Raw genomic sequence first — 55,379 nt, forward strand, 5'->3', positions numbered from 1 at the left:
GCCGATCACCCTCTCAGGTCGGCTACGCATCGTCGCCTTGGTGAGCCGTTACCCCACCAACTAGCTAATGCGCCGCAGGCCCATCCCCAAGTGACAGATTGCTCCGTCTTTCCAGTTTCCTTCAGGCGAAGAAAACAACTATTCGGTATTAGCTACCGTTTCCGGTAGTTGTCCCAAACTTGAGGGCAGGTTGCCTACGTGTTACTCACCCGTCCGCCGCTAAGTATCAAGGAAGCAAGCTCCCTATCAACTCCGCTCGACTTGCATGTATTAGGCATGCCGCCAGCGTTCGTCCTGAGCCAGGATCAAACTCTCCAATAAAGTATTGAAAAGAGCGATAAGCTCATTTTGAATCTGACGAGATTAAAAATCTCATTTGTGCTCCAGTCGATTCAAGCCAAGGCTTGTCTTCAACTTTCGCGTCATTCTGCAAGCAGAATGTTTACTCACTCGTTGTTCAGTTTTCAAAGATCAAACATTCAATTTAGTTCTGTTTTTCATGTTGTCGTCGTTTCAGCGGCGACTTTTATAATATATCATGTTGAAGTTCTCTTTGCAAGCATTATTTTTTCAATTCTTTTCAATCGCTTTATTTTCATGCTTTTTTCGGTGAACCACTCCTAAAAAAGGAACGAAAATTAATTTACCATATGAAATTAGAAAGGTCAACCCTTTTTCGACAAAAAGTATGAACCCCCCAACAATTTCGCATTTTCATGGTTCAGAGGTACAGCACCCGCTATTGAGAGCCGCACCTCACTTCCACTACTGTAAATCGAATATATGACCAGCTTCAGCATTACGGCTTCGACTTTTTCAGTTTTCCACCTCTTGCATACTTGGACAACTCTTTTGGCGGGGCAAAGCGTGCATACATGCGGAACACAGTCTTATATCGGCTCGCGATAGCATATTTGATCTCTTGGTCAAGACGATTATCACTCAGATCGAACAGCATTTCATCTAATTCTTTACGTAGCACATAGTCTAATTCCTTGCATTCCTTATCGTTAAACAACATACCCAGCATTAGAGTTCTCCTTTTTGTGCATAGCCTCTTTATCACACTTACAGAAGTTTCATGCAACACCCGTGCATTCGCTTTTTGTGGGTGCTGCTGGAACCCGTTTTATTGTTATGGTCAACTTTCTGAAAATTTATGAATGCCAACCATCACAAAATTTTATCCTCTCACCAGAGTATACGTAAGTGTGCTTTCGATGATTGCTGCAACAAGAAGCAAGATGACAACCCAGAAGGATGCCGTTAACGTCCTATTCATGAATGCTCTCCACCGGTTTCCCATCATATTTCGCTTGTCACTTCCAAGTTGTGCAAGGCTTTGGATAACCAGACCACCGAACTTCAGTCCGAAGGCGCAAGCAATAATAATGACCGGAATCTCAATAATGCCATGCGGAAGTAAACCTTTAACCACAATATCATAGAAGCTTGCTCCATAATTCATCGTGGTGTGCACCACAAATCCAAGGACCATCCCATTGATCAGCAGGAAGATGACAGGCAGAATTCCGAAGAATATACCGGCATAGATGACAAGTACACTTTTGATGGCATTATTGAAAAAGATAAACAGGAAGAAGTTCCATTGCACATTGCCCCCCTGCTCCAGCCGTTCACTGACTTCACGTAAACCTCCGATTTGGTTCAACAACAGTTCTTCTAGAGGCCCTGTACTCACCCATCCTGCCCCTATTCCAACAGCAAACAAAACTACGGACCAGATTAATGCACTGCGGATGGAACCAAGATCTCTAAGAAATGTACTGAATTTTAACATAATAACCTCCTGTAGAATCTAAAATGATGGACAAACAAGGTTCGTGTTACGAATAACTGGGGAGTACGAGCATACATTGGAGAGTAAACAAGCATTTCTTATGGGAGAGGGGCGCTTATTGAAATGAACTCGTTCTATGTATTTAGCGGCAAAAAGATTAAACGGTACCTGATTGTCTTCGTTGCTGCCATCTTTGCGATCGGTATTATTTATCTGGAGCGTGGCAATGTCTCCGTATTCTCGGAGGAAGCACCATCAGCCGTCTACAGCGTTCCAACCGAGAAGAAGGTAATTGCACTTACCTTTGACATCAGCTGGGGAGATAAACGGACAGAGCCGATTCTGAAAGTTCTTCAGGAGAATAAAGTGCAGAAGGCAACCTTTTTCCTTTCGTCCCCCTGGAGCAAGACACACCCCGAAATTGTTACTGCCATCAAAGAGGCAGGATATGAAATTGGCAGCCATGGTCACAGACATGAGAACTACAGCAGCCTGACCGAGGAAGAAATTCGCAAAGAAATTTCGACAGCTCATAGCATTTTAACCGATTTAACAGGGAAAGAACCGAAATTAATACGTCTGCCCAACGGGGACTTTGACAAGCGAGTGCTTCAGGTAGCCAATAGTTTGAATTATCAGGTTGTACAGTGGGATACCGACTCCTTGGATTGGAAAAACCCTGGTGTACAGACCATTGTTGATCGTGTAGTAAGCAAAGCACATCCAGGGGACATCGTACTGCTGCATGCAAGTGATTCCTCTAAACAAACTCATGAGGCACTCCCTGTCATTATCGACAAATTAAAAAACCAGGGCTATGAATTCGTAACCGTGTCTGAGTTGCTTAACCATTCCAGTGTGAAAGGTAAGGAAGTTCGTGATCAAGCCAGCGGTCAATAATTGGTATATTGCTTGGGCTACAGCTCAAATAAGAGTGTAAAAGTTGAAAAGAGCTAACCAGGTTAGCTCTTTTTGGTATGTTTTTATGCAAAACGAATTTTATGCTCGGCTTTCTCTCAACTGTTCTGCCTTTCCACTTACACTCCGGTTCGTAGATACATCCACCAGCCTGTGCAATATCAGCATTTGGTATGCATTACATAAGAGCAAGGGAACCACAATAAATATGGTTGCAGCATTGACATCAATACGTAATACGCCGATCGTCTCCACTATGGTGACGGCAATCATGAAAAAGAGTGTTGGTACAAGCGCGGAGATATGAGTGAGCTTTACTTTAACGTAAGCGGTAACAATTGCGGCTGCCAAAATAATGATACCTAACACAATATCCGATATGCGCTCCCGGTCTCCCCCAACAAACAGGCGTAAAAACATCACGTCAAGCAGGGCCAACACCGTTAGTACAATCTGCACGATCTGCCAACCGCGCTTTGGAAATACACCTTTACCCATATAATTCAATATCAGATATGCAAAGAAACCCATTTGTGAATAAACGCTGATCATAACCCCTGATCCAAATAGGATCAAAAGATACAGAAGAAAATCATTCAATCCATTTGTTTTCTCCCCGTTCACCAGCATCATAATCAATCCTGTACCCAATGCTCCCGCGGCCCCAATAAGCAAGGCTGTCCAAAACAGGAAAAACCATCTACGTAAATTCAAAAGTTTTCCACCCCCGAGTGTTTATTTTACCAACCTTCTCAGCAAAAAACCATCATTGCTCAACATATTTCCCCCTTTCCCATCACATACTACATCCAGTATCTAATCAAGGAGGGATTGTACACATGAAACGGCCTTTGTGGCAGCTATGCTGTGTCGTACTGGGGCTATCCGTCATGCTTGCCGGCTGCGGTTCAGATCAGAGTTCTTCGCCTCCTCAGGGCAGTTATAAAGAGATGAAAACAATGGTTGTAGATATTTTGAAAAGTGACGAAGGCAAGAAAGCGGTGGAGGAAGCTCTTACAGGTCAAAGCTCATCCAGTGGTGAAGGCGGCGGGTCAGAAGAAGGTGGCGGCGGGTCGGGTGGTGGCTCGGGAACCATTGGTATGAAAATGTTAATGCCTGTGCAATCTTCGGAACAAATACGTATTGCAGTAAAAGACACCATCACAGCTCCCGAATACCAGAAGGAATTCGAGAAGATCATGACAGATCCACAGTTTGCCGGGGAATTCGCCAAAGTGATTAACGCCCAAAGCAAACAACTTCATATGCAGTTGATTAAAGATCCCACATATCAAAAATCTGTTGGAGACATCATGAAGTCACCAGAAGTATCCAAGATGTTCATGGATATGACCAAGACTCCGGATTATCGTAAACAGACGATGACTGTCATGCAGGAAGTGATGCAAAACCCGTTGTTCCGCATGGAAGTACTCACTTTACTCAAGAAGGTAGTGCAGGACGAATTGCAACCCAAAGTGGAAAGTGGCGGAAAACAGGGGCAAGAGCAAGGAGGACAAGAAGGGCAAGGGCAAGAGGGTAGTGATGGCGGAGATGGTGGAAGTGGAGATTCTGGCAGCGGTGGAGGTTCATAAACAGTAGATGTTGGTATATTACAGAAACTGAAAAGCCTGCATCCGAATGGACGCAGGCTTTATTTGTATTTATAACACTCATACCATTAGAATTTGGATTCAATGGACTTGGCCACTTCATCGTAGATAGCCCCTATACGGGAATCTGCTTTGTACACAGAAGGTGAGAAATCAGGCTCGGATGGATGATTATCCGGTGTGCCTAATGGAATCTGGGCAAGCAAGCTTGTATGCAGACTTTCTGCAAGTCTTCCCCCACCTCCACGTCCAAAGACATAATCCTTCTCTCCGCAACTGCTGCACTCATAATAAGCCATATTCTCCACCACACCAAGTAACTCATGATCGGTCTGAATGGCCATCGCACCCGCACGTGCTGCGACAAAAGCTGCTGTTGCATGCGGCGTGGTAACGATGATTTCCTTGCTCTGTGGCAACATCTGATGCACATCCAAAGCAACATCTCCCGTACCTGGTGGCAAATCCAGTAATATATAATCCAATTTGCCCCACTGGACATCCGTAAAGAATTGACGCAGCATCCGACCTAGCATGGGTCCACGCCAGATTACCGGATTGTTCTCCCGAATAAAGAAGCCCATCGACATGACTTTGACGCCAAAACGTTCAACCGGTTGAATAACGCCATCTTCAACGACCGGATATTCTTCAATCCCCATCATGTCGGGTACACTGAAGCCATAGATATCCGCATCAATTAAGCCCACTTTTTTGCCTTGACGTGCCAAAGCTGCAGCAAGATTAACGGTTACCGTTGATTTACCGACGCCACCTTTACCACTGGCCACAGCAATAAAACGAACACCTGATTCAGGACTTAACAGTTCATGTCCATCCAGACCCGCTGCGTGACCTTTTACGAGCACTTCGTCCCGATCTGGCTCATCATCGGGTTGTCCCATATTCAGGCTCTCACGATCATGCTCAGAAGCTGCACGCACACGAATATGCACATCCTTCAGTCCGTGCTGGGACAACAGATTACGCGCTGCATCACTCAAGGCTGTTGTATCCTCAGGTCGATTTTCCAGTGTCACTAAGGTCAGAGCCACATGATTTTCTTTCACCATAATATCTCGAACCCATTCCAGTTCGGTCAGACTTACTCCCAATTGTGGTTCTTGTAATGGCTGTAATAGTTCAAGTATCTGTTCTTTTGATAACATCAGACAGCACCTCAGCTTTATCTATTGGCATGTAATTAGGTATGCTGATCCAATTATATCATTACCTTTCTTGTTCTGACTAACTTTTAGGCCGTTCTCCTGAGGAATATCTGAGAATTCCATTATAGATCGAGGCAGCCACCTTACGTTGATAAGCTTCGTCGGCAAGCATACGTGCCTCTTCCGGATGAGAAAGGAAACCCACTTCTACCAGCGCGGAAGGGATCTTCAGCGCCTGTAACAGATAAACTGTATTCACCGTTTTGGCGATTCGATCTGTATTCTCCAGATTACGAACCATCTCTTGTTGAAGCAGATTAGCCAAACCTTCGTTATCCGGATGGTTAGTTGTATAGAAAACCTGCGCTCCACTCCAGCGGTTGGATGGGACACTGTTCATGTGAATGCTAATAAAGAGATCTGCTTGCTTATCCTCTATCCGCCGTACTCTTTGTTTCAGATCTTCCGTCTTACGCTTAGAGTAACCCTTGGTGTCCGAGTCCGCCAAATCCGTGTCTATTTCTCTTGTCATCACCACTAAGGCCCCTGCCTGTTGCAAATAATCTCTCACATACAAGGCGATAGACAGGTTAATATCTTTTTCAATAACTCCCTGTTTACTTACCGCTCCTCCATCGGGACCTCCGTGTCCTGCATCAATGGCAATAACTTTACCCGCCATCGGCAAACTCCAATAACCTGAAGTCTTTGCGGAAGGCAGTTCATAGGACATTACCGCCACTAACATGGCCAGCAGACAGAGACTCAGCATGACCCTTTTGATTGTTTTTAACCTAATCCAGACTACAAAGTGTTTCCCCATATTTTTACGCATAAAAAAACCACCTCGTCCCTATAAATGACTCTAATCATCTATATGGGACAAGATGGACAAATATACCGCTAGGACCGGACTTGCTCCGCCATTCCTTCAATCAGTACCTCAGCTACCTCAGGACGTGTAAATTCAGGTGGAGGGCACTGACCGTCACGGAGCAGCCCGCGTACTTTGGTGCCGGAAAGCGCCATATGGTGTTCTTTATCATGTGGGCAAGTTTTGCTGGATGCCATGTTTCCACATTTGGTACAGAAGAAACTATGTTCGAAGAATAACGGAGTGATCCCCAGTTCCTCTGCTGTAAAGTTCGTAAAGATCTCCTGTGCTTCATATGTTCCATAATAATCACCCACACCCGCATGGTCACGACCAACAATAAAGTGGGTACACCCGTAATTTTTGCGAACCATCGCATGGAAAATAGCTTCACGTGGTCCGGCATACCGCATCGCTGCGGGGAACACACCAAGGAACGCACGATCAGCCGGGTAATAGTTCTCCAGTAATACCAGATAACTCTTCATCCGAACATCTGCGGGAACATCGTCCGACTTCGTCTCTCCAACAAGCGGATTCAGGAAGAGTGCGTCGACAATCTCCATAGCGCTCTTCTGGATGTACTCATGAGCCCGATGGACCGGATTACGTGTCTGAAAACCAACTACCGTCTTCCAACCCTTCTCCTGAAAAATCTTCCGGGTATCTGCAGGATCATAATAGAATTCTTCGAATTTCGAAGGTTTTGGACGGTTCAACACTTGGATTGGACCTCCTACGTATGTTGCAGGACGCTCCAACAGTTTTTTAACACCCGGGTGCTCAGGATCATCTGTTTTGAATACACGCCGGGCTTCTTCACCCTGATCCACCTGGTATATACTTTGGACTTCGAGCAGTCCATAAGTTACTCCATCTTGATCACCAACAAGTTTCACACGTTCACCAATTCGGAGGGATGAGGCTTGTTTATCATCAACAGCAAGTGTAATCGGTATACTCCAGACTGTTCCATCGGCAAGACGCATGCGAGACACCACCGAAAGATAATCTTCCTCATTCAAGAAACCTTCTAGTGGTGAGAACGCACCCACACCAATCAGATCCAAATCTGATATCGTCCAGGTATTAATAAGCAAAGAGGATAAGTTTTTACTGTCTTGCAACAACTGCTCCCGTTCTTCTCCTTGTACGATACGCTGAACCAGCGTACCTCCATGAGGCAGAATCGATGTCATCTTGTCAGCTCCTTGTATATCTATTATTTATGAAGGCCACATTCCGTCTTATCATTGCCAGACCAGCGTCCAGCACGAGGGTCCTCACCAGGCATAACCTGACGTGTGCAATGCTCACAACCAATACTTGGGTAGTTCTGGTCATGAAGAGGGTTATATACAACGTTATTGTCACGAATATATTGCCATACATCCTCAGTCGTCCAGTGCGCAATCGGGTTAAACTTCATCAGGCCAAATTTGGAATCATATTCAACCTTCTTCGAGTTTGCACGAGTTGGTGCTTGATCTCTACGAATACCTGTAATCCACGCATCATACTGAGAAAGAATACGTGTTAACGGTTCGACTTTGCGAATGTTACAGCACCCATTGGGATCAGACTTCCACATCTCTTCACCGTGTTGAGCTGCCTGCTCTTCCGGAGTAATCTTAGGTGACACGCGTACAAATTCAAGGTTGTAGTTCTCCTGCATCTTATCACGTGTTTCGTATGTTTCTTTAAAGTGGAAATCTGTATCTAGATAAAAAATGTCTGTGGATGGGCTGATCTTCTGCAACATATCTACAAGAACAACATCTTCTGCACCAAAGCTACATGCAAAAGTGATATTTGGGAATGTTTCAATAGCATACCGAATAATATCCTCTGGACTGGCATGTTCCAGTTCCTCTGCCTTTGCCCGTGCCAATTCTTCTTTCTCCAACAAGTTCATCTGTGAATTTCCCCCATTCTGCATTTCAATACACTTAAAGCCGACTAATCTAATATGAATTATGTTTAGTATAAATCTTTCATTGGGGATGTCAATGCCTGCCATATGGTAAAATAAATCAGTTTTTGACCATTTTTGATCGTTGCTCTCACACAATATTTTGGTTCAATTTATTCATTTCTCTGTTAACGAGATAAAAACAAAGCTGTTGGCTCAGATCATTAGGCAGGTATAAAAACATCTCATGGCCTGTGAAACCTTTGCTGCTGCTGGGTTTAGATAGTTCATGTCGCAAAGAGCAACATAAAAAATTCACTGGGCGATTGAAGATGAAGGACGAAAAGCAGAAGTTTTAAGGGGATCAGCTTTGTGACATTTAACGGTTGATATGTAAGGGACTTTTATCGTTTCCATAAGAAATACTGATAAGGTTGCAATAAAAATTTAAGCACAAAAAACAGTAAACCCAGTGCATTCAAGAAATCCGGCGTGAGCTCTAATTGATGATTTTATAAAGATCTGTTGTAGAATGTGTGGTGAGCGATGGGTAAAAGCGTAAGAGCAAATCCAAGGATCTAAAACGATTAGAGAGGTTCAGTAAGCTGTAGATGTATTAACGTACATATTATAGGACTGTATTGAGGGACATTAAGAGAACATTGAAAAGGCAATGATGGAAAAATGCACAAGCATGGGGGAAGACATCAGAGGTATGAGAGCTATCGCACAAACTAATATACTATATGGCGGAATAGTCATGAATATATAAAAAAGCCTTTGACCGAGGCCAAAGGCTTTTAATATTAACGTTTGGAGAACTGAGGTGCGCGACGAGCCGCTTTAAGACCGTATTTTTTACGCTCTTTCATACGTGGGTCACGAGTCAGGAATCCTGCTTTTTTCAGGGAAGCACGGTATTCCGGATCTGCTTTGAGCAGAGCGCGGGAGATACCATGACGGATTGCGCCGGCTTGACCGGAGATTCCGCCACCATGAGCAATAACAAGAACGTCATAGTTGTTGAGTGTTTCTGTCAAGTTCAGTGGTTGTTTTACGATCAGTTTGAGTGTTTCCAAACCGAAGTATTCATTAATATCACGTTTATTGATGACAATGCGTCCTTCACCCGGTACAAGGCGAACACGTGCTACCGAATGTTTACGACGACCTGTCCCATAGTATTGTACTTGTGCCATGAAACTGTCCTCCTTTTAATTAACCGCGAAGTTCGTAAACTTCTGGTTTTTGTGCTGCATGTGGATGCTCAGTGCCTCTGTACGCTTTAAGTCTCAACTTCATTTTCTCGCCCATGCGAGTTTTAGGAAGCATACCGCGAACAGCCAGTTCCAACATACGCTCAGGTTTGTTTTTAACCATCTCTTCTGCTGTAGTTACTTTCAAACCACCTGGGTGCATTGAGTGACGGTAGTATTTTTTACCTTGCATTTTCTTACCAGTCAATACGATTTTCTCAGCATTGATGATAACAACGAAATCGCCAGTGTCCACATGTGGAGTGAATTGTGGCTTGTGTTTGCCGCGAATCAAAGCTGCTGCTTCGCTCGCCAAACGTCCGAGGGTTTTGCCTTCAGCATCAATGATGTGCCATTGGCGCTCAACTTCGTTAGGCTTCGCCATGTACGTAGTACGCATGAAAAGTTCCTCCTTAAAATGTTCAAAATCATCATTTTCATTTATCTTCGTTCGTTAAGTTATAACTTTAGGTGTTGATGGATTGTAAATTTGATGTGAACCTCTTAATTGGGGCTGTGGGAAAGCCATTAAGAAAACACAACTTTTATATTACATGATAGGCAATTAAATCGCAAGTGTTAATTAAGCTTTTCACTCACCAAATTTAATCTTTTTTGTATTCAAGATCCCAGAGCATTAAACCGCAGCTAACTGCAGTAGGTCCTGCAGCAGATCGATTACATGCAGCAATCATATTCGGTACATCAGAGGCTTTCCGTTTGCCCTCTCCGATCTCCAGCAGTGTCCCTACAATGATACGAACCATATGCTGCAAAAAGCCGTTACCACTCACATAAATGTGAATGACACCCTGATCGCGCGGATGGTCTCTGCACATTGTTCGGTCCACTTCAATCCATGCTTCGTATACCGAACGGACATGATTCTCTTTCTGAGACTTGCGTGAAGCAAAAGAGGTAAAATCATACGTCCCTATGAAATGTCGTAGGCCCTCCTGCATTGCCATAATATCAAGCTTCGCATGATGATGATACTGCAGTCTTCTGTTGAATACATCCGGAAATTGATTCGCATTGACTGTATAACGATACGTTTTCTTTTTCGCTGCATAGCGAGAATGAAAATCAGCCGAAACTTCAATCGCATCAATGACGACAATATCGGAGGGTAATCTGGAGTTGAGTGCAATACACCAGCGTTCAATCGGGATCTGGGACTCCGTAGGAAAATTAAAGATTTGTCTGCGGGCGTGAACACCTGCATCTGTTCGGCCTGAACCTGTAATTTTAACTTTCTCACCGGTTAAAGCACGAATCGCATCTTCAAGATGATCCTGAATGGTATTCCCACCCGGCTGTACTTGGAAGCCGTAATAGGCAGTGCCATCATAAGTTAACGTCATACATAAGTTCCGCATTATTACCACACCTTTGTTCCATACTATACATATCCCTATCCCGAACAGCAAAAGAAGCCCCTTACGGAGCTTCTATTACAGCACGAATTCCGAAATGAAGAGAAAAAAAGGGTTAATCCAGAATCGTTGATTCTGTCCCCTTTCCTCATCTCATCTGTTTTACGCGCGGTCTACCAGTTCCAAGTAAACCATTGGCGCTGCGTCACCACGACGAGGTCCCAGTTTCAAGATACGAGTGTATCCACCTGGACGCTCAGCGTAACGACCGGACAATTCGCTAAACAGTTTTTGGATTGCATCTTGCTCACCATCGATAGTTTCGCGGCGAACATAAGCTGCCACTTGGCGACGGGCATGAAGATCTCCCTTTTTCGCTTTAGTGATCAGTTTTTCAGCAATAGAGCGAACCTCTTTTGCTTTCGCTTCAGTTGTCTGAATGCGTTCGTATAAGAACAGGTCGGTTACCAGGTCACGGAACAAAGCTTTACGTGCGCTGGAATTACGGCCCAACTTTTGGTATGCCATTGTTTTCCCTCCTTCACTTCAAGCACTCGGCTGTCTATTCTTCTGTACGTAGTCCCAAACCAAGTTCCTCAAGCTTCTCTTGAACTTCTTCCAAAGACTTGCGTCCGAGGTTACGGACTTTCATCATGTCTTCTTCCGTTTTCGTAGTCAGCTCTTGCACGGTATTAATACCGGCACGTTTGAGGCAGTTGTAGGAACGAACAGAGAGATCCAGCTCTTCGATCGTCATTTCGAGTACTTTTTCTTTTTTGTCTTCTTCTTTTTCGACCATGATCTCTGCATCTTTCGCTTCGTCTGTAAGACCCACGAAGAGCATCAAATGCTCAGTCAAAATTTTAGCGCCGAGGCTTACAGCCTCTTCAGGACGAATACTTCCATCAGTCCAAACTTCCAACGTGAGCTTGTCATAGTTGGTCACTTGACCGACACGCGTATTTTCCACAGCGTAGTTAACGCGACTGATCGGGGTGAAGATGGAATCGACTGGGATGACGCCGATCGGCTGGTCATCGCGTTTATTCCGATCTGCCTGGACGTAGCCGCGACCGCGATTGGCAAAAATACGCATGTGAAGTCTCGAACCTGGTCCGAGCGTAGCAATGTGCAAATCCGGGTTAAGGATTTCCACATCGGAGTCAGCACGGATATCTCCAGCCGTAATTGCTCCTTCGCCTTCAGCATCAATCTCGAGCACTTTCTCCTCGTCCGAATGAATCTTAAGCGACAAAGCTTTCAGGTTAAGAATAACCTCCGTTACATCTTCCATTACGCCAGGAACTGTAGCAAATTCATGCAGAACGCCATCGATTTGAACCGAAGACACTGCCGCACCCGGCAGTGACGAGAGCAAGATTCGGCGAAGCGAGTTTCCAAGCGTCGTACCGTATCCGCGCTCAAGCGGTTCTACTACGAATTTCCCATAGGTGCCATCATCGTTGACGTCTACCGTCTCAATTTTCGGCTTTTCGATTTCAATCACTGCAATACCCCTCCTTCAAAACGTCGGTCCTCTATGAAACATTTACCTTCTCTTGCGAAAACATGTAGTAGTATGCCTAAACAACCATTATTAGCAGATTGTGCCGGAAATATACCACACGCAGGGGCAAATCTCATTAGACACGACGACGTTTTGGAGGACGGCATCCGTTATGCGGGACTGGAGTTACGTCTTTGATCAGGTTAACTTCAAGACCAGCAGCTTGCAAAGAGCGAATCGCTGCTTCACGGCCTGCGCCTGGTCCTTTAACCATAACCTCAACGGCTTTCATCCCATGTTCCATTGCAGCTTTGGCAGCAGTCTCAGCAGCCATTTGTGCAGCAAACGGAGTCGATTTACGGGAACCTCTGAATCCGAGGCCGCCGGAGCTTGCCCACGAAATTGCGTTTCCGTGAGGATCCGTAATAGTAACGATAGTGTTATTGAAAGTGGAACGGATATGCGCCACGCCAGATTCAATATTCTTACGGTCACGACGTTTGGTACGTACGACTTTTTTCGGTTTAGCCATTTTCTCTTATCCCCCCTTATTATTTCTTCTTGTTCGCTACTGTACGACGAGGACCTTTACGAGTACGAGCATTCGTTTTCGTACGTTGTCCACGAACAGGCAGACCACGACGATGACGAACTCCACGGTAACAACCGATCTCCGTCAAACGTTTAATATTCAAAGAGATTTCTCGACGCAGGTCACCTTCTACTTTGACCTCTTTATCGATACTTTCACGCAATTTGCTGACTTCATCTTCCGTCAAATCACGAACACGAGTGTCCGGATTGATGCCTGTTGTGCTCAGAATTTTCTGGGAAGTCGTTTTACCGATTCCGAAAATATAAGTCAAGGCGATCTCAACGCGCTTATCACGTGGCAAATCCACACCAGCTATACGTGCCATTTTACGCTACACCCCCTTCTTTAACCTTGTTTTTGTTTGTGTTTCGGATTTTCACAGATAACCATAACATTCCCTTTGCGGCGAATGACTTTGCATTTTTCGCAAATCGGCTTGACCGAAGGTCTTACCTTCATGTGAATTACCTCCTCAAAGTTTTGCTAAGCAAAACCCTCTTCGTAAGCATTGACCTTGTTCTACTATTGTAAAACCGGCTTCGAAGCTTTCGCAAGTTTTGCCGGGCAAAACCCGCTACATAAGCTTCACAGTTCATTGCAACTGTCTACTACTATTTACGGTAAGTTATGCGACCTTTTGTTAAATCATAAGGCGACAACTGAACAACTACTTTGTCTCCAGTCAGGATACGGATAAAGTGCATCCGCAGTTTTCCGGAAACGTGAGCGAGAATTTGATGACCGTTCTCAAGCTCAACCTTGAATGTTGCATTCGGTAGCGGTTCGAGAACCGTACCTTCCACTTCAATGACATCTTCCTTGGCCATTAGTCAGTCTCCTTTCTCTTCAGCTTGAATGTTGGTGGATTCCAGAAATGAATGAACCGCGTAACGGAGCTTTCCATTTGTCACCCGACCACTCTCGTTTAAACTGTTCACAACCTCGCTGCTAATCATGGGCTGGAGTTCAAGATGAAGAAGATTCTTCTTCTTTGGTTGATCAAACTTACGTTTGTCTCCATCCGCAATATATACGAACTTACTGTCCGCTATAGCAACAATTACTGCGGCTTGGTCCGCATTGCGGCCTTTACGGATCTTCACAAGTTGACCGAGCTGCGGATTAGACTGACTGTTCATGCCTCATCACCTACGCATTCAGTTTCGTGAAAATTTCCATACCATCTGGTGTAACTGCTACGGTGTGTTCAAAGTGGGCACATAACTTTCCATCAACCGTGACGACAGTCCAGTTATCTTCCAACGTTTTCACATACCGTCTACCTACGTTAACCATCGGCTCTATGGCCAGCACCATGCCCGCTTTAAGCCGTGGTCCCCGATCGGGAAGACCATAGTTCGGAATCTGTGGTTCTTCGTGCAGATCTGCGCCTATGCCGTGACCGACATATTCACGAACTACGGAGAACCCTTCATCTTCAATATATTTCTGAATCGCATGAGATATTGTAAACAAGCGAACGTCCGGTTTTACCAGCGCCAGACCTGCGTATAACGAAGCCTCGGTAACGTCCAGAAGACGACGGGCTTCTTCGGAAATACGGCCGACCGGATAAGTCCAGGCGGAATCTCCATGATACCCCTGGTACTGCGCGCCAATGTCAAACGTAACGATATCGCCCTCGTTCAACTTGCGTTTGCCGGGAAATCCATGTACCAACTCTTCATTTACTGAAGCGCACACACTGGCAGGGAAACCGTTATAACCTTTGAAAGACGGCACAGCTCCTTGACTGCGGATATATTGATCAGCCATATGGTCAAGTTCTCCAGTCGTAATACCGGGAGCGATATGCTCTGCCAAGAGACGATGCGTTTCCGCAACAATTCTCCCTGCTTCCCTCATCAAGCCCAGTTCCGTTTCGGACTTACCAATGATCATCAATTAACCTCTCAGTAAGGACACGATTTCTTGAGAAACTTGATCGATATCCTGTTCTCCGTTCATTTGACGAAGAAGACCTTTAGTCTCATAGAACGTGAGGAGTGGTGCTGTTTTGTTGATATACTCGTCCAGTCGTGTACCTACACTCTCTTCATTATCATCAGAGCGTTGATACAACTCACCAGCGCATTTATCACAAATACCTTCCTGCTTAGGCGGATTGAATACCACATGATAAGTGGAACCACAGTTTTTACAAATTCGACGACCCGTCAAACGAGCCAGCAATTTGTTGCGATCCACTTTCAGGTTGATTACATGATCGAGACCTGAGTTCAATCTTTCCAGAATGCCATCGAGCGCTTCTGCTTGTGAAAGGGTTCTTGGAAATCCGTCCAAGAGGAAACCTTCTCTGCAGTCAGGCTGCTGCAAACGTTCTTCAACGATGCCAATGGTTACATCATCTGGTACAAGCAATCCTTGATCCATATATTCCTTGGCTTTCATGCCAATGGGAGTTCCCTGTTTGATCGCGAGACGAAATGCATCGCCTGTTGAAATATGGGGAATACCGAACTCTTTCACGATGACGTCTGCTTGCGTTCCTTTTCCTGCCCCCGGAGGGCCCATGAATAGGATGTTCACGTTATGTCACTCCCTCCAAGACTACCCTACATCAACAAACAGCACAATAGGTGCCGGCAAGTAAATCTTCACTCGACCGGTACCTATTGCCTATTTATTGATAAAACCTTTGTAGTGGCGTTTGATCAATTGGCTTTCGATTTGCTTCATCGTATCCAGCGCAACACCGATAACGATCAGGAGGGATGTTCCTCCAATTTGCGCAGATTGAGGCAAACCAGAAAGTGCCCCTAAGAATACAGGCAGAACGGAAATGACTGCCAAGAAGATGGCTCCGGCCATTGTCAAACGAGTCATGACACGGGTCAGATATTTCTCGGTTGCTTTACCCGGGCGAATGCCTGGGATGTAACCGCCGTTCTTTTTCATATTATCAGCCATCTGCTGTGGATTCATCTGTACGAAAGTATAGAAGAATGTGAAACCGAAGATCATCACGACATACAGCAACATACCCAGAGGTTTGTGTGTAGTCAGGTTCTGTCCGATCCACTGTGCCCAGAGGCGATCTGCCCAGAAGTTGGCGATGATCGTTGGGAACATCAACAGCGATGAAGCAAAGATGACAGGGATAACACCTGCTGCATTAATTTTCAGCGGGATATGTGTATTCTGTCCACCGTACATTTTGTTACCTACGACACGTTTAGCGTACTGTACCGGAATCTTCCGAATCGCCTGCTGAATGTAAATGACCCCTATGATGATCAACACAATAACAATTGCGATGATAACACCTTTAAGAATATTCATAAACAGTTGATCAGGTTGAATGAAGTCAGATTCGACCGTTTGTTTGATAATGTTAGGCACCGTAGATAGGATACCCGCAAAGATCAAGATCGAAATCCCGTTTCCTATGCCCTTCTCGGTGATCTGCTCACCAAGCCACATCAGGAATGAAGTACCGGCCGTAAGTACAATCGCGATCAAGATATAATCTGCAAATGTAGCGTTAGGCACCATCTCTGTATTGTACAAGCGGTTGAATCCAATCGACGTACCAAACGCTTGAATCAATGCCAGCCCGATGGTTAAATAACGGGTCAACTGTGCAGATTTCTTCTTACCTTGTTCACCTTGCTTTGCCCACTCCGCTAATTTAGGAATAACGTCCATGGAAAGCAACTGTACTATGATAGACGCAGTGATGTAAGGCACGATCCCGAGCGCAAATATCGAGAACTGGAAGAGCGCTCCACCCGAGAACGTATTGAGAAGTCCAAAAACTTCTTTACCCGCAGAATTTGTCGCTTCGAACACATCTTTGTTAACTCCCGGCACGGGGACAAAGGAGCCGATGCGGTAAATGATCAGTACAAAAAGGGTAAATAATACCCTTTTGCGCAGATCTTCAACCCGCCAGATATTCTTTAGGGTCTTGAACATTAAATCACCTCAGTTGTACCGCCAGCAGCTTCAATTTTCTCAATAGCAGATTGAGAAAACTTGTTAGCTTTAACAGTCAGCTTCACAGTGACATCACCGTTACCCAGGATTTTGATTCCGGATTTAGCGTTTTTAACTACGCCGTTCGTCATCAAGAATTCTGGAGTTACTTCAGTACCCGCAGCAAAACTGTTCAGGTCTTCAGTATTCACAACTGCATATTCTTTGCGAGTTGGGTTTACAAAACCACGTTTTGGCAAGCGACGATACAATGGATTTTGTCCACCTTCGAAGCCTGGACGAACTCCACCGCCAGAACGAGAATTTTGTCCTTTGTGACCGCGACCTGATGTTTTACCTGTACCACTACTTGGACCGCGACCAAGACGTTTACGTTCTTTGCGGGATCCAGGAGATGGTGAAAGCTCATGTAACTTCATCGTTCGTTGCACCTCCTTAAAGATTTGTGGGATTAACCCGTTATTAAGCTTCTACTTCTTTAACAGCAACCAAGTGGCTTACTTTGTTAATCATACCACGGATGGCAGGATTATCGTTTTGTACCACTTTGCTATTGATTTTGCGCAAACCCAATGTTTTCACAGTTGTTCTTTGCGTCTCCGGACGTCCGATCAAGCTGCGGACGAGGGTAATTTCTAATTTAGCCATGAGAATTCCCTCCTTAACCCAGAAGCTCTTCGACGGATTTTCCGCGCAGTTTAGCCACGTCTTCAGCACGCTTCAAACGGGACAAACCTTCCAAAGTCGCATTGACCATGTTCATGGAATTCGAAGAACCCAGAGATTTTGTCAAAATGTCACCTACACCAGCAAGTTCGAGAACCGCACGTACAGGACCACCAGCGATAACACCAGTACCTTCAGATGCTGGTTTCAACAGCACGCGTCCTGCGCCGAACTTACCTGTTACCAAGTGAGGAATCGATGTTCCTACGAGTGGAACGTGTACAAGGTTTTTCTTAGCGTCTTCAATACCTTTGCGAATTGCATCAGGTACTTCGCCCGCTTTACCGATACCAGCTCCAACCCAGCCGTTGCCGTCGCCGACTACAACCAGTGCGCTAAAGCTGAAACGGCGTCCGCCTTTTACTACTTTAGCTACGCGATTAATATTTACAACTCTTTCAGTCAGTTCCAAAGTATTCGGATCTACACGCAAGTCGTTAACCTCCTTTTGAAAAATATCTTAAAACTCAAGTCCTGCTTCACGAGCCGCTTCAGCCAATGCTGCGATACGACCATGGTACAGATATCCGCTACGGTCAAATACGATGTTGGAAACACCTTTGTCTTTAGCACGTTTAGCAACGAGTTCGCCAACTTTACGAGCTGATTCAACAGATGCACCATTTTTGATGTCAGTGCTCAATTCTTTGTCTACGGTAGACGCGGAAGCGATTGTTACACCAGCAACATCATCGATGATTTGAGCATACATATGTTTACCAGAACGGAATACGTTCAAACGAGGACGTGCTGCCGTTCCTTGGATTTTCTTACGAACACGAAGGTGTCTTTTCAGACGAGCCTTATTTTTATCTGGTTTCGTAATCATCTCAAAGATTCACTCCTTTCAGGTTACCTCGCTGGCTTCAAAGCAGAAGCCACGGGGTATATTAGAAACACACGAAGCAAGCAAGCCGAAAGCCGCGCAAAGGCGGTAAGAGAAATCTTATTTCTTCTTACCGGCTTTACCTTCCTTACGGATGATACGCTCGCCTTCATATTTAATACCTTTACCTTTGTATGGCTCAGGTTCACGTACGGAACGGATTTTAGCAGCGTAAGCACCTACACGCTCTTTGTCAATTCCGCGAACGATGATTTTTGTATTCGAAGGTACTTCGAATTCAATTCCCGCTTCCGGTGTAATTTCAACCGGGTGAGAGTAACCAACGTTCAGAACGATTTTATCTCCGGATTTGCTTGCACGATATCCGACCCCAACCAATTCCAGAGATTTCGCGAATCCTTCAGTAACGCCGCTCACCATATTGTTTACAACGCTACGCGTTGTGCCGTGCAAAGAACGGTGAGTTTTGTTATCGGAAGGACGCACAACTGTGATTTCGTTATTTTCAACCGTAACCTTCATGTCTTTATGAAGCTCACGAGTCAAAGTTCCTTTAGGTCCTTTTACCGTAATAACGGTGTTGTCCAGGGTGATGTCTACACCACTTGGTACTGTGATTGGTTTGCGACCAATACGAGACATATGTTGCACCTCCTATCTTGTGACGTTATATTACCAAACGTAGCAAACGACTTCTCCGCCGGATTTCGATTGACGAGCTTCTTTGTCCGTCATGATACCTTTAGATGTCGAGATGATCGCGATTCCCAGGCCACCAAGTACACGAGGTACTTCGTTGCTTTTCGTGTAAACACGAAGACCAGGTTTACTGATTCTTTTCAGACCAGTGATAACGCGCTCGTTATTTTGACCGTATTTCAGGAAAACACGGATAATCCCTTGTTTGTTATCATCGATAACTTCAGCGTCACGGATGAAACCTTCACGCTTCAGGATATCGGCGATTTGTTTTTTCATTGTCGAAGCAGGCATTTCTACCGTTTCGTGACGAACAGTGTTCGCGTTACGAATACGAGTAAGCATATCTGCAATTGGATCAGACATAGTCATTGTGAGTTAACCTCCTTCCCGTTCAGGACTTTTTACCAGCTTGCTTTTTTCACGCCAGGGATCTGGCCTTTATAAGCTAATTCACGGAAACAAATTCTGCAAATTTTGAACTTTTGCAGGACCGAATGTGGACGTCCGCAACGCTCACAGCGTGTATATGCACGTACTTTAAACTTAGGTGTACGTTGTTGTTTAACTTTCATCGAAGTTTTTGCCACTTAGCCTGACACCTCCTAAATAATTTCGGAGAAAAGGGAGTCTTTCCAGACACCCGGAAACGTTATGCCAACATTACTTAACGAAAGGCATTCCCATTTGCGTGAGCAATTCGCGGGACTCTTCGTCTGTTTTCGCCGTTGTTACGATGACAATATCCATACCGCGGACTTTATCAACTTTATCATACTCGATCTCTGGGAAGATCAGTTGCTCTTTCAGACCCAGTGTGTAGTTACCACGTCCATCGAAAGCTTTACTCGATACACCGCGGAAGTCGCGGACACGAGGAAGCGTTACGTTGAGCAATTTATCTAGGAAGAAGTACATACGCTCACCGCGTAATGTTACTTTCACACCGATAGGCATATTCTCACGCAGTTTGAATCCTGCGATAGATTTTTTAGCACGAGTGATTACAGGTTTTTGACCTGCGATCAGTTGCAAATCGCTTACTGCGGAATCCAACACTTTAGAGTTTTGGACAGCGTCGCCCACACCCATGTTGATAACGATTTTCTCGATTTTCGGCACTTGCATTACCGTTGTATAGTTAAACTTCTGCATCAAAGCAGGAGCGATTTCTTGCAGGTAACGTTCTTTCATTCTTGATGCCATGAATCATAGCCCTCCTTTCTCATTCGGTTCAATTAGTCGATAATTTCTCCGGAACGTTTAGCAACGCGCACTTTCTTACCGTTATCCAAAACTTTGTAACCTACACGGGTTACTTTTCCGCTCTTCGGATCGATGTGCATTACGTTGGAAACGTGAATCGGAGCTTCCTTCTCGATAATGCCGCCTTGCGGATTTTGCTGGTTAGGCTTCTGGTGTTTTTTCACCATGTTAACACCTTCCACAAGGACGCGGTTCTCACGAGGATAAGCAGCGATGACACGGCCTTTTTTACCTTTGTCTTTACCGCTGATCACCATAACCGTATCTTCCTTTTTAACGTGAAGTTTGTTGTTATGGGATTCCAGAACTTTTTTCACTCTTGGCATTTCGTACACCTCCTGTTTCTAACATCACGAGATTAAGCTTTAGATAACTTCTGGAGCCAAGGAAACGATTTTCATGAAGTCTTTATCGCGAAGTTCGCGAGCAACTGGTCCGAAAATACGTGTTCCACGTGGGCTTCTGTCGTCTTTTACAACAACCGCTGCATTTTCATCAAAACCGATGTAGGAACCGTCTTTACGACGTACAGAACGTTTCGTACGAACGACAACCGCTCTAACTACATCACCTTTTTTGACAACGCCGCCTGGTGTTGCTTGTTTAACAGAACAAACGATCAGATCACCGATTTGAGCTGTACGACGTCCCGTACCGCCGAGTACGCGGATACACATCAGTTCCTTCGCACCGGAGTTGTCAGCCACAGTCAAACGTGTAAATGGTTGAATCATTTAGTATTCCTCCTTTCAGCAGTGCTGCTGAGCATTAGATGATAACCGCTTTTTCTACGATTTCAGTAAGTCTCCAGCGTTTATCTTTCGAAAGCGGACGAGTCTCCATGATTTTCACCGTGTCACCGATTTTCGCAGTGTTTTCTTCGTCATGTGCTTTGAATTTTTTAGTAACCTTAATGCGTTTATGGTACAAGTTGTGTTTTTTGTAAGTTTCTACAGCAACAACAATTGTTTTGTCCATTTTATCGCTGACCACTTTACCAGTTTGCACTTTACGTGCGTTACGTTCTTCGCTCATTGTTGGCCTCCTTCCTGATTACGGACGGATTGTCCATCCTATCCCTAATTAACCGATTCCCAATTCTCTCTCACGGATAATGGTTTTAGCACGAGCTATTTCTTTCCGCACATCACGGATGCGAGTCGGGTTATCCAGCTGACCGGTAGCTAATTGAAAGCGGAGGTTAAAGAGTTCTTCTTTAAATCCGGCAATCTTTTGCTCGATTTCAGCAGAGGTTAGGTTGCGAAATTCACTAGCTTTCATTTGCTTCACCACCCAATTCTTCACGTTTCACGAACTTCGTTTTGATTGGCAGTTTGTGAGCGGCAAGACGCATTGCTTCGCGTGCAATTTCCTCCGGTACACCAGCAAGTTCAAACATGATCTTACCTGGTTTCACTACTGCAACCCATTTTTCTACGTTACCTTTACCGCTACCCATCCGAACCTCGAGAGGCTTTTGAGTGATTGGTTTGTCTGGGAAAATTTTGATCCAAACTTTACCACCACGTTTGATGTAACGAGTCATCGCAATACGAGCCGCTTCGATCTGACGGTTCGTAATCCAAGCCGGTTCCGTAGCTTGCAGACCGTATTCGCCAAAGTTCAGAGTCGTTCCGCCTTTAGCTTGGCCTTTCATATGTCCACGTTGTTGCTTACGGTGTTTTACACGTTTTGGTACCAACATGATTAGTTGCCTCCTTCCTTAGCAGCTTGTTTCTTAGCCGTAGGAAGAACCTCTCCACGATAGATCCATACTTTTACGCCGATACGTCCGTAAGTAGTATGAGCCTCTGCAGTACCATAGTCAATGTCAGCACGCAGTGTGTGCAGTGGAACAGTTCCTTCGCTGTAGCCTTCAGAACGTGCGATCTCAGCACCGCCAAGACGTCCGCCTACTTGAGTTTTGATACCTTTAGCACCGGAGCGCATAGTTCTTTGAATTGCTTGTTTCAGAGCACGACGGAAAGAAACACGACGTTCCAATTGTTGTGCAATGCTTTCAGCTACAAGAACAGCGTCCAAGTCTTGGTTCTTAATTTCAGAAATGTTGATGTGTACTTTTTTACCGCCAGCAATTTTCGTAATTTGGTTACGAAGATTTTCAACTTCCGAACCACCCTTACCAATAACCATACCTGGTTTAGCAGTGTGAATCGTTACGTTTACGCGGTTAGCCGCTCTCTCAATTTCTACACGAGATAAAGCGGAGTCTTTCAATTTATTTTTCAGGAATTCACGAATTCTCACGTCTTCCATCAAAAGATCACCGAAGTCTTTGCCTGCATACCACTTAGATTCCCAGTCACGGATAATTCCGACACGGAGTCCGACTGGATTTACCTTTTGGCCCACACATTTCCCCTCCTTCTACTTCTCAGATACCACCAAAGTAATGTGGCTAGTACGTTTGTTAATACGACTTGCACGTCCCATTGCACGAGGGCGGAAACGTTTCATTGTCGGTCCTTGGTTCACGTAAGCTTGCGAGATAACCAAGTTGTTAACATCCAAAGAATAGTTATGTTCCGCATTCGCAATAGCGGAGTTAAGCAACTTCTCAACGATTGGAGAAGCGGATTTCGGAGTGTGACGGAGAATGGCAACCGCCTCACCTACTTGCTTGCCGCGAATCAAGTCAACAACGAGTTGAACTTTACGAGGAGCAATCCGGATAAACTTAGCATGTGCTTTTGCTTCCATTGTGTAACCTCCTCTCAAACATTAAAGATGTTCATTTATCTTCTTGTTTTCTTATCATCATCAGTATGGCCTTTGTACGTACGGGTTGGAGCGAACTCACCCAGTTTGTGTCCGACCATGTCCTCAGTTACATACACTGGCACGTGTTTACGACCATCGTAAACGCCAAATGTGTGACCGATGAATTGTGGGAAAATTGTAGAACGACGGGACCAGGTTTTGATTACGTTCTTCTTACCTGAAGCTTCCATCTCTTCTACCTTTTTGAGCATGTAGCCATCAATGAATGGCCCTTTTTTCAAACTGCGACCCATGTGGAGATCCTCCCTTCAAACGTAGCTATTATGCATCCGCAGATGCCTCACGAAGTTATGCACAGTGTGTATTACTTCGTGCGGCGGCGAATGATGTATTTATCAGAAGCTTTATTTTTCTTACGCGTTTTGTAACCAAGAGTAGGTTTACCCCATGGTGACATTGGCGATTTACGTCCGATTGGAGCACGACCTTCACCACCACCGTGTGGGTGATCGTTAGGGTTCATTACTACACCACGAACCTCAGGACGTTTACCCAACCAACGGCTACGACCGGCTTTACCGATTTTGATGAGCTCGTGGTCTTGGTTACCAACAGATCCGATTGTCGCGCGGCAAACTTTCAAAATACGACGAACTTCTCCGGAAGAGAGACGAACGGAAACGTATTTTTCTTCTTTACCAAGCAATTGAGCTTCTGTACCAGCAGCACGAACCAATTGTCCGCCTTTACCTGGTTTCAACTCGATGTTGTGGATAACGGTACCTACTGGAATGTTTTCGAGTGGCAGTGCGTTACCGATTTTGATGTCTGATTCAGGTCCGGAGAATACTTGATCTCCAACTTTCAAACCTTTAGGAGCGATGATGTAACGTTTCTCACCATCAGCATAGTGAATCAAAGCGATGTTGGATGTACGGTTCGGGTCATACTCAATCGTAGCAACGCGGCCCGGTATTCCATCTTTAGTACGTTTGAAGTCAATGATACGGTATTTACGTTTGTGTCCACCACCATGGTGACGAACTGTAATTTTACCTTGGTTGTTGCGGCCTGCTTGTTTGCTCAACGGGGCCAACAACGATTTCTCCGGCTGATTTGTGGTGATTTCCTCAAATGTAGAAACGGACATGTTCCGTCTTGCCGGGGATGTTGGTTTATACTTTTTGATTGGCACTAGGTTTCCCTCCTTACTTCAAAAATTCAATTATACAGTTTCAAAGAACTCAAGCGTTTTGCTGTCTTTTGTCAGTGTTACAAACGCTTTTTTCCATTCGCTAGTATATCCGGAATAACGTCCGTACCGTTTCGGCTTAGCTGGAACACGAAGCGTGTTCACGTTTTTCACTTTTACATTGAAAATAGCTTCTACTGCCTTTTTGATCTCGGTTTTGTTTGCACGGATATCGACTTCAAATACATATTTCAAGTCGTTCATCATGTCAGCAGTACGTTCCGTAATAATCGGACGTTTTACAATATCACGAGGATCCTTCATTACGCGAGCACCTCCTCTACCTTCTGAACTGCTTCTTTCGTAATGATCAATTTGTCGTGCGAAAGCACGTCAAGAACATTAATGCCGTCAGCAGCTACGAATTTCACGCCTGGAATATTCCGTGCGGAAAGAGCTACATTATCATCATAGCTAGGAGCTACGATCAAAGCTTTACGTCCCACTTTGAGGTTACTCAAGATGGCTGCGAATTCTTTAGTTTTAGGCGTGCTCAACGTGAGAGCGTCCAAAACGATAATGTCATTGTCAAGCACTTTAGATGAAAGGGCTGATTTGATCGCCAAGCGGCGAACTTTCTTAGGCAGTTTATACGCATAGCTCCGTGGTGTTGGACCAAATACGATACCGCCGCCTTTCCATTGTGGTGAACGAATTGAACCTTGACGAGCGCGACCTGTACCTTTTTGTTTCCAAGGCTTACGTCCTCCGCCACGTACTTCAGAACGTCCTTTTACTTTGTGGGTACCTTGACGAAGGGAAGCGCGTTGCATAAGAACTGCATCGTACAGAACGTGTTGATTCGGCTCAATTCCGAAAACCGCATCGTCCAATTCAACTTCACCTACTTGGCTACCATCTACATTGTAAACTGATACTTTTGGCATTTTGTGTTCCTCCTTTCTTCAGTGGTTATTTTTTCACCGTTTCTTTAACTCTGATGAGACTGTTTTTCGGTCCAGGAATGGAACCTTTCACGAGCAACACGTTACGTTCAGCGTCTACTTTAACTACTTCAAGACGTTGGATTGTAATAGTATCATGTCCCATGTGTCCTGGCAGGCGTTTGCCTTTAGGAACGCGGTTAGCTTGGATCGAACCCATTGAACCAGGGCCACGGTGGTAACGCGAACCGTGTGACATAGGTCCAGTGCTTTGTCCCCAACGTTTGATAACGCCGGCAAAACCTTTACCTTTAGAAATACCCGTTACGTCAACGAATTCGCCTTCAGCGAAAATGTCAGCTTTCAGTTCTTGGCCAACTTCATATTCTGCGATGTTGATACCGCGAACTTCACGAACGTAGCGCTTAGGGGCAGTGTTCGCTTTTTTAGCGTGACCTGCTTCTGGCTTGTTAGCATTTTTCTCTTTCTTATCGGAGTAACCGATTTGAATTGCTTCGTAGCCATCGTTCTCAATGTCTTTCTTTTGCAAAACAACACAAGGGCCTGCTTCGATAACCGTTACTGGAACGACGTTACCTTCAGGAGTAAATACTTGAGTCATTCCGAGTTTTTTTCCTAAGATTGCTTTCATGTTGACACCTCTTTTCCTTTATACATGGTCTTTGTTGTAGCTTATATTACAATTTAATTTCGATATCTACACCGGACGGCAGATCCAAGCGCATCAAGGCATCCACAGTTTGTGGAGTCGGGTTAACGATGTCGATCAAACGTTTATGTGTACGTTGTTCGAATTGTTCCCGAGAATCCTTGTACTTGTGCACCGCACGAAGAATAGTAATGATTTGTTTTTCAGTAGGAAGCGGAATCGGACCGGATACACCAGCACCCGAACGTTTTGCTGTTTCAACAATTTTCTCCGCGGATTGATCAAGAATTCTGTGGTCGTAAGCTTTCAAACGAATACGAATTTTTTGCTTTGCCATTTTAGTCCCTCCTTCTATCGCCCAATTTTTTATCGGACATACTCCGTGAAAATTTTCTAGCCACTCTCCCATGGCAAAGGGGCCGGGTGTGCCAGTAACCTCTCACATCATCGCAACGTCACAGAACAACATTCATTATTATATAGAAAAGATAGGCGTATTGCAAGCATATTTAAGAAAAACATTTAAACTTATCTTTTCTGATGAAATGACTTCGTTTATTGCAGTGTTAATCTTCAATATCCAGGCTGCCTTGCCAATCCTTCTAAACTCGTAAATGATGTTCATTTCGTATGACGCAGGTTCCGAACTTTAAACATAATAAAAGAGTTCTCTATCCGATGTCGGATAAAGAACTCTTCCGAAGCTTCGTTACAATACAATGTTACTCGTTCCAGTACACTGTTACATATGCTTTATTCAGCGTTAAGCCAAATTATTTTTGAATAGATGCTACGGAACCGGCACCTACTGTACGTCCGCCTTCACGAATGGAGAATTTAGTTCCTTCTTCAATAGCGATTGGGGAGATCAGGGAAACAGTAACAGTGATGTTATCACCAGGCATTACCATTTCAGTACCTTCAGGCAAGTTGATGATGCCTGTTACGTCAGTTGTACGGAAGTAGAACTGTGGACGGTAACCAGTGAAGAATGGTTTGTGACGTCCGCCCTCTTCTTTAGTCAGAACGTAGATTTGAGCTGTGAATTCTGTGTGTGGCTTAACAGAACCTGGTTTTGCAAGTACTTGACCACGCTCGATTTGAGTACGGTCAACACCACGCAACAATGCGCCGATGTTGTCTCCCGCTTGAGCGGAATCCAACAATTTACGGAACATCTCAACGCCTGTTACAACGGATTTTTTAGTTTCTTCAGTGATACCAACGATTTCGATCTCTTCGCCGACTTTAACAGTACCACGCTCTACACGGCCAGTAGCAACAGTACCACGACCAGTGATGGAGAATACGTCCTCGACAGGCATCAAGAAAGGCTTGTCAGTTTGACGCTCAGGCAGTGGGATGTAAGTGTCGATCTCTTTGAACATCTCAACGATTTTTTGAGCCCATTCGCCATCTGGGTTTGCCAGAGCTTCACGAGCGGATCCACGAGTGATTGGAGTATCGTCACCTGGGAACTCATATTCGTTAAGAAGGTCGCGAACTTCCATCTCAACCAATTCCAACAACTCTTCGTCTTCAACCATGTCACATTTGTTCAAGAATACAACAATGTAAGGTACGCCTACTTGACGGGAGAGCAAGATGTGCTCACGAGTTTGTGGCATTGGGCCGTCTGCTGCGGATACTACCAAGATAGCTCCATCCATTTGAGCCGCGCCAGTGATCATGTTTTTAACATAGTCGGCGTGACCTGGGCAGTCAACGTGAGCGTAGTGACGAGTGTCAGTTTCGTACTCAACGTGTGATGTGGAGATTGTGATACCGCGTTCGCGCTCTTCTGGAGCTTTGTCGATTTGGTCGAATGCAATTGCAGCACCACCGTAAGTTTTGGACAATACAGTTGTGATTGCAGCAGTCAGAGTTGTTTTACCGTGATCGACGTGACCAATAGTACCGATGTTAACGTGGGGTTTATTACGTTCGTATTTAGCCTTTGCCATTTGAACGTGGCCTCCTTAAAATTATAATTTTATGTTTTCACTGAATGAAGTGCTCCGAATTAAATTCTTATGCACTTGCATCCAGTGTGAGAAAACTACTCGGTGCCTTTTGTTTTGGCAACGATTTCTTCAGCGATGCTCTTAGGAACTTCTTCATAGTGAGAGAGTTCCATGGAGAATACGCCGCGTCCTTGAGTACCGGAACGAAGAGTTGTAGAGTAACCAAACATTTCAGACAGAGGCACCTTAGCACGAATGATTTGAGCTCCGCTACGGGAATCCATACCTTCAATGCGGCCACGACGGGAGTTCAACATACCCATTACGTCACCCATGTACTCTTCTGGAACAGTTACTTCTACTTTCATGATAGGCTCAAGCAGAACTGGTTTACACTTGTCTTTAGCCGCTTTAAGCGCCATAGATCCGGCAATTTTAAATGCCATCTCATTGGAATCGACATCATGGTAAGATCCGTCTACGATTGTAGCCTTAACGTCAACAAGCGGGAAGCCTGCAATAACGCCGTTTTTCATTTGCTCTTCAATCCCTGACAGTGCAGGTTGAATGTATTCTCTTGGCACGGAACCACCGACAACCTTACTTTCGAACTGGCTGCCTGTACCCGGCTCGAGAGGTTCGAATTCAACCCATACGTGACCGTATTGACCACGACCACCGGATTGACGTACGAATTTACCTTCAACGCGCGCTGGAGCACGGAATGTTTCACGGTAAGCTACTTGTGGTTTACCCACAGTAGTTTCAACCTTGAACTCACGACGCATACGGTCGATGATGATATCAAGGTGAAGCTCACCCATACCTGCCAAGATTGTTTGGCCTGTTTCTTCGTCAGTATGAGCACGAAGAGTTGGATCCTCTTCAGTCAACTTACCGAGAGCAACACCCATTTTATCTTGGTCAGCTTTGGTTTTAGGTTCAACGGCGATTTCGATAACCGGATCAGGGAAGTTCATTGACTCCAGGATAACCGGATTTTTCTCATCACATAGTGTATCACCTGTACCCGTATCTTTCAAACCTACGGCAGCTGCAATATCACCGGAGTAAACTACAGTGATTTCTTGACGGCTGTTCGCATGCATTTGAAGGATACGACCGATACGCTCACGTTTGTTTTTAGTGGCATTCAATACATATGATCCGGATTGAAGAACACCAGAGTATACGCGGAAGAATGTCAATTTACCAACGTAAGGGTCCGTCATGATTTTGAATGCCAATGCGGAGAAGGGCTCTTCATCGGATGACTGACGGACTGCTTCAGTTCCATCTTCAAGATGTCCAGTGATCGATGGAACATCTGTTGGAGCTGGCAAGTAATCGATAACAGCATCCAACATCAGTTGAACACCTTTGTTACGATACGAGGATCCACAGATAACCGGGAAGATCTTAACATCTACAACACCTTTACGGAGTACGGCTTTGATCTCATCAATTGTGATCTCTTCGCCTTCCAGGTATTTCATTGTCAAATCTTCATCCAGTTCAGCAACGCGCTCAATCAACTCGTTGCGAAGTTCTTCAACTTGATCTGCAAATTCTGCAGGAATGTCGGTTTCTTCGATATCTTGACCAAGATCATCTTTGTACATATGAGCTCTTTGTGCAACGATATCGATGATACCAGTGAAATCATTTTCAGCGCCGATTGGAAGTTGAATCGCAACAGCGTTCGCTTGAAGGCGATCACGCATGTCAGATACAACGTTCAGGAAGTCAGCACCGATGATATCCATTTTATTTACATATGCGATACGAGGTACGCCGTACTTGTCAGCCTGTCTCCATACGGTTTCCGACTGAGGCTCAACGCCTTCTTTCGCACTGAATACACCAACTGCTCCGTCCAATACACGAAGGGAACGTTCAACTTCAACAGTGAAGTCAACGTGTCCCGGGGTATCAATAATATTAACGCGGTGGCCTTTCCAAGCAGCGGTAGTTGCAGCGGAAGTAATCGTAATTCCGCGCTCCTGTTCCTGTTCCATCCAGTCCATTGTCGCAGCGCCTTCGTGTACTTCACCGATTTTGTGCGTACGTCCTGTGTAAAACAGGATCCGCTCAGTTGTCGTGGTTTTACCCGCATCAATATGAGCCATGATCCCGATATTACGTGTATTTTTTAAGGAGAACTCTCTAGCCATGAAATGGGTCTCCCTTCAAAATTGAAGTTTTTTTATTGTGAACTGAATCCTACCAACGGTAGTGAGCAAACGCTTTGTTCGCTTCAGCCATTTTGTGCGTATCTTCACGTTTTTTAACGGAAGCGCCTGTGTTGTTGGAAGCGTCAATGATCTCAGCCGCCAAACGCTCTTCCATTGTTTTCTCACCGCGGTTGCGGGAGTAGTTCACGAGCCAACGTAATCCCAGAGCAGTACGTCTCTCTGGTTTCACCTCGATTGGTACTTGGTAGTTGGCACCGCCGACACGGCGAGCTTTAACTTCCAGGACTGGCATGATATTCTTGATTGCTGCTTCAAATACTTCCATAGGGTCATTACCCGTACGTTCTTGAATCAACTTGAACGCATTATACAGAATGCTTTGAGCAACACCGCGTTTTCCGCCGATCATGATGCGGTTGATTAAACGAGTAACCAACTTGCTATTGTACAATGGATCAGGCAACACGTCTCTTTTCGTAACTGGACCTTTGCGTGGCATGGATATCCCCCTTTCTTTCTTGTTCAGCAGACCCTGTACCTTCCAGACCTAAGCCAGAAGGCTTTCAGGTTTTCTGCTTATAATGGTTTAGGCTTTTTTAGCTTTTGGACGTTTTGCACCGTATTTCGAACGAGCTTGCATACGGTTGTTTACGCCTGCAGTATCGAGAGCTCCACGAACGATGTGATAACGAACTCCCGCAAGGTCTTTAACTTTACCTCCGCGGATCAATACCACACTGTGCTCTTGAAGGTTATGTCCGATTCCCGGGATATAAGCAGTAACCTCGAGACGGTTCGTCAAACGAACACGGGCATACTTACGAAGTGCAGAGTTTGGTTTACGTGGAGTCATTGTACCTACACGAGTGCAGACACCACGTTTTTGTGGGGCACTGATGTTAGTAGATTCACGTTTCAAAGCGTTGAATCCTTTTTGCAAAGCTGGAGATTTTGACTTCTCAACTTTTGCTTGACGTCCTTTACGAACCAGTTGATTAATAGTTGGCATGTGATTGCCACCCCCTTCCTCAAATATTCATGTTTCTTTACAAACCTCTTTTCGCTAAGTCCACAGACCCAGGCGGTTCATAAAAAGACAAATGAAAAGTTTTTGCCTTAGAGAATCCCTAAAAGTTCTCGGACAAAAACGTTCCTTACACTATCATTTTACGACAGCAGCCATAGCTGCTCCCACTCCAATCCCGCAAGCTTTGCCGAGATTTTTCATTGTATCCACTTTCGTGTACTTCACATCGTGTTGTTCACACAAAGCAATGATTTTGGAAGTGAGCTGCGGATCACTATCTTCTGCGACATAGACTTCAGAAGCCATACCTGTCTGCACCATCCGCATGGTCTGTTTGGTACCTATTTTGACATGAGCATCTTGCAAGGCTTTTTCATTAGACATTGTGTATTCCTCCGAATAGAACCATGTACAATCAGCTGCCCACGCACCTTTGATATATTAGCATCTAGCGCAAGCATTGTCAATGCTAATCCTAAAACATTTTTTTAAAAGTTTACGTACATCAGGATTCGTCCGCCTGCATTATACAAGCGTCCGCCTCCTGACGCACAAAACTTTCATTCCCCTCTAAATGAGGAGGAATCTATTTAATCAACCGAAACTGGCTCAAGTTCTTCTACTGAAGATTGGCCATCTTCTGGCTCAGCAAATTTGATGCTGCGGTAACGGTGCATACCTGTACCAGCAGGGATCAATTTACCGATGATTACATTTTCCTTCAGACCGAGCAACTGATCGACTTTACCTTTGATCGCTGCATCTGTCAGTACACGTGTAGTTTCTTGGAACGAAGCCGCCGAGAGGAAGGAGTCTGTTTCCAGGGATGCTTTCGTAATACCGAGCAGGATTGGTTTAGCAACCGCTGGCTCTTTATCACTAAGAATCGCAATTTTGTTAGCTCTTTCGTACTCATGCATATCCACGAACGATCCCGGCAACAACGTAGTATCTCCTGCATCTACGATGCGGATTTTACGCAGCATTTGACGGATCATGACTTCAACGTGCTTATCGTTAATTTCTACGCCTTGGTTACGATATACGCGCTGTACTTCCTGCAGAATGTAGTTTTGTACACCACGTATGCCTTTAATCCGTAACATCTCTTTTGGATCAATGGAACCGTCTGTCAACTCGTCACCTGCTTCAACTTCCGCGCCTTCGCTTACGCGCACACGGGAACCGTAGGTAACGGAGTAAACTTTGGATTCCGCCTCACCTTGAATTTCGATTTCACGACGATCTTTCGCTTCGCGAATCTCTTTAACTACACCATCAATCTCACTGATCGTTGCTTGACCCTTAGGATTACGAGCTTCAAACAACTCCTGGATACGCGGCAAACCTTGCGTAATATCGTCTCCGGCTACACCACCGGTGTGGAATGTACGCATTGTAAGCTGTGTTCCCGGCTCACCAATGGACTGTGCTGCAATAATACCAACTGCTTCACCAATCTCCACGTGTTTACCAGTCGCGAGGTTGCGACCATAACACTTCTTGCAGACACCATGACTTGCACGGCAGCTGAGGACGGAGCGGATTTGCAATTTAGTAATACCTGCCTTGATGATCGCTTCTGCTTTATCGGAGTCAATCAATTCATTGCGACCTACAATGATTTCTTTCGTTTCCGGATGACGAACTGTCTCGAAGCAGTATCTGCCTTCAATACGGTCATAGAGATCTTCGATAACCTCTTTACCATCCTGGATACGACTTACCGTAAAGCCTTTATCTGTACCACAATCATCATCACGCACGATTACATCTTGGGCTACGTCTACGAGACGACGAGTCAGGTAACCTGAATCGGCTGTACGCAGGGCTGTATCCGCCAAACCTTTACGCGCTCCGTGAGTGGAGATAAAGTACTCGAGTACCGTCAAACCTTCACGGAAGTTCGATTTGATTGGGAGTTCGATGATTCGACCGGATGGGTTGGCCATCAGACCACGCATACCGCCCAATTGGGTGATTTGCGATTTGTTACCCCGTGCTTTGGAGTCAACCATCATCATGATCGAGTTGTAACGATCCATGGACTTCATCAGAATCTCAGTGATGTCATCTTTGGATTTTGACCAGATATCAATGATACGGTCATAGCGCTCTTCATTCGTAATCAGACCACGACGGTACTGATTCGTAACGATTTGTGCTTTTTCCTCAGATTGTCTAAGAATTTCAAACTTCTCAGGCGGAACGATAACATCAGATACCGCAACCGTAATACCGGCACGTGTAGAGTATGTGAATCCAAGTTGTTTGATTTTATCCAAAATAACGGCTGTTTCCGTTGTGTGATAAATTTCAAAACAACGTGCAATGATGGAGCCGAGGTATTCTTTACCGACACCGCCAGCCAGAGGAGCATTCATAATAGCTTCTCTGAGATCAGCACCTTTTTCATATACAAATGAGTGATCTGCAGTACCTTGGTACAGGTTAGCACGAGTCGCATCATTGATATACGGGAAGCTTGCCGGGAAAATTTCATTGAAGATAATTTTACCGATAGTTGTCAGCAACATTCCTTCTTGCTGTTCTTCCGTGAAGCTTGTTTTACCAAGCGCCTTAACCGGAATAGCTACACGCGCATGCAGACCAGCAGTACCACGTTGGTATGCCGATACAGCTTCGTTAACTGTACGCAAGATCATACCTGTGCCCTTTTCTTCCTTGTTGTCCATAGTGAGGTAGTAAGAACCAAGCACCATATCCTGGGAAGGAGTAACAACCGGTTTACCGTCTTTCGGGTTCAAAATGTTACCAGATGCAAGCATCAGGATACGTGCTTCCGCTTGAGCTTCAGCGGACAACGGAACGTGCACGGCCATTTGGTCACCGTCAAAGTCGGCATTGTATGCCGTACATACGAGCGGGTGAAGACGAATTGCTTTACCTTCAACGAGAATCGGTTCAAACGCTTGAATACCGAGTCTGTGAAGCGTAGGGGCACGGTTCAACAGAACCGGATGCTCCTTGATTACTTCTTCAAGAACATCCCATACCTCAGGACTTACACGCTCAACTTTACGTTTTGCGCTCTTGATATTGTGGGCAAGCCCCTTATTTACAAGCTCTTTCATAACGAAAGGCTTGAACAATTCAAGTGCCATATCTTTTGGCAGACCACACTGATACATTTTCAGGTAAGGTCCAACAACGATAACGGAACGACCAGAATAGTCAACCCGTTTACCGAGCAAGTTCTGACGGAAACGTCCTTGTTTACCTTTCAGCATGTGGCTGAGAGATTTCAATGGACGGTTACCAGGACCCGTTACCGGGCGTCCGCGACGACCATTATCGATCAATGCGTCAACAGCTTCCTGCAACATCCGTTTTTCATTTTGCACGATAATATCTGGCGCGCCCAGATCAAGCAGACGTTTCAGACGGTTGTTCCGGTTGATTACACGGCGATACAAGTCATTCAGGTCAGACGTTGCAAAACGTCCACCATCCAACTGTACCATTGGACGAAGTTCCGGCGGGATAACAGGAAGTACATCCATGATCATCCACTCTGGCTTGTTGCCGGAGTTGCGGAATGCTTCGATAACTTCCAGACGTTTGATTGCACGATTACGACGTTGTCCTTGCGCAGTCCGGAGCTCTTCTTTCAGGAACTCGAGCTCTTTGTCTATGTCAAGGTCTTGAAGCAATTTTTTAACCGCTTCTGCGCCCATGCCAGCCTGGAAACCATAGCCGTATTTTTCACGGTAGCTGCGGTATTCTTTCTCGGACAACAGCTGTTTTTTCTCCAGTGGAGTTTCTCCTGGATCAGTTACAACATATGATGCAAAATAAATAATCTCTTCAAGAGATCTTGGAGACATATCCAGGGCAAGACCCATACGGCTCGGAATACCTTTGAAGTACCAGATATGCGATACCGGAGCAGCGAGCTCAATATGGCCCATCCGTTCGCGGCGTACTTTCGCACGTGTTACTTCAACGCCACAACGATCACAGACAACGCCTTTATAACGGACGCGTTTGTATTTACCGCAATGACATTCCCAGTCTTTTGTAGGGCCAAAAATCTTTTCGCAGAATAGCCCTTCTTTTTCCGGTTTCAACGTACGATAGTTGATCGTTTCCGGTTTTTTCACTTCTCCGCGGGACCAAGAACGAATTTTCTCTGGGGAAGCAAGCCCGATCTTCATGTATTCGAAATTGTTGACGTCCAACAAGGAGCAACCCTCCTTAACCAATTCCTGTATTCTAGGTTACGCCCACTCCGGCCGAAGCCGGAGAAAGACGCGAGCCTGATGAAAAACGCCGGTCATCATGCGCTCGAAGCGGTTTATTCCGCTCCGACCTCTGTACCCTCAAGGTTGAGGCTGAGCTTATCGCTCGCAGCGTCATCTTCATCGTCCATTTCTCTCATTTCAATCTCTTGCTCATCTTCGCTCAAAATCTTAACGTCCATACCCAAGCTTTGCAGCTCTTTAATCAATACTTTGAATGATTCAGGAACGCCTGGTTCCGGAACATTTTCACCTTTGACAATGGATTCATACGTTTTAACCCGACCAACAACGTCATCGGATTTAACAGTCAAGATTTCTTGCAGTGTATAAGCTGCACCGTATGCCTCAAGTGCCCATACTTCCATCTCCCCGAAACGCTGTCCACCAAATTGGGCTTTACCACCCAATGGCTGTTGCGTAACAAGTGAGTAAGGACCTGTGGAACGGGCATGGATTTTATCATCAACCATGTGTGCCAATTTGATCATGTGCATGACACCTACGGTAACTTCACGTTCAAATTCTTCTCCTGTACGACCATCATACAGGACAGTTTTACCATTACGTTGCATACCTGCTTCTTCCATCGTATCGAAGACGTCATACTCCTTCGCTCCGTCGAATACAGGAGTTGCTACGTGAATACCCAGTTGCATCGCGGCCATACCCAAGTGAACTTCGAGTACTTGACCGATATTCATCCGGGAAGGTACGCCCAGTGGGTTAAGAACGATCTGAACCGGTGTACCGTCTGGCAGGAAAGGCATATCTTCTTCCGGCAAGATGCGGGCCACGACCCCTTTGTTACCGTGACGTCCGGCCATTTTATCACCCTCGGAAATTTTCCGTTTTTGAGCGATATATACACGAACGAGTTGGTTAACACCTGGAGGCAGCTCATCACCGTTTTCACGGGTAAATACTTTCACGTCTACTACGATACCGTCAGTACCATGTGGTACACGCAAGGAAGTATCACGTACTTCACGTGCTTTCTCACCAAAGATCGCATGCAAGAGACGTTCTTCTGCTGTCAGCTCTGTTACACCCTTAGGTGTTACTTTACCAACCAGAATGTCGCCAGCACTGATCTCAGCACCGATGCGGATAATACCGCGCTCATCCAAGTTACGCAACGCTTCTTCCCCAACGTTAGGGATGTCACGTGTGATCTCTTCAGGTCCGAGCTTGGTATCACGTGCTTCTGACTCATACTCCTCGATATGGATGGATGTGTATACATCTTCCTTAACGAGTTTTTCACTGAGCAAGATCGCATCCTCGTAGTTGTAACCTTCCCAAGTCATGAAGGCAACAACAACGTTACGTCCCAGAGCCAATTCACCCATTTCCGTTGAAGGACCATCAGCGAGGATATCGCCAGCTTTGACAGCAGCACCTCTTTTGACAATCGGACGCTGGTTAATGCATGTTCCTTGGTTCGAACGCATAAATTTGTGTAATTTATATTTAACGATATCGCCTTTAACTTCCTGACCGTCCACTTCTTCAACACGACGGACCCAAATCTCGTTCGCAGAAGAACGTTCAATAATTCCGTCATAATCGGAGACAATACATACACCAGAATCTTTTGCAGCTTTGTGCTCCATGCCTGTTCCTACAAGTGGTGCTTTAGGAATCAAGAGTGGAACCGCCTGCCGCTGCATGTTAGATCCCATGAGTGCACGGTTGGAGTCATCGTTCTCAAGGAACGGGATCAGCGCTGTAGCGACGGATACAACCTGTTTAGGCGATACGTCCATGTAGTCAACTCGCTCACTCGGCATCGTAAGGATGTTATCCGACTGTTTGTTGTAACGTACAATGATCGCTTCTTCTTCAAATGTACCGTCTTCGTTCAACTTCGCATTCGCTTGCGCGATAACATAGTTGTCCTCTTCATCCGCTGTCAGGTAATCAATTTGCTCGGTTACAATACCTGTCTTCGGATCAACCCAACGATATGGAGCTTCAATGAAGCCATATTCATTCACACGAGCGAACGTAGACAAGGAGTTGATCAAACCGATGTTTGGTCCCTCTGGCGTCTCGATTGGACACATACGGCCATAGTGGGATGGATGGACGTCACGCACTTCCATACCTGCGCGCTCACGCGTCAAACCACCGGGTCCGAGTGCGGACAAACGACGTTTATGTGTCAACTCACCCAGCGGGTTCGTTTGATCCATAAACTGTGACAACTGAGAGCTACCAAAGAACTCTTTAATGGATGCAATAACAGGACGTATGTTAATCAAAGCCTGTGGTGTAATTACGTTAGCATCCTGAATGGACATTCTCTCACGAACCACACGCTCCATACGGGACAAACCGATACGGAACTGGTTCTGCAGGAGTTCACCCACCGAACGCAAACGACGGTTACCCAGATGATCGATATCATCCGTGCTACCAATTCCCTGTAGAAGGTTAAGGAAATAACTGATGGACGAAATAATATCCGCCGGTGTCACGTTTTTAACGGACTTGTCAATGTTTGCATTGGCAATCAGTTTGACCACTTTACCATCTTCAGTTGGTGAGAACACATCAATCGTTTGCATAGGGATATCATTGGCATCCAAAACGCCGTTACCCACGTGATACGTGCGGAATCCAACGCTCTTCTCCAGATACGGCATGATTTCATCCAACAAACGACGATCAACCATTTGACCTGCTTCAGCAATGATCTCACCTGTCTCAGCGTCAACAAGTGACTCAGCCAAGCGCTGGTTAAACAAACGGTTTTTGATGTGAAGTTTTTTATTCATTTTGTAACGACCTACATTAGCCAGGTCATAACGTTTTGGATCAAAGAAACGTGCTACGAGCAAGCTTTTCGCATTATCCAGCGTTGGAGGCTCGCCCGGACGAAGACGCTCATAGATCTCAATGAGTGCTTTCTCCGTGGAATCCGTGTTGTCTTTGTCCAGTGTGTTGCGGATATATTCGTCATTACCGAGCAGATCCAGAATCTCAGCATCTGTGCCAAAACCAAGTGAACGCAGGAGAACCGTAACCGGTATTTTACGTGTACGGTCGATCCGGACGTAAACAACATCCTTCGCGTCCATCTCCAGTTCCAACCAAGCGCCGCGGTTAGGAATAACTGTAGCGGTATACGTTTTTTTGGCGTTTTTATCTACTTTGGTACTGAAGTAAACGCTAGGAGAGCGAACCAACTGGCTGACAATAACCCGTTCCGCACCATTAATAATAAATGTGCCCGTGTTGGTCATCAGCGGGAAATCTCCCATGAATACTTCCTGCTCTTTGACTTCGCCGGTTTCCTTATTAATGAGCCGGACTTTGACCCGAAGCGGTGCTGCATACGTAACGTCACGCTCTTTCGCGTCGTCTACTGTATACTTCGGTTCACCGAGACTGTAATCGATAAATTCCAAAATCAAGTTACCTGTAAAATCCTGGATCGGCGAGATATCCTGGAACATTTCGCGCAACCCTTCCTCCAAAAACCAATCATAGGATTTTTGTTGGATTTCAATCAGGTTCGGAACTTCGAGTATCTCGTTAATTCGTGCATAACTGCGCCGAGTGCGTCGACCATATTGAACAAGATGTCCTGCCAACTTAAACTCACCCCTCAATGTCTACTCACTTTAAAAATTTCGTTGCGAACCTCTGTTTGTAACCTTATAATGGTACACATACAGAGCAAAGCAATGCATCCACAAATAAAGAAAAGCCCTTACTCGAAATGTCGTTCGAAAAAAGAGCAACTTTGATCGGCGGATGTCTTTCCAAATCATTCTTATCCCCAGTTTGCCCAAAATGTACATATTATACGCCAAACGTAGGCATAATAAGCCCGTTCGGCGTAAAAAAAGGTTGACATTTTTAGTTAGCTAAAGCCAAGTAGGGCATCTTAATACTGACATTTTACAACTATACCACGACCTGAATTTCAAGTCAATAGTCCTATTGCAAAAAAAATGATCCCCTGCTTACTTTACAAACTCGGATTCTGCTTTTGGTAGATACCTATTCCGATTTCACCGCTTTGAAAATCCGATAGCCTTTATCCTTCGTCACTTCTTCCACTCTGCTAAACAAAGATTCCAATTTCGCTTTCGCTGACGGGGCTCCTTGTTTCTTTTGAATGACAATCCACAACGAACCGCCTACCTTCAGATGGCGATGTGCCTGTTCGAAAATAGTATGAACCGTATCTTTCCCAGCCCGTATAGGCGGGTTGGTTAGGATAACGTCAAAATCTTGCTTTTTCACTTCAGCCAGTAGATTACTTTGCAATACCGTAACATTGTTAATTCCGTTCGCTTTTGCATTTTCCCTGGAAAGTTCAACGGCTCTCTCGTTGATATCGATCATGGTGACATGCCCATCCGGTACAAGTTTGGCTGCTGTAAGACCCATTGGCCCGTATCCACAGCCCACATCGAGAACATGAGCCCCTGATGGCAACTCTATCGCATCAATCAATACTCTGCTGCCATAATCGATTCCGTTTTTGGAAAACACACCGGCATCCGTCACGAATCGCAGACTGAATCCGCGAAGAACCGCTTCAGTTGCTCTGCGATCATGCGCCACTTGCGGTTTGTCCGAATAATAATGATTGGACATGCCCTCACTCACTTTCCATTTACAATTACAGCAACAAACCCCTTGATATAAGTCAAGGGGTTTGTTGTTTTGTTCATTTAGCTTGTAATAGCTAAATTATTTAACTTCAACTGAAGCGCCTGCTTCTTCAAGCTTAGCTTTAACCGCTTCTGCTTCTTCTTTAGCAACTTTTTCTTTCAATGCTTTTGGAGCGTTGTCAACCAATTCTTTTGCTTCTTTCAGGCCAAGACCTGTGATTTCGCGAACTGCTTTGATAACGTTGATTTTGGAAGCACCAGCGCTAGTCAAGATTACGTCGAACTCGGATTGCTCAGCTTCAGCAGAAGCTACCGCACCTGCAGCAGCTACTGGAGCTGCAGCAGTTACGCCGAATTCTTCTTCGATTGCTTTAACAAGATCGTTCAATTCCAGTACAGTCATGCCTTTGATTGCTTCCAAGATTTGCTCTTTACTCATGAGTGAACCTCCATATATAATATTATTTTTTTTAATTCATTTGCCGCCTAAGCAGCATTCAGATCAAGTTGCTTACGCGCCTTGCTCTTCTTTTTCTGCAACTGCTTTAACCGCAAGCGCGAAGTTGCGCACTGGCGCTTGAAGCACGCTGAGGAGCATGGAGAGGAGTCCATCGCGGGATGGCAGTTCTGCCAATGCCTTAACTTCTTCTACTCCGATTACGCGACCTTCTACGACTGCACCTTTCAATTCCAGTGCATCGTTCTTTTTCGCGAAGTCGTTCAGAATTTTAGCTGGAGCCACAACGTCATCTACGCTGAATGCAATTGCAGTAGGACCTGTAAGAACACTATCGAGTTCTGTCAGTTCTGCTGCTGCAGCTGCACGGCGAAGCAACGAGTTTTTCAGCACTTGGAATTCGATCCCTGCTTCACGAAGTTGCTTACGCAACTCAGTTACTTGGGCAACGTTCAATCCGCGATAGTCAACAACAACAGTTGTAACGCTCTCGCGCAATTTTGCTGTTACTGCATCAACGGATTCTTGTTTTGCTTGAATCACTTTTGCGTTTGCCAATCTGTACACCTCCTGATCAAATTTATCCCATTAAGAAAAGCCTCCGTAGAATCACGAAGGCTTGATATATACTCATCATCGATTTGCATCGTTCTAAGTTCTATAATCACACCTCGGCAGGAAATTAAGCCAAAAGGCACCTACTGTCTACGGCAAGCATATTCAAATGTCAACGGTCAGTCACTCGGACTCACAACTTTTATATCTTATCAAAAACAGGACAAGCCTGTCAAGAGATATTATCTAAAAGCTGCTGCGTTCACGCGTGCGCCAGGGCCCATCGTGGAAGAAAGACTAACATTCTTCAGATAAACACCTTTTGCTGCCGCTGGTTTAGCACGATTCAGAGCTTCCATGAGAGCTTTGAAGTTCTCATTAAGTTGCTCAGAAGAGAAAGAAGCTTTACCAATCGGTGCATGAATTTGACCTGCACGATCCAGACGATATTCGATTTTACCGGCTTTAATTTCTTGAACAGCCTTAGTTACATCGAAAGTTACCGTTCCGGCTTTAGGGTTAGGCATCAGACCTTTACCGCCGAGCAGTCGGCCCAATTTACCTACTTCACTCATCATATCTGGTGTCGCTACGCAGACGTCGAATTCGAACCAGCCTTGTTGGATTTTGTTGATCATGTCTGCATCACCAACATAATCCGCGCCAGCCGCTTCCGCTTCTTTCGCTTTGTCACCTTTTGCAAATACCAATACGCGTTGTGTTTTACCTGTGCCGTGTGGCAAGACAACAACACCACGTACAGCCTGGTCTTGCTTACGAGGGTCTACACCCAAACGAACTGCTGCTTCGATTGTTTCATCGAATTTTGCAGTAGCTGCCTTTTTCACAAGCTCTACAGCTTCTGAAGGCTCGTAAGTTGCTTCGCTGTCAATCAGCTTAGCAGCTTCCAGGTATTTTTTACCGTGTTTAGCCATGTTTTATTCCTCCTTTGTGGTGTTAGCGGATATACCTCCCACATCAACCGGTCGCGAATCGACCGGTTTTACGAAGCCATGTTTCTTATGAAAATTAGTCTTCGATGGTGATACCCATGCTGCGGGCAGTACCTTCGACCATACGCATAGCGGACTCAACGTCTGCTGCATTCAGGTCAGGCATTTTTGTTTCTGCGATTTGACGTACCGCATCACGTTTAACAGTAGCAACTTTTTTCTTGTTCGGTTCGCCGGATCCTTTTTCAACTTTAGCTGCCACTTTCAACAGAACTGCTGCTGGTGGAGTTTTAGTGATGAAAGTAAAGGAACGGTCCTCGAATACAGAAATTTCAACTGGAATAATCAATCCCGCTTGATCAGCTGTACGAGCGTTGAATTCTTTACAGAATGCCATGATGTTGACACCTGCTTGACCCAAAGCCGGACCTACTGGTGGTGCTGGGTTTGCTTTACCTGCTGGAATCTGCAGTTTTACCATTTTAATAACTTTTTTCGCCATGATTGACACCTCCTTGCAAAATAGTGGTTAACGGGTTTTTCAACCCTCCCACAAGAAACTTGAAGAAATTATATCTTCTCCACTTGCGTATATTCCAACTCAAGCGGTGTTTCCCGTCCAAACATGTTCACGTGCACTTTCAACTTGCTTTTATCTACCAAAATTTCTTCCACGGAGCCTACGAAATTCGCAAAAGGACCGACTTTAATACGTACGGATTCCTTAATTTCGAACTCAATTTTCGGCTTAGGCTCAACCATACCCATGTGCTTCAGAATTTGTTCCACTTCTTCAGGCAACAATGCAGTTGGTTTGGACCCAGAACCTGTCGAACCGACAAATCCTGTAACACCTGGTGTGTTGCGAACAACATACCAAGAATCATCCGTCTGTACCATTTCCACCAAGACATAACCGGGATAAACTTTACGCATAACGGTCTTTTTCTTACCGTCCTTGTTTACCACTTCTTCTTCCATAGGAACAAGAACGCGGAATATCTTGTCTTCCATGCCCATAGACTCTACGCGTTTTTCCAAATTGGCTTTGACCTTGTTCTCATACCCTGAATAGGTATGAACGACGTACCATCTTTTTTCCATATCAAGCCACCGGAACCCTTCTTAAATAATCGCTTCGATCACAAAGGAGATGCCAATGTCAATGACCCAAAAAAACAGCGTCATAACCACAACAGTACCAAGTACGATCAATGTGTAGTTGGTCAGCTCTTTACGATTAGGCCAGCGAACTTTTTTAAGTTCAGCCCAGCTTTCTGAGAAAAAGGAAATCAGAGATTTGAAACTTCGTTTCACGCCGACACCTCCAAAAACTATCTGGTTTCGCGATGAGAAGTCTGCTCGTTACAAAACTTGCAAAATTTCTTCATCTCCATGCGGTCGGGGTGATTACGCTTGTTTTTTGTCGTAGTGTAATTTCTTTGTTTGCAGTTAGTACAAGCCAAAGTAATAATTACCCGCATGATGTACACCTCCCGAAGACTTCCACATTCAAGCAGAGTCTCTAAATTGATCCTGAAAAAAAAGCCATAAATTTAGGCCTACCTAAAACACTTTATCACAAGGGTATAACCATGTCAATGAAAGAATAGCCTTTCATTCATTGGGTATTACTTCCGTACAACGTACATTCGTTTCTCATCTCTGTTTTTCTCTTCTCCTGCATGGACCGAGCGATTACTAGTATAAACATTCTTAGATTTTATAAACTTGAGACACTAAAAAAAGACTCAAACACCGAGCCTTTTCCGTCAACGACAACATGTGTTTAATTATCTCGAACTTCCAGGTACTTTTCAAGTTTGCGCTTGACGCGCTGAAGTGCATTATCAATGGACTTCACATGTCTGTCCAAATCTACTGCAATCTCTTGATAAGATCTCCCGTCCAGATACAACATCAATACTTTACGTTCCAGATCACTCAGAATCTCGGACATTTTATCTTCCAGGCCCACAAACTCTTCCTGATTGATGATAAGTTCTTCCGGATCACTGACCTGAGTTCCACAAATCACATCGAGTAACGTACGATCAGACTCTTCGTCATAAATAGGCTTGTCCAGAGATACATAAGAATTAAGTGGAATATGTTTCTGACGTGTTGCTGTCTTAATCGCCGTGATGATCTGTCTTGTAATACACAGTTCGGCAAAAGCCTTGAACGAAGCCAGCTTGTCCCCTTTGAAATCTCGAATGGATTTGTAGAGGCCAATCATTCCTTCTTGAATAATATCTTCCCGGTCTGCCCCAATCAGAAAATAAGATCTTGCCTTGGCGCGTACAAAGTTACGATATTTGTTAATCAAAAACTCTAACGCTTCGCTTTCGCCTTCACGGAAAGCTTCGACAATGTCTTCGTCACTTTGGTAATCATACTTGGATAACATGATATCTTTGAGGTCGACACTCACAGACAATCCCTCCGGCTGCAACGCAAGGTACCCCGTTACTCTACTCTATGAAATATAGGATCAGTATATATGATGGTACCTCACACCGTCAACCACGCTCTGCCTAAAAAAGAACATCAATAACATAAATGTCAAGACTTTCAATATTCTAAAATTTGTAAAAACGTGCTGTTATTCCCGGCGCCATCGCTCAAACTCTTTTAATACATCGGGACTCAACTTGCCCCCGAGTGTGTTACGCGTGGTCTTCGCCTGATCTTCTTCCAGTCGTTTTTTTAATTCTTTTTCGTTCTGCTCAACTTCAATTAGCAACTCCCTCGCAGATACACGTAACGCTCCCTGTCCAAATATGACATGTTGCTCTACCATATCGCTCGTAGCCACATAAATTTGGCGTCTTCGCATGCTTAGTTCCCGAACGAGTCTCTCAATGCATTCGTCTGCCGTCTCTTTTTCCTTTGTAAAATAGATCTGCACTTTGCTCTGAGTAAAGGATTTACCGAGTCCAGGCACGAGGTAGGCGTCAAACACAACAATGACTCGACGGCCGGAGAAAGCCTGGTAATCTGCAAGACGAAAGAGAAGCCTGTTTCGCGCTTCTTCCAGCCCACTTTCCGCCAGTTTGGTTAATTCCGGCCAGTCGCCAATCATGTTGTACCCGTCTACAAGAAGCACATCACGGGAATCAGCCATACCTTCTATTCCTGCGCTTGACGCGAACGGAGCACTTCATACATGACAACCCCGGCTGCCACGGAAGCATTCAGGGAATTAATCTGACCTTGCATTGGTAATTTGATCAGCACATCGCATTTCTCACGAATAAGCCGTCCCATTCCCTTGTTCTCATTTCCGATTACCAATGCCACAGGGCCAGTAAAGACTCCATTACCAAAGACACCTTCATGAGCCGTGACATCTGTCCCTACAACCCATACACCTTCCTCTTTGAGGCGATCGATGGTCTGTCCAAGATTACTTACACGAGCCACTGGCACGTACTCCACAGCGCCTGCTGATGTTTTGGATACTGTCACGGTTACCGCAGCCGAGCGACGTTTGGGTACAATGACGCCATGCGCACCCGTGCAGTCCGCTGTCCGCAAAATGGACCCCAGGTTATGCGGATCTTCAATCTCATCCAGCAGAATCAGGAAAGGATGCTCATTCTTCGCTTTTGCTGCGGCAAGAATGTCTTCTACCTCCACATAAGCGTAAGGTGCCGCTTGAGCAACTACCCCCTGATGCTGAATGCCTGGTACCGTTTGATCCAGCTTACGCTTGTCCACGTGTTGAATGACAATACCTAGTTTTTTAGCTTCCGAGACAATAGGTTGAGTCAGATGTTTCTGTGCTGTATCGGCAATCCATATTTTATTAATGGTCCGGCCTGAACGCAGCGCCTCCGTCACGGAGTGTTTACCGGCGATCCATTCTTCTTCCATCGTTGTTCGATCCTCTCTGTAATGCGTTGTTTTGTTGAAATTTCTATTTTTTTGTCGGTGATGGCGATTGTTGTTCCGCGTGCTCAATGCCATGCCCGATCAGTTCAATCATGCGATCATGATGACCACTGCTATAGAGGTAACCAATGAGACATTCAAAAGCCGTGGCATGTCTGTACTCCAGCACATCTGCATTTTTGGGTACACTGCCCGACTTGGCATTCCGCCCTTGCCGGACGATATCCCGTTCTTCCTCTGTCAGCTCAGCCTCAATCGTTGTAAGTATGCGGCTCTGTGCCTTCGCTGATACCAACCCGGTTGCACTACGGTGCAAATGATTGGGACGCATGTTGGCCTTCGACAACAGATATTGACGAACAGCTACCTCATATACCGCATCACCAATATAGGCCAGCGCAATAGGTGGAATCAACCTCGCAGGTCTGGAAGGAGGATACGGGAACCATCCTCCCTCTGTGACCTGCTCCTGTTGTTTTGGTGTATTTGGATGTCCTTCGCTCATTTGCGCCGCCATCTCATGCCCTGCGCCGTATCTTCAAGTAGAATGCCACGTGCAGACAATTCATCGCGAATTTCATCCGCTCTTGCCCAGTTTTTGGACTTGCGCGCTTCTACACGCTCTTCAATCAGACGTTCTACTTCCTCGTCCAGAAGTTCTGGCTCTGCGTCAGTATAAATGCGCAGCACAGCATTCAATTCACTGAACAACTCGAGGAGTGCGCGAATGTCTGCCGCATTAACTACCTCTTGCTGCAACAGTTGGTTGGCTTCCCCTGCCCACTCAAACATAGCAGTAATTGCATCAGGCGTATTGAAATCATCCTGCATCTTCTCGTGATACTGCTGACGAATTTGGTCGAGTCTTGCCGCAAACTCTGCTGTGATATCCTGATCAACAGTTACTGCATTCAGACGATGGTTCAGGTTACCTACCGCATTCGCAATCCGGTCCACACTGTTCTGTGCCTGCTCCATCGTATCATCCGTGAAGTTCAATGGGTTGCGATAGTGGGTAGACAACATGAAATAACGAATCGCTTCGCGTTTATATTGATTCCGCAAGTCTTTAACCAGAACACCATTACCGAGTGATTTTGACATCTTCTCGTTATCAATCCGGATGAATCCATTATGCATCCAGTAGTTCGCAAGTGGTTTACCTGTTAATACCTCGGATTGGGCGCATTCGCACTCATGGTGCGGGAACTGCAAATCCTGTCCACCCCCGTGAATGTCCAGTGTATCTCCAAGGTATTCCCTAGCCATGGCGGAGCACTCAATATGCCAGCCTGGTCGACCATCCCCCCAAGGACTGGACCAATAGATCTCCCCTGGTTTGGCAGCCTTCCAGAGCACAAAATCTTCGGGATGCTCTTTGCGCTCATCCACACCCACACGGATTCCAAATTGCAGCTCCTGCAGGTTTTGTTTCGAAAGTTTGCCATATTCGCTGAATTTGCCTGTACGATAATAGACGTCACCGCCATTTTCATACGCAAATCCTTTTTCAACCAGCTCACGGATAAAATCAATGATCAGCGACATGTTTTCCGTTACTCTCGGATTGCTGCTCGCCTTGGGAATACCCAATCCCTCAAGGTCTTCATAATAGGCAGCAATAAATTTCTCAGCTACATGAGGAACATCTGTTCCAAGTTGTTCTGCTTTGCGAATCAGCTTATCATCCACATCCGTGAAGTTCACCACATAGTTCACATCATGTCCTGTCTGTTCCAGGTATCCTCGAACTGTGTCGAAAAAGATAACCGGGCGTGCATTCCCGATATGAATGTAGTCATATACCGTTGGTCCGCAGACATACATTTTTACTTTCCCTGGCTCTTGGGGAACAAATTCCTCTTTGGTACGACTCATCGTATTATAAATCTGAAGCGTCATGGTCACTTATCCTTTCATCCTATACTGCCTTTATTTATTGTATCACGTATCACGCACAGTCTCATTTTCACGGGCATTCTGCAGTGTACGTACTTCTTTCTGCAATCGTTCGAGTTCTTTTTGCATACTGCGCAGGGAGTCAACGACCGGATCGGGCAATTGCTGACTAAGGCGATCTACCCGTCGACCATCCTGTTTGACAATTCTGCCCGGTATACCTACCACGGTACTATTGGAAGGGACCTCCTTAAGCACAACGGAGTTCGCACCAATGTTACATTGATCCCCCACGCTAAATGAACCCAGCACCTTGGCTCCGGATGAGATAACCACATTATTACCAATGGTCGGGTGTCTCTTCCCTTTTTCTTTCCCTGTTCCGCCCAAGGTAACCCCCTGATAGATAACGACATCATCGCCAATCTCACATGTTTCTCCAATAACGACGCCCATTCCATGGTCAATAAACAACCGATTTCCGATCGTAGCTCCAGGATGTATCTCGATTCCTGTCATAAACCGGCTAACCTGCGAAATGAACCTGGCAACCGAGAACCATCTTCTCTTGTATAAAAAATGAGCCATTCGGTGTGCCCATATCGCATGCAGCCCTGAGTAGGTGAATACCACCTCAAACCAACCTCGGGCCGCCGGATCGTTTTCAAACACCGCCTGGATATCTGATCTGATCTTCTTGAACATGCTCGTTCCCCTCTTGTTCAGGTTCCCGTCCTCCGGCTTACCGGACGGCGCGTTCCTTGGTAGTGTACTGCACACTCGCCTAAACAAAAAAAACGCCCCTGCAGCATTTAGCTGCAGAGGCGTTTATCGCGGTCCCACTCTGCTCGGTCCATTCTTAGATAGAATGAGCCCTCAAGCGGTTTGGTAACGGAAACCAATCGTCACAACCTATCCTAACGTTTTCCCTTGTCATGATCAACAAGGGCGGGGCTGGATTCGGCTGTGCAGCTCACGGGTGCATTTCGACTGATGGACAGTGGATGGCTCACAGCCACCGCAACCAAAGAAATCTTTCTTTGCTGCGGGACCATCCTCTCTGAATCTGTCCGGGTCAGTCTACTCCTCCCGATCTTTGCTGTTCTATTAGATAAATCATATCAATTATTCGTTGTGTTGTTATTATAGCGAAAAGGCCTCAGACTGACAACAGCCTGCTACGTAATCCATCCATTATAAGACTGTATTCAGATTCCAAATAAACGGAATGTCCTCGAATAAGCTTATTTTACTTGTGCAAGCAAACGTTCGATCACCGTATCACGACCCAGAAGTACGATCGTTTGGTTCAAATCCCGTCCATGCGTCTGTCCAGTCAAGGCTACACGAATTGGCATAAAGAGCTGTTTGCCCTTAAAGCCGGTTTCTTTCTGTACTTCCTTGATCAATGCAGCCATTTTGCTTGGAGTAAACTCTTCGCTCGCCTGTACTTTATCCGCAAATGCCTTCAGTACGGTTGGCACCTGCTCCTCAGCAAGCACTGCTTCTCCTTCACTTTCAAGCTCCAGATTGGAACGGAAGAATACTTCCGACAATTCGACAATATCGGAGGCAGAATTCATCTGCTCCTGGTACAGGTGTACCAGTGTATAAGCCCATTCTTTTTGTTCAGCAGACAGCTCGGAAGAAATACGTCCAGCCTTTTGCAGATGCGGAATAGCCATTTCGGCAATACGTTCCGGATCAGCATGTTTGATATAGTGGTTGTTCAAGTGAGCCAGCTTGTGTGTATCAAATACCGCCGGGCTCTTGGACAGACGTTTCGTATCAAAAATGGAGATCAGCTGCTCTTGCGAAAAGATTTCTTCTTCACCTTCCGGCGACCAGCCGAGTAAGGAAATAAAGTTAAACATCGCTTCAGGCAAATAGCCGAGCTGATCATATTGCTCAATAAACTGAATAACGGATTCATCCCGTTTACTCAGCTTCTTGTGATTTTCATTCACGATCAGCGTCATATGACCGAATTGCGGCGGCTCCCAGCCGAGCGCTTCATAGATCATCAGTTGACGCGGCGTGTTCGAGATGTGATCTTCCCCACGCAGGACGTGGGAGATCTTCATCAAGTGATCATCCACAGCAACAGCATAGTTGTATGTGGGAATGCCGTCTTTTTTCACAATGACGAAGTCACCGGATTCCTTGCTGTTGAACGAGATTGTGCCTTTAACCATATCATCAAACGTATATGTGCGCTCTTCCGGCACACGGAAACGAATACTCGCTACGCGACCTTCCGCTTCAAACGCATTAATTTGCTCTGGAGTCAGGTCACGGTGTTTACCCGAATAACGCGGTGTTTCTCCACGTGCTGACTGTTCCTCGCGCTCTTGCTCCAATTCTTCCTCCGTGCAGAAGCAACGGTAAGCCAGACCTTTATCCAGCAATTCCTGCGTATATTTACGATAGAGGTCCAGACGTTCCGTTTGACGGTATGGTCCGTATTCTCCGCCCACGTCAATACTCTCGTCCCACTCAATTCCGAGCCATTTCAGGTATTTCAGTTGGCTTTCTTCACCACCGGCAATATTCCGTTTCACGTCCGTATCTTCAATACGAATAATGAATTTACCGTTATTATGTTTGGCATATAGATAGTTAAACAACGCCGTACGGGCATTCCCGATATGCAGGTGTCCCGTTGGGCTCGGCGCGTAACGCACACGAATTTCCGTGCTCATATGATCCCCTCCGTCGCTAATTGATTGATGATATCACACACGTACAAGGCAAACAACGGATTGAGCGGCAATGCCCTCTCCCCGTCCTGGGAATCCCAGTTGCTCTGTCGTTGTTGCTTTCACGTTCACCTGCGTTACATCCGCTTCCAGTGCCTTGGCAATAACCTCAGCCATCTGTGGGATGTAAGGAGCCATCTTTGGCTTCTGGGCAATAATCGTTGAATCAATATTCCCTAACTTATACCCGCGATCCTTCACAAGCTGCCATACATGCTCCAGCAATTTCAGGCTGTCGGCATCTTTGAATTCCGGATCGGTATCCGGGAAGTGTTTGCCAATATCCCCAAGTGCCAGCGCACCCAAAATGGCATCACTAATCGCGTGCAACAGCACGTCTGCGTCCGAGTGACCCAGCAATCCTTTTTCATAAGGAATCGTTACTCCGCCAATAATGCACGGGCGTCCCTCTACCAGCTGATGTACATCAAATCCCTGTCCTACACGTATCATCGCTTCTTCTCTCCCCCCAGCAAAAACGCAGCATATTGCAAATCTTCCGGCGTTGTTAATTTGATATTGGTATAATTGCCTTCCACAACCTTGACCGACATTCCCTGACGTTCAGCCAGCATGGCATCATCTGTTCCCAGAAATCCGTCCTGCTCGGCTGATGCGTAGGCGGAGAGCAGGGAAGAAAGACGAAAAGCCTGCGGGGTTTGAATGCTCCACAGACTGCTGCGGTCTGGCGTCGCCGTAACGACTCCTTCCGCATTCACTTGTTTGATCGTATCCTTCACGGGAACCGCCAGCACAGCTGCTCCACCACCGGATATGGCGGCCGCCATGCATCCCTTGATCTGCTCATGGTTCACAAAAGGACGTACCCCGTCGTGAACGAGAACCCAATCCGTCCCAAGTGCCTCAAGGCCTTTATGGACAGAATGTTGTCTCTCTTTCCCTCCGGGGATAACACGGACACGTGAATCCAGTTGGTATTCTTTTACCCAATCCTGGCAGCGTTCAACATCTGCGGCTCCTGTGACCAGCACCATCTCGCGGATCTCGTCCAGCGCAGCAAATACCTCAAGCGTATGTATGAAAACGGGCTTGTCCTGCAGCAACAGAAACTGTTTGCTCTCGGTCGTCCCCATCCGGGTTCCGCGACCTGCTGCCACAATGACAACGCCCCACCCTTTATCCATGCCGCAATCCCTGCCTTGTCTGTCAGTTTATCGTCCGAAGATATACAATATCATTCAACGATACACTACCCATCATACCGCTTTATTGGGCTTTTTCCAACAGTTTCGGCTTGGCAAAAATCATTCGTCCCGCTGAAGTCTGCAACACACTGGTCACCAGCACTTCCATCATCATGCCGATATACTCGCGTCCGCCCTCCACAACGATCATAGTGCCATCATCCAGATAGGCTACACCTTGACCATGCTCCTTGCCATCCTTGATGATCTGCACCATGATCTCCTCACCTGGCAGAACAACTGGCTTGACCGCATTGGCGAGATCATTAATGTTCAACACAGATACACCTTGGAGTTCACACACTTTGTTCAGGTTAAAGTCATTGGTGACCACTTTGCCCTGAAGCACTTTAGCCAGTTTAACCAGTTTGCTGTCCACCTCGGAGATTTCCTCGAAATCCCCCTCGTAGATCAGGACTTTTACATCAAGTTCCTTCTGGATTTTATTCAAAATGTCCAGTCCACGCCGTCCTCTGTTCCGTTTGAGCAGATCCGATGAATCGGCAATATGCTGTAACTCCTCCAGAACGAATTCCGGAATTACGATCGTGCCTTCAATGAATCCGGTTTTGCATATATCAGCGATACGCCCATCGATAATAACACTGGTATCCAGAATCTTATGTTCTTCCATCCGTCTATCCTCGTCCACCTCGGGATGACCCCATCGCCCAGACATCCAGAAGGCCCCCAGATCGTCTTTCTTCGCCATGGCAAGGGTATAACCAGAATAAGCACTAATCACCGTCAGCGCCACTTGCAGCACTTCTCCTGCTGTCCCCATCCATCCCACAACAGGGTAGAGCAACAAGGCCACCAGCAACCCAGCCACCGTACCTGCGGCACCTGCAGCCAGTTCGTTCATAGGTACTTTTGCCAATGAATCGATTCCACTATGCAGCCTGTCTGCCATCAATGTTCCACCGATATTACATACAGCCATAAACATTACAGCTCCCAGCAGTGTCGATATACCAGCTCCCAGTAATCCTGCTGACTGAATCCACTCAGCCATCCATGGGACCGATTTTCCTGCCAGATGATATGCCGTGTAGCCGAACCATGCACCGCACAATCCTGTAAAAGTTAAAATGCCTTTTTTCCACATTAGTCCCTGCACCTCCTTCAATGTATCTTGACTTTATATCCAGTATGATCCAATTCCTGAATTGCTAATCCCATCTGGAAGAACTTTTTGGAAATGTTGCAATCGTCAGTTGAAAGTAGGTAAATTATTGGCATATAATGAATTCAATTCATATCCCGAGGTGAGTGGCAAAATGAGTACGCTAAGTTTACAGGCTTTCCAGGATCAAGTTTCTGAACTGTTGCTGCGTCATCGCAGCCTGATTGATGTACTTTCCAAAACGGGACAAGCCGGAGCGTCTGTTAATCGTGCCGTGTCCAAAGCCATTACCGAATGCGGCTGCATCGAGCTGCACGCCACCAAGCAGAAATATGCCCCGGAGAGCGATATCGCTCAAACCAAGGGCCTGCTGGAAACGCATGTGGAAGGTGAGTTGTGTGAGAACTGCAGAGAGGTCATCAGCTCTGAACTAGGGCGGAACCTGTTCTACATGTCGGCTCTCTGCAATCTGCTGGACATTAACATGGAAGAGGTCGTAAATCACGAATCACAGAAGTGTTCAACGTTAGGGATGTTTAATCTGTCGTAAGAAGATATGTATGTCGTCCGCAAGGGTTTCTTTTACCGTAAATAGATCTGAATAAACAAAAAGCACGCATTCTCCAGTTCAGGAGAGTACGTGCTTTCTTTGTATAGTGTCTGTCCCCAAGGCGGCTTAACGATCGGAAGGACGGGAAGATTTCTCATCCTTGCGCTTTTTCGCCCGACTACGCGAGGCCGCTGTTCGCACATTATGCTTCATTCCATACAAGGCGTATAATACCAGCGGAATAAAGATCAATTTGGATAACTGCTCCGGGAAAATAACGGCTACGGCTATGGCAAATAACACAACCCATGGTGCAATCCAGATTGCCTTGCGTGGCAAACCGACCTTTTTGAAATTGGGATATTTAAGCGAACTCACCATCAGATACGATAACAGCAACGTAGCAATCATCATGCTAACCGGACCAATATCCTTATTGAACAAGGACAGTGTAGCCAGCACCCCACCGGCTGCGGGAATCGGCAGACCTGTGAAATACCCGGGAATTCCCGGACGAACATTAAACCGAGCAAGACGAATGGCTCCACAGATCGGAAAAGCCGCTGTTGCGATCCAGGCGAGGATCGGCATCGAATCTTGAAACGACACCATAAATATGATCAGGGCTGGTGCTGCACCAAAGGAAACCATGTCAGACAAGGAATCCAGTTCCTTGCCGAATTCACTTTGAGCATTGAGTGCACGTGCCACTCGGCCATCCAGACCATCCAGTAGCATCGCTACAATGACCATAATGGCAGCCAAACTGTAATTTCCATCAATCGCAAGCAAAATTGCCATCATTCCAAGAAACAGATTACCCAGGGTAAAGAGATTCGGAATGAATCTGGTTAGCATTGTTGTTTCACCTCATCCATTTCAAGCCTTTATATAGGCAAACCCTTACATCTGTCTGTCGATAAACATTTGCTCCTGCAAACGTTTGAGGCCTTCCTTAATGGTCCGGGCACGAACTTCACCAATACCGTCCACTTCGTCCAGTTCTTCAATTGTAGCCATAATAACATGAGGCAATTGTTCGAATTGATCCACCAAATTATGGATAATGACATTGGGCAGGCGGGGGATCTTATTTAATACCCGGAATCCACGAGGTGCAACCGAATCCTCAGAAGTAGCCGCTGATGATGGATAGCCGAGCAGACGGACAATATGATGTGCATCCAGCAACTCATCGTCCGACAATCTTTTCAGTCCCACGATAATTTCACGGATTTTGTCATCACTGTCGTCACGGGCATAGTCTTTATACAATAACCAGGCTTCTTCTTCCGTTGTACCCACGAGCTCTTCCATTTGCATGGAAATGAGTCGTCCCTCATTCCCAAGTTCATGAATGTATCGTTTGATTTCCGTTTTGATCCGCATCACCATTTCGGTACGCTGAATCACATTAACCACTTCAGGAATCGTTACTAATTCCTCAAATTCCGAAGCACTCAGATTCGTAAGGGACTGTGTTAATACCGCTTTGTATTTCTCCAGGGTTTGAATCGCTTGATTCGCTTTGGTCAAAATAACCCCGATTTCCTTGAGGGAATAACGAAGTGTTCCCTGATACAAGGTAATGATATTCCGGCGCTGTGATATGGATACGACCAATTTACCCGTTTGCTTTGCTACACGCTCTGCCGTCCGGTGACGAATCCCCGTCTCTGATGAAGAGATGGATGAATCCGGGATTAACTGGGTATTGGCGTAAAGAATACGCTTCAAATCCTCGCTAAGAATAATGGCTCCATCCATCTTGGCGAGTTCATACAGATAGTTCGGGGAGAAATCACAGTTAATCGAGAATCCCCCATCCA

General features: G+C 45.6%; 71 protein-coding genes, 1 rRNA gene and 1 other annotated feature (1 of these 73 running past the window's edge). Of the genes, 3 read left to right on the forward strand and 69 right to left on the reverse strand.

Annotation, left to right across the window (positions count from 1 at the left end; translation table 11 throughout):
• The 3 genes from ACE04G_RS03425 to ACE04G_RS03435 all read right to left on the reverse strand — a co-directional run.
• Positions 1-321: ribosomal RNA gene (locus ACE04G_RS03425) — 16S ribosomal RNA — on the reverse strand; the annotation flags it as partial.
• Between the two features lie 478 nt (positions 322-799).
• Positions 800-1,030: a hypothetical protein gene (locus tag ACE04G_RS03430; protein WP_056697767.1), complete on the reverse strand. Its 231-nt coding sequence runs from the start codon at positions 1,028-1,030 to the stop codon at positions 800-802.
• Positions 1,031-1,183: 153 nt separating this feature from the next.
• Positions 1,184-1,801: a stage II sporulation protein M gene (locus tag ACE04G_RS03435; RefSeq protein WP_221825229.1), complete on the reverse strand. Its 618-nt coding sequence runs from the start codon at positions 1,799-1,801 to the stop codon at positions 1,184-1,186.
• Between the two features lie 123 nt (positions 1,802-1,924).
• On the opposite strand from ACE04G_RS03435, the gene pdaB reads away from it, so the two are divergent.
• A complete protein-coding gene (gene pdaB, locus ACE04G_RS03440; protein WP_221825232.1) occupies positions 1,925-2,701 on the forward strand; it encodes a polysaccharide deacetylase family sporulation protein PdaB in 777 nt (258 codons plus the stop codon).
• Positions 2,702-2,800: 99 nt separating this feature from the next.
• On the opposite strand, the gene ACE04G_RS03445 is transcribed toward pdaB, so the two are convergent.
• Entirely contained in the window at positions 2,801-3,433 is a 633-nt protein-coding gene (locus ACE04G_RS03445) for a KinB-signaling pathway activation protein (RefSeq protein WP_221825235.1), read from the reverse strand.
• Positions 3,434-3,558: 125 nt separating this feature from the next.
• Between ACE04G_RS03445 and gerD the strand changes: the two genes are divergently transcribed.
• Positions 3,559-4,314, forward strand: a complete 756-nt coding sequence (gene gerD, locus ACE04G_RS03450; RefSeq protein WP_221825239.1) for a spore germination lipoprotein GerD — start codon at positions 3,559-3,561, stop codon at positions 4,312-4,314.
• Between the two features lie 86 nt (positions 4,315-4,400).
• On the opposite strand, the gene ACE04G_RS03455 is transcribed toward gerD, so the two are convergent.
• From ACE04G_RS03455 to ACE04G_RS03765, 63 genes are all read right to left on the reverse strand, one after another.
• Positions 4,401-5,501 carry an Mrp/NBP35 family ATP-binding protein gene (locus ACE04G_RS03455; protein WP_339305770.1) on the reverse strand — a complete coding sequence of 367 codons (1,101 nt, stop codon included), beginning with the start codon at positions 5,499-5,501 and terminating at the stop codon, positions 4,401-4,403.
• A gap of 79 nt (positions 5,502-5,580) precedes the next feature.
• Positions 5,581-6,336, reverse strand: coding sequence for an N-acetylmuramoyl-L-alanine amidase CwlD (cwlD, locus tag ACE04G_RS03460; RefSeq protein ID WP_339179697.1), 756 nt, complete (start codon positions 6,334-6,336; stop codon positions 5,581-5,583).
• Between the two features lie 68 nt (positions 6,337-6,404).
• Positions 6,405-7,574 (reverse strand): sulfate adenylyltransferase, encoded by a 1,170-nt coding sequence (gene sat, locus ACE04G_RS03465; RefSeq protein ID WP_339305772.1) that lies wholly within the window; start codon positions 7,572-7,574, stop codon positions 6,405-6,407.
• A gap of 23 nt (positions 7,575-7,597) precedes the next feature.
• Positions 7,598-8,290 (reverse strand): phosphoadenylyl-sulfate reductase, encoded by a 693-nt coding sequence (locus ACE04G_RS03470; RefSeq protein ID WP_339179703.1) that lies wholly within the window; start codon positions 8,288-8,290, stop codon positions 7,598-7,600.
• 803 nt (positions 8,291-9,093) lie between these two features.
• Entirely contained in the window at positions 9,094-9,486 is a 393-nt protein-coding gene (gene rpsI / locus ACE04G_RS03475) for a 30S ribosomal protein S9 (RefSeq protein WP_017692105.1), read from the reverse strand.
• Positions 9,487-9,505: 19 nt separating this feature from the next.
• Entirely contained in the window at positions 9,506-9,943 is a 438-nt protein-coding gene (rplM, locus tag ACE04G_RS03480) for a 50S ribosomal protein L13 (RefSeq protein WP_024633564.1), read from the reverse strand.
• Between the two features lie 205 nt (positions 9,944-10,148).
• Positions 10,149-10,922 carry a tRNA pseudouridine(38-40) synthase TruA gene (gene truA / locus ACE04G_RS03485; protein ID WP_339179705.1) on the reverse strand — a complete coding sequence of 258 codons (774 nt, stop codon included), beginning with the start codon at positions 10,920-10,922 and terminating at the stop codon, positions 10,149-10,151.
• Between the two features lie 159 nt (positions 10,923-11,081).
• Entirely contained in the window at positions 11,082-11,447 is a 366-nt protein-coding gene (rplQ, locus tag ACE04G_RS03490; RefSeq protein ID WP_017692102.1) for a 50S ribosomal protein L17, read from the reverse strand.
• A 34-nt stretch (positions 11,448-11,481) separates the two neighbouring features.
• Positions 11,482-12,426 (reverse strand): DNA-directed RNA polymerase subunit alpha, encoded by a 945-nt coding sequence (locus ACE04G_RS03495; protein ID WP_017692101.1) that lies wholly within the window; start codon positions 12,424-12,426, stop codon positions 11,482-11,484.
• Between the two features lie 136 nt (positions 12,427-12,562).
• Entirely contained in the window at positions 12,563-12,958 is a 396-nt protein-coding gene (rpsK, locus tag ACE04G_RS03500) for a 30S ribosomal protein S11 (protein WP_017692100.1), read from the reverse strand.
• Between the two features lie 19 nt (positions 12,959-12,977).
• Positions 12,978-13,346, reverse strand: a complete 369-nt coding sequence (gene rpsM / locus ACE04G_RS03505) for a 30S ribosomal protein S13 (protein WP_062329455.1) — start codon at positions 13,344-13,346, stop codon at positions 12,978-12,980.
• Positions 13,347-13,366: 20 nt separating this feature from the next.
• Positions 13,367-13,480, reverse strand: a complete 114-nt coding sequence (gene rpmJ, locus ACE04G_RS03510) for a 50S ribosomal protein L36 (RefSeq protein WP_003333770.1) — start codon at positions 13,478-13,480, stop codon at positions 13,367-13,369.
• A 152-nt stretch (positions 13,481-13,632) separates the two neighbouring features.
• Complete coding sequence (gene infA / locus ACE04G_RS03515; protein WP_017692098.1) at positions 13,633-13,848, reverse strand: translation initiation factor IF-1; 216 nt, start codon at positions 13,846-13,848, stop codon at positions 13,633-13,635.
• Positions 13,849-13,851: 3 nt separating this feature from the next.
• Positions 13,852-14,160: a KOW domain-containing RNA-binding protein gene (locus tag ACE04G_RS03520; RefSeq protein ID WP_091039171.1), complete on the reverse strand. Its 309-nt coding sequence runs from the start codon at positions 14,158-14,160 to the stop codon at positions 13,852-13,854.
• A 10-nt stretch (positions 14,161-14,170) separates the two neighbouring features.
• On the reverse strand, positions 14,171-14,923 hold the full coding sequence (gene map, locus ACE04G_RS03525; RefSeq protein ID WP_036607191.1) for a type I methionyl aminopeptidase: 753 nt from the start codon (positions 14,921-14,923) through the stop codon (positions 14,171-14,173).
• 3 nt (positions 14,924-14,926) lie between these two features.
• On the reverse strand, positions 14,927-15,571 hold the full coding sequence (locus ACE04G_RS03530) for an adenylate kinase (RefSeq protein ID WP_340912578.1): 645 nt from the start codon (positions 15,569-15,571) through the stop codon (positions 14,927-14,929).
• A gap of 90 nt (positions 15,572-15,661) precedes the next feature.
• Positions 15,662-16,960, reverse strand: a complete 1,299-nt coding sequence (gene secY, locus ACE04G_RS03535) for a preprotein translocase subunit SecY (protein ID WP_076216860.1) — start codon at positions 16,958-16,960, stop codon at positions 15,662-15,664.
• On the reverse strand, positions 16,960-17,400 hold the full coding sequence (gene rplO / locus ACE04G_RS03540) for a 50S ribosomal protein L15 (RefSeq protein ID WP_017692093.1): 441 nt from the start codon (positions 17,398-17,400) through the stop codon (positions 16,960-16,962). The genes secY and rplO overlap by 1 nt, the downstream gene beginning before the upstream one ends.
• A gap of 43 nt (positions 17,401-17,443) precedes the next feature.
• A complete protein-coding gene (rpmD, locus tag ACE04G_RS03545; RefSeq protein WP_017692092.1) occupies positions 17,444-17,629 on the reverse strand; it encodes a 50S ribosomal protein L30 in 186 nt (61 codons plus the stop codon).
• A gap of 13 nt (positions 17,630-17,642) precedes the next feature.
• Positions 17,643-18,140: a 30S ribosomal protein S5 gene (rpsE, locus tag ACE04G_RS03550; RefSeq protein WP_017692091.1), complete on the reverse strand. Its 498-nt coding sequence runs from the start codon at positions 18,138-18,140 to the stop codon at positions 17,643-17,645.
• 27 nt (positions 18,141-18,167) lie between these two features.
• Positions 18,168-18,536: a 50S ribosomal protein L18 gene (rplR, locus tag ACE04G_RS03555; RefSeq protein ID WP_017692090.1), complete on the reverse strand. Its 369-nt coding sequence runs from the start codon at positions 18,534-18,536 to the stop codon at positions 18,168-18,170.
• A gap of 117 nt (positions 18,537-18,653) precedes the next feature.
• Positions 18,654-19,196, reverse strand: coding sequence for a 50S ribosomal protein L6 (gene rplF / locus ACE04G_RS03560; RefSeq protein ID WP_017692089.1), 543 nt, complete (start codon positions 19,194-19,196; stop codon positions 18,654-18,656).
• 30 nt (positions 19,197-19,226) lie between these two features.
• Positions 19,227-19,625, reverse strand: coding sequence for a 30S ribosomal protein S8 (rpsH, locus tag ACE04G_RS03565; RefSeq protein WP_017692088.1), 399 nt, complete (start codon positions 19,623-19,625; stop codon positions 19,227-19,229).
• Between the two features lie 32 nt (positions 19,626-19,657).
• A complete protein-coding gene (locus tag ACE04G_RS03570; protein ID WP_013312154.1) occupies positions 19,658-19,843 on the reverse strand; it encodes a type Z 30S ribosomal protein S14 in 186 nt (61 codons plus the stop codon).
• Positions 19,844-19,916: 73 nt separating this feature from the next.
• Positions 19,917-20,459 (reverse strand): 50S ribosomal protein L5, encoded by a 543-nt coding sequence (rplE, locus tag ACE04G_RS03575; RefSeq protein WP_221825249.1) that lies wholly within the window; start codon positions 20,457-20,459, stop codon positions 19,917-19,919.
• 32 nt (positions 20,460-20,491) lie between these two features.
• Positions 20,492-20,845, reverse strand: coding sequence for a 50S ribosomal protein L24 (rplX, locus tag ACE04G_RS03580; protein ID WP_017692086.1), 354 nt, complete (start codon positions 20,843-20,845; stop codon positions 20,492-20,494).
• Between the two features lie 39 nt (positions 20,846-20,884).
• The gene (gene rplN, locus ACE04G_RS03585; RefSeq protein ID WP_017692085.1) at positions 20,885-21,253 is read right to left on the reverse strand and encodes a 50S ribosomal protein L14; all 369 of its coding nucleotides are present in this window, start codon (positions 21,251-21,253) and stop codon (positions 20,885-20,887) included.
• Positions 21,254-21,287: 34 nt separating this feature from the next.
• On the reverse strand, positions 21,288-21,554 hold the full coding sequence (rpsQ, locus tag ACE04G_RS03590; protein ID WP_017692084.1) for a 30S ribosomal protein S17: 267 nt from the start codon (positions 21,552-21,554) through the stop codon (positions 21,288-21,290).
• Positions 21,555-21,602: 48 nt separating this feature from the next.
• Positions 21,603-21,800, reverse strand: a complete 198-nt coding sequence (gene rpmC, locus ACE04G_RS03595; protein WP_017692083.1) for a 50S ribosomal protein L29 — start codon at positions 21,798-21,800, stop codon at positions 21,603-21,605.
• Positions 21,790-22,224, reverse strand: coding sequence for a 50S ribosomal protein L16 (gene rplP / locus ACE04G_RS03600; RefSeq protein WP_017692082.1), 435 nt, complete (start codon positions 22,222-22,224; stop codon positions 21,790-21,792). The genes rpmC and rplP overlap by 11 nt, the downstream gene beginning before the upstream one ends.
• Positions 22,225-22,226: 2 nt before the next feature.
• The gene (gene rpsC, locus ACE04G_RS03605) at positions 22,227-22,892 is read right to left on the reverse strand and encodes a 30S ribosomal protein S3 (protein ID WP_076216858.1); all 666 of its coding nucleotides are present in this window, start codon (positions 22,890-22,892) and stop codon (positions 22,227-22,229) included.
• Between the two features lie 15 nt (positions 22,893-22,907).
• The gene (gene rplV / locus ACE04G_RS03610; protein ID WP_024633583.1) at positions 22,908-23,240 is read right to left on the reverse strand and encodes a 50S ribosomal protein L22; all 333 of its coding nucleotides are present in this window, start codon (positions 23,238-23,240) and stop codon (positions 22,908-22,910) included.
• Positions 23,241-23,275: 35 nt separating this feature from the next.
• Positions 23,276-23,554, reverse strand: coding sequence for a 30S ribosomal protein S19 (rpsS, locus tag ACE04G_RS03615; RefSeq protein ID WP_062836183.1), 279 nt, complete (start codon positions 23,552-23,554; stop codon positions 23,276-23,278).
• Positions 23,555-23,625: 71 nt separating this feature from the next.
• Complete coding sequence (gene rplB, locus ACE04G_RS03620; protein WP_017692078.1) at positions 23,626-24,456, reverse strand: 50S ribosomal protein L2; 831 nt, start codon at positions 24,454-24,456, stop codon at positions 23,626-23,628.
• 30 nt (positions 24,457-24,486) lie between these two features.
• Positions 24,487-24,777 (reverse strand): 50S ribosomal protein L23, encoded by a 291-nt coding sequence (gene rplW, locus ACE04G_RS03625; RefSeq protein ID WP_017692077.1) that lies wholly within the window; start codon positions 24,775-24,777, stop codon positions 24,487-24,489.
• Positions 24,777-25,400 (reverse strand): 50S ribosomal protein L4, encoded by a 624-nt coding sequence (rplD, locus tag ACE04G_RS03630; protein WP_221825250.1) that lies wholly within the window; start codon positions 25,398-25,400, stop codon positions 24,777-24,779. Before rplD ends, rplW begins: the two co-directional genes overlap by 1 nt.
• A 25-nt stretch (positions 25,401-25,425) precedes the next feature.
• A complete protein-coding gene (gene rplC, locus ACE04G_RS03635; protein ID WP_017692075.1) occupies positions 25,426-26,049 on the reverse strand; it encodes a 50S ribosomal protein L3 in 624 nt (207 codons plus the stop codon).
• Between the two features lie 46 nt (positions 26,050-26,095).
• Positions 26,096-26,404 (reverse strand): 30S ribosomal protein S10, encoded by a 309-nt coding sequence (gene rpsJ / locus ACE04G_RS03640; RefSeq protein ID WP_017692074.1) that lies wholly within the window; start codon positions 26,402-26,404, stop codon positions 26,096-26,098.
• A gap of 436 nt (positions 26,405-26,840) precedes the next feature.
• Positions 26,841-28,031, reverse strand: coding sequence for an elongation factor Tu (gene tuf, locus ACE04G_RS03645; protein WP_017692073.1), 1,191 nt, complete (start codon positions 28,029-28,031; stop codon positions 26,841-26,843).
• A 95-nt stretch (positions 28,032-28,126) separates the two neighbouring features.
• Positions 28,127-30,205, reverse strand: coding sequence for an elongation factor G (fusA, locus tag ACE04G_RS03650; RefSeq protein ID WP_076216857.1), 2,079 nt, complete (start codon positions 30,203-30,205; stop codon positions 28,127-28,129).
• A gap of 49 nt (positions 30,206-30,254) precedes the next feature.
• Positions 30,255-30,725 (reverse strand): 30S ribosomal protein S7, encoded by a 471-nt coding sequence (gene rpsG / locus ACE04G_RS03655; protein ID WP_017692071.1) that lies wholly within the window; start codon positions 30,723-30,725, stop codon positions 30,255-30,257.
• 87 nt (positions 30,726-30,812) lie between these two features.
• Positions 30,813-31,235, reverse strand: coding sequence for a 30S ribosomal protein S12 (gene rpsL, locus ACE04G_RS03660; RefSeq protein WP_017692070.1), 423 nt, complete (start codon positions 31,233-31,235; stop codon positions 30,813-30,815).
• Between the two features lie 153 nt (positions 31,236-31,388).
• A complete protein-coding gene (locus ACE04G_RS03665; RefSeq protein WP_221825251.1) occupies positions 31,389-31,637 on the reverse strand; it encodes a ribosomal L7Ae/L30e/S12e/Gadd45 family protein in 249 nt (82 codons plus the stop codon).
• 206 nt (positions 31,638-31,843) lie between these two features.
• Positions 31,844-35,458: a DNA-directed RNA polymerase subunit beta' gene (gene rpoC / locus ACE04G_RS03670; RefSeq protein WP_221825252.1), complete on the reverse strand. Its 3,615-nt coding sequence runs from the start codon at positions 35,456-35,458 to the stop codon at positions 31,844-31,846.
• 113 nt (positions 35,459-35,571) lie between these two features.
• Complete coding sequence (gene rpoB / locus ACE04G_RS03675) at positions 35,572-39,117, reverse strand: DNA-directed RNA polymerase subunit beta (protein ID WP_091020534.1); 3,546 nt, start codon at positions 39,115-39,117, stop codon at positions 35,572-35,574.
• A gap of 412 nt (positions 39,118-39,529) precedes the next feature.
• Positions 39,530-40,132, reverse strand: coding sequence for a class I SAM-dependent methyltransferase (locus ACE04G_RS03680; RefSeq protein ID WP_221825268.1), 603 nt, complete (start codon positions 40,130-40,132; stop codon positions 39,530-39,532).
• A gap of 96 nt (positions 40,133-40,228) precedes the next feature.
• A complete protein-coding gene (rplL, locus tag ACE04G_RS03685) occupies positions 40,229-40,588 on the reverse strand; it encodes a 50S ribosomal protein L7/L12 (RefSeq protein ID WP_017692065.1) in 360 nt (119 codons plus the stop codon).
• 72 nt (positions 40,589-40,660) lie between these two features.
• Positions 40,661-41,164, reverse strand: a complete 504-nt coding sequence (rplJ, locus tag ACE04G_RS03690) for a 50S ribosomal protein L10 (RefSeq protein ID WP_017692064.1) — start codon at positions 41,162-41,164, stop codon at positions 40,661-40,663.
• Between the two features lie 24 nt (positions 41,165-41,188).
• Positions 41,189-41,335, reverse strand: a sequence feature (ribosomal protein L10 leader region).
• 68 nt (positions 41,336-41,403) lie between these two features.
• On the reverse strand, positions 41,404-42,096 hold the full coding sequence (gene rplA, locus ACE04G_RS03695) for a 50S ribosomal protein L1 (RefSeq protein WP_017692063.1): 693 nt from the start codon (positions 42,094-42,096) through the stop codon (positions 41,404-41,406).
• Positions 42,097-42,190: 94 nt separating this feature from the next.
• Positions 42,191-42,616 carry a 50S ribosomal protein L11 gene (gene rplK, locus ACE04G_RS03700; protein ID WP_017692062.1) on the reverse strand — a complete coding sequence of 142 codons (426 nt, stop codon included), beginning with the start codon at positions 42,614-42,616 and terminating at the stop codon, positions 42,191-42,193.
• A gap of 68 nt (positions 42,617-42,684) precedes the next feature.
• Entirely contained in the window at positions 42,685-43,218 is a 534-nt protein-coding gene (nusG, locus tag ACE04G_RS03705) for a transcription termination/antitermination protein NusG (protein ID WP_145336484.1), read from the reverse strand.
• Between the two features lie 21 nt (positions 43,219-43,239).
• Complete coding sequence (gene secE / locus ACE04G_RS03710) at positions 43,240-43,431, reverse strand: preprotein translocase subunit SecE (protein WP_017692060.1); 192 nt, start codon at positions 43,429-43,431, stop codon at positions 43,240-43,242.
• Positions 43,432-43,448: 17 nt separating this feature from the next.
• On the reverse strand, positions 43,449-43,598 hold the full coding sequence (gene rpmG / locus ACE04G_RS03715; protein WP_072735843.1) for a 50S ribosomal protein L33: 150 nt from the start codon (positions 43,596-43,598) through the stop codon (positions 43,449-43,451).
• A 305-nt stretch (positions 43,599-43,903) separates the two neighbouring features.
• On the reverse strand, positions 43,904-44,548 hold the full coding sequence (sigH, locus tag ACE04G_RS03720) for an RNA polymerase sporulation sigma factor SigH (RefSeq protein ID WP_017692059.1): 645 nt from the start codon (positions 44,546-44,548) through the stop codon (positions 43,904-43,906).
• 171 nt (positions 44,549-44,719) lie between these two features.
• Complete coding sequence (locus ACE04G_RS03725) at positions 44,720-45,241, reverse strand: NYN domain-containing protein (RefSeq protein ID WP_036607162.1); 522 nt, start codon at positions 45,239-45,241, stop codon at positions 44,720-44,722.
• 5 nt (positions 45,242-45,246) lie between these two features.
• Positions 45,247-45,993, reverse strand: coding sequence for a 23S rRNA (guanosine(2251)-2'-O)-methyltransferase RlmB (gene rlmB, locus ACE04G_RS03730; RefSeq protein WP_449004969.1), 747 nt, complete (start codon positions 45,991-45,993; stop codon positions 45,247-45,249).
• A gap of 43 nt (positions 45,994-46,036) precedes the next feature.
• Positions 46,037-46,516 (reverse strand): Mini-ribonuclease 3, encoded by a 480-nt coding sequence (locus ACE04G_RS03735; RefSeq protein ID WP_076334124.1) that lies wholly within the window; start codon positions 46,514-46,516, stop codon positions 46,037-46,039.
• A complete protein-coding gene (gene cysS, locus ACE04G_RS03740; protein ID WP_221825253.1) occupies positions 46,513-47,913 on the reverse strand; it encodes a cysteine--tRNA ligase in 1,401 nt (466 codons plus the stop codon). The genes ACE04G_RS03735 and cysS overlap by 4 nt, the downstream gene beginning before the upstream one ends.
• A gap of 42 nt (positions 47,914-47,955) precedes the next feature.
• Positions 47,956-48,615, reverse strand: a complete 660-nt coding sequence (gene cysE / locus ACE04G_RS03745) for a serine O-acetyltransferase (RefSeq protein ID WP_221825254.1) — start codon at positions 48,613-48,615, stop codon at positions 47,956-47,958.
• Between the two features lie 539 nt (positions 48,616-49,154).
• The gene (gltX, locus tag ACE04G_RS03750) at positions 49,155-50,612 is read right to left on the reverse strand and encodes a glutamate--tRNA ligase (RefSeq protein ID WP_221825257.1); all 1,458 of its coding nucleotides are present in this window, start codon (positions 50,610-50,612) and stop codon (positions 49,155-49,157) included.
• Positions 50,613-50,645: 33 nt separating this feature from the next.
• Positions 50,646-51,122, reverse strand: a complete 477-nt coding sequence (ispF, locus tag ACE04G_RS03755) for a 2-C-methyl-D-erythritol 2,4-cyclodiphosphate synthase (RefSeq protein ID WP_017692052.1) — start codon at positions 51,120-51,122, stop codon at positions 50,646-50,648.
• Positions 51,119-51,814, reverse strand: a complete 696-nt coding sequence (ispD, locus tag ACE04G_RS03760; RefSeq protein ID WP_221825258.1) for a 2-C-methyl-D-erythritol 4-phosphate cytidylyltransferase — start codon at positions 51,812-51,814, stop codon at positions 51,119-51,121. Before ispD ends, ispF begins: the two co-directional genes overlap by 4 nt.
• A gap of 82 nt (positions 51,815-51,896) precedes the next feature.
• Entirely contained in the window at positions 51,897-52,982 is a 1,086-nt protein-coding gene (locus tag ACE04G_RS03765) for a PIN/TRAM domain-containing protein (RefSeq protein ID WP_047841132.1), read from the reverse strand.
• Between the two features lie 172 nt (positions 52,983-53,154).
• Here ACE04G_RS03765 and ACE04G_RS03770 point away from each other — a divergent pair, with 172 nt between their 5' ends.
• Complete coding sequence (locus ACE04G_RS03770) at positions 53,155-53,550, forward strand: nucleoside triphosphate pyrophosphohydrolase family protein (protein WP_017692049.1); 396 nt, start codon at positions 53,155-53,157, stop codon at positions 53,548-53,550.
• Between the two features lie 126 nt (positions 53,551-53,676).
• Here the strand turns inward: ACE04G_RS03770 and pssA are convergent, their stop codons facing one another.
• Entirely contained in the window at positions 53,677-54,408 is a 732-nt protein-coding gene (gene pssA / locus ACE04G_RS03775; RefSeq protein WP_017692048.1) for a CDP-diacylglycerol--serine O-phosphatidyltransferase, read from the reverse strand.
• A gap of 45 nt (positions 54,409-54,453) precedes the next feature.
• Positions 54,454-55,379 carry the 3' portion of a DNA integrity scanning diadenylate cyclase DisA gene (gene disA / locus ACE04G_RS03780; protein ID WP_047841130.1) on the reverse strand. The gene runs 151 nt beyond the window's last position, so only the last 926 of its 1,077 coding nucleotides appear in the window; its start codon lies off the right edge, out of view — the gene reads right to left on this strand; it ends in the stop codon at positions 54,454-54,456.

It is taken from the genome of Paenibacillus sp. AGC31 (genome assembly GCF_057334655.1).

What these genes read in the sequence shown, in the direction of transcription:
- ACE04G_RS03765 (WP_047841132.1), bottom strand. Translation starts at nt 52,982, where the DNA reads ATGTGGAAAAAAGGCATTTTAACTTTTACAGGATTGTGCGGTGCATGG.
- ACE04G_RS03725 (WP_036607162.1), bottom strand. Translation starts at nt 45,241, where the DNA reads ATGGCTGATTCCCGTGATGTGCTTCTTGTAGACGGGTACAACATGATT.
- rpsJ (WP_017692074.1), bottom strand. Translation starts at nt 26,404, where the DNA reads ATGGCAAAGCAAAAAATTCGTATTCGTTTGAAAGCTTACGACCACAGA.
- rplO (WP_017692093.1), bottom strand. Translation starts at nt 17,400, where the DNA reads ATGAAGTTACATGAGCTTTCACCATCTCCTGGATCCCGCAAAGAACGT.
- ACE04G_RS03455 (WP_339305770.1), bottom strand. Translation starts at nt 5,501, where the DNA reads ATGTTATCAAAAGAACAGATACTTGAACTATTACAGCCATTACAAGAA.
- rpmC (WP_017692083.1), bottom strand. Translation starts at nt 21,800, where the DNA reads ATGAAAGCTAGTGAATTTCGCAACCTAACCTCTGCTGAAATCGAGCAA.
- rplQ (WP_017692102.1), bottom strand. Translation starts at nt 11,447, where the DNA reads ATGGCATACCAAAAGTTGGGCCGTAATTCCAGCGCACGTAAAGCTTTG.
- rpmD (WP_017692092.1), bottom strand. Translation starts at nt 17,629, where the DNA reads ATGGCTAAATTAGAAATTACCCTCGTCCGCAGCTTGATCGGACGTCCG.
- rlmB (WP_449004969.1), bottom strand. Translation starts at nt 45,993, where the DNA reads ATGGAAGAAGAATGGATCGCCGGTAAACACTCCGTGACGGAGGCGCTG.
- ACE04G_RS03520 (WP_091039171.1), bottom strand. Translation starts at nt 14,160, where the DNA reads ATGAACAGTCAGTCTAATCCGCAGCTCGGTCAACTTGTGAAGATCCGT.
- pdaB (WP_221825232.1), top strand. Translation starts at nt 1,925, where the DNA reads ATGAACTCGTTCTATGTATTTAGCGGCAAAAAGATTAAACGGTACCTG.
- cysS (WP_221825253.1), bottom strand. Translation starts at nt 47,913, where the DNA reads ATGACGCTTCAGATTTATAATACGATGAGTCGTACCAAAGAGGAATTT.
- rpsK (WP_017692100.1), bottom strand. Translation starts at nt 12,958, where the DNA reads ATGGCTAAACCGAAAAAAGTCGTACGTACCAAACGTCGTGACCGTAAG.
- tuf (WP_017692073.1), bottom strand. Translation starts at nt 28,031, where the DNA reads ATGGCAAAGGCTAAATACGAACGTAATAAACCCCACGTTAACATCGGT.
- truA (WP_339179705.1), bottom strand. Translation starts at nt 10,922, where the DNA reads ATGCGGAACTTATGTATGACGTTAACTTATGATGGCACTGCCTATTAC.
- ACE04G_RS03680 (WP_221825268.1), bottom strand. Translation starts at nt 40,132, where the DNA reads ATGTCCAATCATTATTATTCGGACAAACCGCAAGTGGCGCATGATCGC.
- fusA (WP_076216857.1), bottom strand. Translation starts at nt 30,205, where the DNA reads ATGGCTAGAGAGTTCTCCTTAAAAAATACACGTAATATCGGGATCATG.
- map (WP_036607191.1), bottom strand. Translation starts at nt 14,923, where the DNA reads ATGATCATTGGTAAGTCCGAAACGGAACTGGGCTTGATGAGGGAAGCA.
- ACE04G_RS03735 (WP_076334124.1), bottom strand. Translation starts at nt 46,516, where the DNA reads ATGAGCGAAGGACATCCAAATACACCAAAACAACAGGAGCAGGTCACA.
- rpsM (WP_062329455.1), bottom strand. Translation starts at nt 13,346, where the DNA reads ATGGCACGTATAGCTGGTGTGGATTTGCCACGTGATAAGCGCGTTGAG.
- ACE04G_RS03430 (WP_056697767.1), bottom strand. Translation starts at nt 1,030, where the DNA reads ATGCTGGGTATGTTGTTTAACGATAAGGAATGCAAGGAATTAGACTAT.
- rpsQ (WP_017692084.1), bottom strand. Translation starts at nt 21,554, where the DNA reads ATGAGCGAAGAACGTAACGCACGTAAAGTGCAAACTGGTAAAGTGGTC.
- secY (WP_076216860.1), bottom strand. Translation starts at nt 16,960, where the DNA reads ATGTTCAAGACCCTAAAGAATATCTGGCGGGTTGAAGATCTGCGCAAA.
- rplP (WP_017692082.1), bottom strand. Translation starts at nt 22,224, where the DNA reads ATGTTGGTACCAAAACGTGTAAAACACCGTAAGCAACAACGTGGACAT.
- cysE (WP_221825254.1), bottom strand. Translation starts at nt 48,615, where the DNA reads ATGTTCAAGAAGATCAGATCAGATATCCAGGCGGTGTTTGAAAACGAT.
- sat (WP_339305772.1), bottom strand. Translation starts at nt 7,574, where the DNA reads ATGACATCGATTCTGCCTCATGGAGGTACGCTGGTTCAGCGTATCGTA.
- cwlD (WP_339179697.1), bottom strand. Translation starts at nt 6,336, where the DNA reads ATGCGTAAAAATATGGGGAAACACTTTGTAGTCTGGATTAGGTTAAAA.
- ACE04G_RS03665 (WP_221825251.1), bottom strand. Translation starts at nt 31,637, where the DNA reads ATGTCTAATGAAAAAGCCTTGCAAGATGCTCATGTCAAAATAGGTACC.
- rpmG (WP_072735843.1), bottom strand. Translation starts at nt 43,598, where the DNA reads ATGCGGGTAATTATTACTTTGGCTTGTACTAACTGCAAACAAAGAAAT.
- rpsG (WP_017692071.1), bottom strand. Translation starts at nt 30,725, where the DNA reads ATGCCACGCAAAGGTCCAGTTACGAAAAGAGACGTGTTGCCTGATCCA.
- ACE04G_RS03470 (WP_339179703.1), bottom strand. Translation starts at nt 8,290, where the DNA reads ATGAACTTGTTGGAGAAAGAAGAATTGGCACGGGCAAAGGCAGAGGAA.
- ACE04G_RS03770 (WP_017692049.1), top strand. Translation starts at nt 53,155, where the DNA reads ATGAGTACGCTAAGTTTACAGGCTTTCCAGGATCAAGTTTCTGAACTG.
- rplA (WP_017692063.1), bottom strand. Translation starts at nt 42,096, where the DNA reads ATGGCTAAACACGGTAAAAAATACCTGGAAGCTGCTAAGCTGATTGAC.
- gerD (WP_221825239.1), top strand. Translation starts at nt 3,559, where the DNA reads ATGAAACGGCCTTTGTGGCAGCTATGCTGTGTCGTACTGGGGCTATCC.
- gltX (WP_221825257.1), bottom strand. Translation starts at nt 50,612, where the DNA reads ATGAGCACGGAAATTCGTGTGCGTTACGCGCCGAGCCCAACGGGACAC.
- rplK (WP_017692062.1), bottom strand. Translation starts at nt 42,616, where the DNA reads ATGGCGAAAAAAGTTATTAAAATGGTAAAACTGCAGATTCCAGCAGGT.
- rpmJ (WP_003333770.1), bottom strand. Translation starts at nt 13,480, where the DNA reads ATGAAGGTAAGACCTTCGGTCAAGCCGATTTGCGAAAAATGCAAAGTC.
- rpsS (WP_062836183.1), bottom strand. Translation starts at nt 23,554, where the DNA reads ATGGGTCGCAGTTTGAAAAAAGGGCCATTCATTGATGGCTACATGCTC.
- rpsL (WP_017692070.1), bottom strand. Translation starts at nt 31,235, where the DNA reads ATGCCAACTATTAATCAACTGGTTCGTAAAGGACGTCAAGCAAAAGTT.
- ispD (WP_221825258.1), bottom strand. Translation starts at nt 51,814, where the DNA reads ATGGATAAAGGGTGGGGCGTTGTCATTGTGGCAGCAGGTCGCGGAACC.
- nusG (WP_145336484.1), bottom strand. Translation starts at nt 43,218, where the DNA reads ATGGAAAAAAGATGGTACGTCGTTCATACCTATTCAGGGTATGAGAAC.
- rplM (WP_024633564.1), bottom strand. Translation starts at nt 9,943, where the DNA reads ATGCGTACTACGTACATGGCGAAGCCTAACGAAGTTGAGCGCCAATGG.
- pssA (WP_017692048.1), bottom strand. Translation starts at nt 54,408, where the DNA reads ATGCTAACCAGATTCATTCCGAATCTCTTTACCCTGGGTAATCTGTTT.
- rplD (WP_221825250.1), bottom strand. Translation starts at nt 25,400, where the DNA reads ATGCCAAAAGTATCAGTTTACAATGTAGATGGTAGCCAAGTAGGTGAA.
- rplX (WP_017692086.1), bottom strand. Translation starts at nt 20,845, where the DNA reads ATGCCAAGAGTGAAAAAAGTTCTGGAATCCCATAACAACAAACTTCAC.
- ispF (WP_017692052.1), bottom strand. Translation starts at nt 51,122, where the DNA reads ATGATACGTGTAGGACAGGGATTTGATGTACATCAGCTGGTAGAGGGA.
- ACE04G_RS03435 (WP_221825229.1), bottom strand. Translation starts at nt 1,801, where the DNA reads ATGTTAAAATTCAGTACATTTCTTAGAGATCTTGGTTCCATCCGCAGT.
- rplE (WP_221825249.1), bottom strand. Translation starts at nt 20,459, where the DNA reads ATGGCATCAAGAATGAAAGAACGTTACCTGCAAGAAATCGCTCCTGCT.
- rplW (WP_017692077.1), bottom strand. Translation starts at nt 24,777, where the DNA reads ATGAAGGATCCTCGTGATATTGTAAAACGTCCGATTATTACGGAACGT.
- rplC (WP_017692075.1), bottom strand. Translation starts at nt 26,049, where the DNA reads ATGAAAGCAATCTTAGGAAAAAAACTCGGAATGACTCAAGTATTTACT.
- rpsI (WP_017692105.1), bottom strand. Translation starts at nt 9,486, where the DNA reads ATGGCACAAGTACAATACTATGGGACAGGTCGTCGTAAACATTCGGTA.
- rpsH (WP_017692088.1), bottom strand. Translation starts at nt 19,625, where the DNA reads ATGACTATGTCTGATCCAATTGCAGATATGCTTACTCGTATTCGTAAC.
- rplR (WP_017692090.1), bottom strand. Translation starts at nt 18,536, where the DNA reads ATGATTACGAAACCAGATAAAAATAAGGCTCGTCTGAAAAGACACCTT.
- rplN (WP_017692085.1), bottom strand. Translation starts at nt 21,253, where the DNA reads ATGATTCAACCATTTACACGTTTGACTGTGGCTGACAACTCCGGTGCG.
- rplL (WP_017692065.1), bottom strand. Translation starts at nt 40,588, where the DNA reads ATGAGTAAAGAGCAAATCTTGGAAGCAATCAAAGGCATGACTGTACTG.
- rplF (WP_017692089.1), bottom strand. Translation starts at nt 19,196, where the DNA reads ATGTCTCGTATTGGTCGCAAACCAATCACAGTACCAAGTGGTGTAGAC.
- rplV (WP_024633583.1), bottom strand. Translation starts at nt 23,240, where the DNA reads ATGGAAGCAAAAGCACATGCTAAGTTTATCCGGATTGCTCCTCGTAAA.
- infA (WP_017692098.1), bottom strand. Translation starts at nt 13,848, where the DNA reads ATGGCCAAGGAAGATGTCATTGAAGTGGAAGGTACGGTTCTCGAACCG.